Consider the following 57,671-nt stretch of genomic DNA (forward strand, 5'->3'; position numbering starts at 1 on the left):
TGTAGACGTCGCCGCCGGGGTTCTGCTTGCGGGCGATCTCGTCCCAGAGCGCCCAGCTCGCCAGCCGGGGGTCGGTGCCCGAGAGCAGGTCGTCGTCCACGCCCTCGATCTGGGTGTTGCCGTAGGTCTGCGAGGAGTACCCGGTGACGGCCGCGTACGCCGGGCCGTCGGTGTAGGTGCGCTTGTACGCGTACCGGCCGCCGGTCTCCGCCGAGCCGGTGACCGGGTCGGCGCCGACCAGGATGTTGCCGCGCGGCTGGGCGTAGCGCTGGATGGTCTCGCGCTGGTTGGCCGGGTTGTCGTCCAGTTCCTGGGCCTCGAAGACCTGGACGTAGCTGGCCTGGCCGATCAGCGCCAGGATCAGCAGCAGGCAGAAGGTGCCGGCCCGGCGGCCGGTGGTGGAGATGCCCGGCAGGCCCTGCGGGCCGCCGGTGGAGGTGGCGCCCTGACGGCGTCTCGGTCTCACTCCTGGGCCTCCGAGGCCTCCGGGGCGGGGCGGCGGGCCTGGTCGCTCATCCGGACCAGCAGCGCCACGATGATCCAGTTGGTCACCACCGAGGAGCCGCCCTGGGCGATGAAGGGCAGTGTCATGCCGGTCAGCGGGATCAGTCCGAGCACCCCGCCGGCCACCACGAACAGCTGCAGCCCGACGATCGCGGCCAGGCCGATCGCCAGCAGCCGGCCGAACGGGTCGCGCAGGGCGATGCCGGTGCGGAAGCCCCGCGAGATCAGCAGCGCGTACAGCAGGAAGACCGCGACCAGCCCGGCCAGGCCCAGTTCCTCGCCGATGGTGGCCAGGATGAAGTCGGACTTGGCGGCGAAGCCGATCAGGATCGAGTGGCCCTCGCCGAGGCCGGTGCCGAGCACCCCGCCCCAGGCGAAGGCGAACAGCGACTGGGCGATCTGGTTGGCCCCCTCCCCCGCAGCGATCGACCCCAGCGGGTCCAGCCAGGCCGTCACCCGGCTGTGCACGTGCGGGGAGAGCCAGCCCACCGCCACCGCGCCGACCGCCGCCAGGAACAGGCCGATGGCGATCCAGCCGCTGCGGGCGGTGGCCACGTACAGCATCACCACGAAGAGGCCGAAGAAGAGGAGGGAGGTGCCGAGGTCGGTCTCCAGCACCAGCACCCCGACGAAGGCGGCCCAGATCAGCAGCACCGGGCCGAGGTCCCGGCCGCGCGGGAACTGGAACCTCCACAGCTTCTTGCCGGTCAGCGCCAGCGCGTCCCGGTGCACCGCCAGGTAGGCGGCGAAGAAGATCGCCAGCAGGATCTTGGCGAACTCCCCGGGCTGGAAGGAGAGCGGGCCGATGGTGATCCAGATCCGCGAGCCGTACACCGGCGGGAAGAAGATCGGCAGGATCAGCAGCACCAGCGCCACCAGGGCGCCCACGTACGCGTAGCGCCGCAGCAGCCGGTGGTCGCGCAGCAGCACCACCACGGCGATGAACAGCGCCACCCCGAGGGTGGACCAGAGCAGCTGGGTCGGGGCCGCCTCGCTCTTCGGAGTCGCCCGGTCCAGGCGGTAGATGACGACCAGTCCGATCCCGTTCAACAGGATCGCGATCGGCAGCAGCAGCGGGTCCGCGTACGGGGCCTTCCACCGGATCACGCCGTGCGCCAGCAGCGCCAGCACGCCGAGCGCCGCCCCGTAGCCGGCCGCGCCGGAGGGCACCGAGCCGTCGATGTTGACGCCCACCTCGACGTAGCCGAAGACGGCGATCAGCACGGCGCCCAGGACCAGGGCGAGTTCGGTGTTGCGGCGGGTGGCCGGCCGCGGGAGCGGCGCGCCGGCGGCGGGCGGGGCCACGGACCTCCTGTCGAGTGGACGGGGCTTGCCGGGTGAGGGTGCGTCAGGCGGAGGCCGCCGGGGCGGCGGCGCGCGAGGCCTCGACGGTGGCGCGCAGCTCGGCCTCGGCCTCGGCGCTCAGCGAGGTCTGGATGATCTGCCCGCCGTACCGGGCCAGCGCCGGCACCACCTTGTCGGCGGTGGCCTTGCGGACCAGCAGGAAGACGGCGGCGCTGCCGGGCTGGAGGTGCTCGCCGACCTGCCGCATGAAGTTGTCGTCCACGCCCACGTCGGTGGAGGCCCCGACCGCCGCGCCGGTGGCGCCGCCGACGGCCGCCCCCAGGAACGGCATGAAGAAGAGCAGCCCGATCACCCCGCCCCAGAGCGCGCCCGAGGCGGCGCCCGCGCCGGTGGTGGAGACGGCCTGGTGCAGCTTGATCTTCCCGTCCTCGCGCCGCTCGACGACGACGGCGTCCTCCAGCTCGATCAGCTTCTGCTTCTGCAGGCCGACCGCCTCGGCTCGGACCTTCTCGGCGGTGGCGAGGTCGGGGTAGGCGATCGCGAACAGGTTGCTCACGGGGAGGTCCTTCCAACTCGACGGGCTTCTCCGGGCACCCTAACCGGGATTAGCCATATTTATTGCTCTTGGTGATGGTGTGTCCGGATTTCGCCGCGCCGGAGCAGCCGAAGCACGCACACCCGCCGGGCCGACACCTCCGGCGGGGTGCGGGCTGCGGGCTGCGGGCTGCGGCAGCACGGCCGGAACACCCCGCACCCGACCCCGACCCCCGGCGGGCCGACGCCTCCGGCGGGGTGTCGGCGGCGGGCTGCGGCAACACGGCCGGAACACCCCCACCCGACCCCGGCCCACCCGCCGGGCCGACGCCTCCGGCGGGGTGCGGGCGGCGGGTCAGTGGTGCGCGAGGGTGGCCGGGTAGTCGGGGAGGTCCATGGTGGCGACCTTCTGACCCTCCGCCAGCATCCAGGCCATGACCCGGGGGCGGTTGAGCAGGGCGTCGCGCAGGAGGCCGCCGAACCGGCCCGGGGCGAGGAACGCGCCGCAGCGGTCGCCGCCCTTCTGGCAGCGCTCGGCGTACGGGCGCAGCAGCCGCTCGTAGGCGGCGAAGGCCGCGCCGTGGTCACCGCCGTGGCGGGCCAGTTCGCCGGCCAGGACGTAGGCACCGACCACCGCGGTGCCGGTGCCCATGCCGCCGATGGTCGCGCCGCAGGCCGCGTCGCCGAGCAGGACCGTCCGCCCGGAGGCCCAGTGCGGGACGTCGGCCCGGCTGATCGAGTCGAGGTAGAGGTCGTCGGCGCCGCGCAGCGAGGCGAGCAGGGCGGGCGCCTCCCAGCCGAGCCCGGCCAGCCGCTCCGCGATCAGGGCCTTCTGCTGCCCGGGGTCGTGCCGGTCGTGCGCGAGCCGCGGGGCGGCGAAGACCACGAAGGCGTCGGCCTCCACCGGGTCGGAGTGGCCGCCGCCGAGCTGGGCGAGCAGGCCAGGGACGTTGAGGCCGACGGTCTCCCGGCCGAGGCCGAGGTGGTTGGGCAGCTTCCAGGTGGCGGCGTAGTACCCGAGGTGGGTGACGTACCGCTCCTCCGGCCCGAAGGCGAGCCGCCGGACGGTGGAGTGCAGCCCGTCGGCGCCCACCACCAGGTCGAAGGTGCGCGGCGCGGCGGTCCGGAAGGTCACCCGTACGCCCTCGCCCGTCTCGACCAGGCTCGTCACCGAGTCCCCGAAGAGGTACTCGGTGTGCGGGAGGCCGGCCTCGTACAGCACCCGGACCAGGTCTCCCCGGTGCACCTCCACCTCGCCGCCGGTGAACTCGGCGGGCAGCGCCAGCCGCTGACGGCCCCTCCGGTCGACGTAGCGGCCGGCCCGCCCGCCGGTGTCCAGCGCGCGCAGCCGTTCCAGCACGCCGGTGCGCTCCAGCACGGTCAGGTGCGCCTCGCCCCGGAAGTCGACCGCCTGGCCGCCCTCCCGCAGCGCCGGGGCGTTCTCGACCACCGTGACCCGGTACCCGTACCGGCCGAGCCAGTGCGCCAGCGCCGTACCCGCGATTCCGGCCCCCGAGACCAACACGCTCCCGCCCATGGCGGACCCCCTCTGTAAAACTGTGTCCGGCGGACACTGTCGATACCGTGTACGGTAGACGCAGTTTCGGTGCGAGGGCAAGGGGAGTCTGGGATGAGCGGGGAACTCGACCCGGCCGCACGGCTGTTGTGGGGCCCGCCGCCCACCCCGACCCGAGGTCCGAAGGCGGCGCTGACGCTGGAGCTGATCGCCCGCGCGGGCATCGTGATCGCCGACGCCGAGGGGCTGGGCGCCGTCTCCATGCAGCGCGTCGCCGGCGCGCTCGGCTACACCAAGATGGCGCTCTACCGGTACGTGCCGGGCAAGGCCGAGCTGGTCGCGCTGATGGCCGAGCAGGCGATCGGCGAGCCCCCCGAGGGCGCCTCCCCCGGCTGGCGGGCGGCGCTCACCGCCTGGACGCACGGACTGGCCGAGGTCTTCGCCGCACACCCCTGGCTGCTGGAGGCCACCCTCGGCCCCCGGGTGCTCGGACCGGCCGAACTCGGCTGGATGGAGCGGGCGGTGGCCGCGCTGGAGGGGACGGCCCTGACCGGGGCCGAGCGGATGGACACCGTGGCGGTGCTGTCCGGGCACGTCCGCTCGCTGGCGCAGCAGGCCCGGGCCGCCGACGGCGGGTCCCCCGAGGCCCGGCTGGCCGCCGCCGTCGGCTCGCTGGTCGAGGCGCACCGGGAGCGGTTCCCGGCCGCCGCCGCGGCGATGGCCTCGGTGCGGCCGGACCAGCGGGACGCGGCGCTGGACTTCGGGCTGGAGCGCTTCCTGGACGGGCTCGCGGTGCTGATCGACGGCCGCTGACACCCGCCGGCCACCCGCCGGACGGCCGCCGGCGCGGGGCCGTGCCGGGTGGCCTGAACCCCACGGGGCCCTTTGGAGCGGCGAACTGATGATCCATAGGATGCGGCGGTGACCACCAGACGACGACGATCGCCGGCCCGCCCGCTCGGGCTGCTGGCCGCCCTGGCGATATCCGCCGGGGCCCTGATGCACGGATTCCCGGCCCAGGCCGACGAGTTGGGGGTCGAGCCGCCCAGGGTCGACCTGGTGCTCGACGTGAGCGGCTCGATGCGCGCCACCGACATCCAGGGCAAGAGCCGGATGGAGGTGGCCCAGAAGTCGATCAACGAGGTGATCGACGCACTGCCCGAGGAGACCCACTTCGGCATCCGCACCCTCGGCGCCACCTACCCGGGCAACGACAAGAACGAGGGCTGCAAGGACACCAAGCAGCTCTTCCCGGTCGGCAAGACCGACAAGACCCAGGCCAAGACCGCCGTCGCCACCCTGCGGCCGACCGGCTGGACCCCGATCGGCCTGGCCCTGCGCGGCGCCGCCCAGGACGTCGGCACCGGCAGCACCACCCGCCGGATCGTGCTGATCACCGACGGCGAGGACTCCTGCGCCCCGCCGGACCCGTGCGAGGTGGCCCGCGAGCTGGCCGCCGCCGGCACCCACCTGGTGGTCGACACCCTGGGCCTGGCCCACGACGAGAAGACCCGCCAGCAGCTGCTCTGCATCGCCAACGCGACCGGCGGCACCTTCACCGACGTGCAGACCCAGCAGCAGCTGACCGACAAGGTCAAGCAGCTGGTCAAGCGCGCGGGCACCACCAACCGCACCGCCCCGGCCAAGGCCACCGGCACCGAGCAGTGCGACACCGCACCGGTGCTGGCCCCCGGCGTCTACAGCGACCGGGAGAAGTTCTCCGAGCACCGGGTCTACCGCGTCGCGGTCCGCCCGGGCCAGGAGCTCCGCGCCTCCGTCTCGCTCTCGCTCGACCGGGCACTGGCCCGGGACTACGGCGTGCTGCTCAAGGCCACCGACACCGGCGGCCAGGAGCTGGTCCGCGGCACCGACGCGGGCAGCGGCCGCACCGACGTGGCCTCCACCGGCGTGCGCTGGTCCTCCGGCAAGAAGGCCACCGCCACCGCCACCCCGACGGGCGGTCAGCAGGCCGACACCGTCTGCCTGGTGGTCAGCAACTCCTTCGCCCCGGCCCCCGGCGTCGCCGCCGAGCCCGGCCTGCCGCTGGAGCTGACCGTCGACCTGGCCGCCGCCTCCCCCGCCCCCGACGGCTGGTCCGCCGGCCTCGGGCGCGGCTGGGTGCTGCTGCTGGTGCTCACCCTGGCCGGCCTGCTGGCCGGTCTGGTCTTCGGCTGGCTGGCACGCTGGCGGATCGCGGTCTGGCGGGAGAACTGACGATGCGTACGACTCTCCTCAAGCGCTGCTCGGCCGTCCTGCTGGCGGCCCCGCTGCTGCTCGCCGCCTCCCCCTCCCCGTCGCCCTCCGGTTCCGTGAAGCCGGTGACCGACGCGGGCACCTCCTTCCTGACCGCCACCACGCTGGCGGCCGGCCAGGGCGCGGACGTCGCGGCCTCCACCGGCGACTACCTGTACTGGGCCTTCGCCGCCGCCGAGGGGCGCACGGTCACGGTGGACGTCACCGTCACCCTGCCGCCCACCGCCGAGCGGCACGGCCCGCAGGGCTGGTCGGTGGAGTTCTTCGACGGCCTGCGCCGCCGCCAGTCCTGCACCTCCGGGCCGCAGGACGCCACCGCCCAGCAGGCCGACCCGGCCGTGACGCTGCGCTGCACGCTGCGGCAGATCCGCTCCTGGGCCGAGCCGTGGTCCGGCGACCCGCTCCCCGGCACCTACTACGTCCGGCTGACGGCCGGTCAGGTGCCGCAGCAGGACCTCGGCCTGGCCGCCCAGGTGACGCTGAAGCTCACCGAGCGCGGCGGGGCGGGCGACGCCCAGCCCGAGGGCGGGGAGCTGAAGGCCCCGCTGGTCCCCCCGGTGAACTCCGGGACCACCGGCACGGCGCCCACCGCCGCCCCGTCCGCCTCCGCCTCGGAGCGCGCGGTCGCCCCCGGCGAGGACGACGAGGCCTGGTACTCCGCCGCCGTCACCGGCGCCAACACCCGCTGGTACTGGACGGTGGCCGGCGGCATCCTCGCCGCCCTGGCCGGCGTCGCCGGCTACCGCCTGACCCGCCACCCCCGCGGCCGACGCCCCGCCGGCCCGCCACCGCAGACCCCGAGCGGCTACTGACCCACGGGCCCGGTCGCTGCCCTCCGGACGAACGGCAGGGCAGCGACCCCAGGGGCGCGAGGAACTGCGCGCATCGGAAGAAGCGGACCCGTGTGCCGGGTACGGGCGCTCACTTGCAAGTGAAACTCCGTACCCGGCACACGGGTTTCGTCCTCCCGCAGCGCGCAGTTCCCCGCGCCCCTGGCCGCCTCCGGCGGCCCGAAGGCGCCAGAACGCGGCCGAAAGCGACAGGGGAAACGGCATGCGGCTACTGACCCACGGGCCCGGTCGCCGCCCTCCGGACGAACGGCAGGGCAGCGACCCCAGGGGCGCGAGGAACTGCGCGAACCGGAAGAAACGGACCCGTGTGCCGGGTACGGACAGCCACCTGCAAGTGAGCCTCCGTACCCGGCACACGGGTCTCGTCCTCCCGCAGCGCGCAGTTCCCCGCACCCCTGACCGCCCTCCGGGCGGCCACGCGGCGCGGCTGCTAAGCGTGCGTCAGGACCAGGCGGACGCCGAAGCGGTGGTAGCCGGCGCGGTCGAAGGCGGCGGCCATGGGGAGGTTGTCGGCGTCGGTGTCGGCGGCGATCCGCTCGGCGTCCCGGGCGGCGTGGAAGCGGGTGATCTCGCCGAGCAGCTCGTCCACGTAGCCGCGCCCGCGCGCGGCGGGAAGCACGCCGAGGAAGCCCACCACCGGGCCGCCCTGGTTGGCGGAGGGCAGCGCGAAGCCGACCGGCTCGCCCTCCGGCGTGTGCGCCGTCAGCCACCAGGAGCGTTCGCCCGGCATCTGCAGGTAGGCATCCAGGGTCTCCCTGGCCTGTCCCTCCGCGCCGAGCCGGGCGAGGCCGCGCCGGGTGTCGTCGTCGATCGAACCCTCGGCGGTGCGCCGGAACAGCTCGACGAAGACCTCGTCGTCGGGCTCGGCGGTGAAGACCAGCCGCCCGCTCGGGGCCGGCACCGGCGCCCCGGGCCTCCACTCGTACCGGTGGCGCTCCAGGCGCCCGCCCAGACCGCTGCGCCCGGCGGCCGCGAGCCGCCAGTCGAGGGCGGCCGAGACGGCGGGGTCGTTCCGCCAGTCCGGGGTGAGGAAGAGGTGCCACTCGGGCAGGTCCCATCCGGCGGCGCGGAAGGAGTCGTGGGCGGCGGTCAGCAGCCCGGCGGCCAGGGCGGTCCGGTCCGCGACGCCGGGGGCCGTCCAGACGCAGTCCAGGGCGAGCGGGCGGTCGCCCTCGGGGAAGGTCCACCAGACCGCTCGGGCCAGCAGGCGGCCCTCGCCGTCCTCGGCGATCCAGGTGTGCTCGGGGCGGTAGGCGCCGCTCTCCAGCATGGAGCGGTAGCGCTCGGGGTCGGCCCAGGAGACGGGCTCGTCCACGGTGCAGGACAGCACCCGGTCGAGGTCGGCCGGGGTGGTGCTGCGGAAGGTGGTGCGGGAAGGGCGGGACGTCGTACGGAAGGACACGCTGCCTCCGGGCAGTCGGTGGCGCTTCCGGAGCGGCTAGCGAGCCGTACGGGAAGGAAGCGCCGAGGGGATGTGGGTGTGCATCGCCACGCCTCCTTCCTCCGCCCGTGGCGGACCTGGCGCCGGGTGCGCCATCGCGGTGGACACTACCCGGCGCCGGTCCGACGGGCCATCGGTTATTCGGCGGCCTCGTCCCCGTGGCCCGCGTGCAGGCCGCCACCGCCGCCCTGACCGCCGGAGGTGTTCTCCGGCGCGACCGGGGCGGTCAGCGAGGAGAGGTCCCAGGCGTAGGTGCCGACGGCGTTGGCGATCACGTCGATGTTGTGGTCGAAGGCCTTGAGGTCCAGGTTGGACAGGTTGTCGCAGGCCTGGTGGTAGCACTTGTCGAAGGCGGTCCCGGCGGTGCCGCCGTACGTGGCCGCCTGCGCGGCGCTCTTGATCCCCTCGGCGCCGGTGAAGGTGCCGCCGGCGGGGATGCCCGCCTCGATGAACGGGCCGTAGTCGGAGCGGCCGGTGAAGTCGGTGCCCTCGTGCGGCAGCTGACGCCGGTCCAGGTAGCCGTTGATCAGCCGCTCGATCTGGGCCGAACCGGCCGGGCCGGGGCCCGAGCCGACGTGGTCGGAGTCGTCGCCGTCGTAGACGAACTGGGCCGCGTTGGGCGAGGCGATCATGTCGAAGTTCAGGTACAGCTTGATCTTCGCCTTCTCCGCGTCGGAGAGCGAGGCCACGTACGCCTCGGAGCCGATCAGCCCGAACTCCTCCGCCGACCACCAGGCGAACCGCACCTTGTTCTTCACCTGACGGTCCGACAGGCTGCGGGCCACCTCCAGGATGCCCGCCGAACCGGAGCCGTTGTCGTTGATGCCGGGGCCCTCCGTCACCGAGTCCAGGTGGGCGCCGACCATCACGGTGTCCGCCGGGTCGCCGCCCCTGGTCTCGGCGATCACGTTCCAGGTCTTCCGCTTCTCGATCAGGGTCTTGATGTCCAGGTTGACGGTCACCGGCCCGGCCGCCGCCTTGGCCGCCAGCGCCTCGCCCGCCGCCTGGGTGATGCCGCCGACCGGCACCTTGCCGGCCGCCGGGTCGCCCAGGGTGCCGCCGAGCTCGCCCGCGGTGTTGTTGTAGACCACCGCGCCGACCGCCCCGGCCGCCGCCGCGGTGGCCTGCTTGACCGCGAAGGTGCAGCCGCCGCGCTTGATCAGCGCGATCTTCCCGGTGAACTCGCCGGCCGGGTAGTCCGTGGCCTCGCAGCCGGTGGTGGCGTCCACCGCCACCACCGCCAGCGGGGCCGTCAGCCCGCCGTCCGGGCCGCTGACCGAGTAGGTCATCGCCCGCATCGGCACGTCCTCGGCCACCGGGCCGACCACCCGCAGCGTCTGGGTGAGGGCCTGGTTGAAGGTGTACTCGAACTCGTGCCGGGAGACCTTCAGCCCGGCCTCCGCCGCCTTCCGGGCCACGTACTCGGCCGAGGCCGCGTGCCCGGCCGAACCGGCCACCCGGGTCCCGCCGTTGCGGTCGGCGATCCGCTGGAACTGCTCCAGGGTGCGGAAGGCGTCCTTGCCGCTGCTCTGCTCGACCAGCTTGGCGGCCAGTTGGGCGGCCTTCTTCGCCGGATCCGGGCCGTGGCCGTGGGCGGCGGCTCCGGTGGCCCCGACCAGCAGGACGGGGGTGGTGAGGGCGGCCACCGCGAGGGCGGCAACGGCTGCGCGACGGGTCCGAACGTTCACGGGCGAATCCTCCGACGGGTCGTCAGTAGCACCTAGGAACAGCGGTGCTGGTGACCGTAGCGATCCGGCTCCCCGGTGAACACCGAACGCACAGAAGCGGTTGCCGACCCTCCGGTCTCCCCTCCCCGCCCCCGTACGTCTCCGCCCGCCTCAGGAGGCCACCGCCACCGTCCGTCCCACGCTCTCCCCGCTGCCCACCAGGTCGAGCATGCAGTGCGCCACGTCGGCGCGCGACACGGAGGTGCCGCCGCGCACGTTCCGGTCCAGGGCGGTCCGGTAACGACCCGTCAACGGACGGTCCGTCAGCCGGGGCGGGCGGACCACCGTCCAGTCCAGCCCGCTGGCCCGCACCACGTCCTCCATCCGGGCCAGGTCCGCGTACCGCTCCCGCAGCGCGGCCTTCACCAGCGGTGCCAGCAGGCGGCGGGTGAGCAGGTCGTCCCCCGGGTCGTGCCGCGGCGGGTGCGGCCGCTCCGGCGACGGCACCGTGCCGATCGGCCCCGCGCTCACCACCAGCAGCCGGCGCACCCCCTCGCCCCGCATCGCCCCGGCGATCGCCCGGGTGCCCCGCTCCGCCACCCCGATGTCCCCCTTGCCCCGGGCCCCGAGCGCCGACAGCACCGCGTCCGCCCCGGCCACCGCCTCCAGCAGCTCCGCCCCGGGCGCCGCCAGGTCCACCCCCACCACCCGGGCCCCGCTGCTGGCCAGCCCCTCCGGACGGCGCACCGCCGCCGTCACCTCGTGCCCCGCCGCGACGGCCTGCTCAAGCACCAGCCGTCCGATGCCGCCGGTGGCGGCGAAAACCGTGATCCTCATGCTGCCCGCTCCCTCGGTCGATGCCGTGTCCCTCACAGCACCGACGTACCGGGAGCGGGAAGTGTGACCGGCCCTCGCTAGCGCTTCGCGTAGTCGGAGTAGCCCTGCCAGTCCAGGAACACGCAGGGCTCGTCGCCCAGCACCCAGGCGTCGTGTCCCGGCTCGATCACCGCGACGTCCCCCGGGCCGAGGTCCTGCTCCGTGCCGTCGTCCATCCGGATGTGCATCCGGCCCGAGACGCAGTACCCCACGTGCGAGGCCATGCAGCTGTCCGTCCCGGCGATCGGCCTCACGTGCTCCGACCACCGCCACCCCGGCTCGAAGGTCCCCTGCCCCACCTGGGCCCCGTCCAGGTCCACCAGGTCCAGCCGCCCCTTGTCCGCCTCGAACGGACGGGTCTCGTCGGCCTCGTCGAATCTCTTCCTGATCAGAGCAGCCATCACGGCCTCCCTCGATCGGCCGCCCACCGGGCCTGACCGCCGCCGGGCGGACTCCTGCCTCCACCGTACGCCGGGACCACCGGGACGCACGCCTGACACCGGATCAGCCACCGTGCGCGGCCGGGCGCGTCGGTATAGTGACCGGCCGACGACGGACCAGGGGGAGGGCGGTCGCATGACCATCGGACGACGGATCTTTCTCGGCGGATTCACCGCCGGAGCGGTGACGGTGGCGGTGGGCGGGGCCGGCGAGGCCTCGGCGGACGCCGCCACCACCGCCTTCGAGGGCGAGGTCACGGCGCGGAGCTTCAGCACCGCGACGGACACCCGCTCGGCGTTCTTCAGGACCACCTCGACCGACCAGCACGCCGTGACGGTCTATCAGGCCGGCACCTCCGGCAGCGCCGTGGCGCTGAACGTGGTCTCCGACAACCCGGGCACCTCGGCGATGTACCTCAGCGGCACCGAGACCGGACGCGGCACCCTCAAGATCACCCACCGCGGCTACGCCGACGGATCGGACCTGAACGCCGCCGCGATCTCCATCGACCTGCAGACCGCCGGCACCGCGGCCCAGGGCATCTACCTCACCTCCACCACCGGCTCCACCACCGGCAACCTGATCGCGCTGCGCAACAGCACGCTCGCCGACGGCACCAAGCTGGAGGACCTGGTGGTCAAGGGCTCCGGCCTGACCGGCATCGGCACCGTGCGCGGGGACAGGCCGCGCGCCCAGCTGCACGTCGTCCAGCGGCCCGCCGCCCCGGCCGCCCTGCTGGTGGAGGGCGTGCTCCGGGTCGGCGACAGCGCGGCCGCCCCGACCTCCGTGGACGGCACCGCGCGCGGCGGAGCGCTGTACGCCCAGGGCGGCGCCCTGATGTGGCGCGGCTCCAACGGCACGGTCACCCAGATCGCCCCGGCCTGACCGGCCGGCCGGACACCAGGAGGACACGGTGCAGCTGACCCCCGAGGAACTCGTCGCGGAGTTCACCGACGCGGTGCTGGAGCTCTACTTCGCCCGCAAGCGGATCGGCGCGCTGGAGGCGGAGAACGCCGCCCTGCGCGCCGCCCTGGCCCAGGCCCCGGCACCGGTGGAGCCCGAACCGGGCCTCCCCGCCTGACGGGGCGCCAGTCCGGGCCGGTGGCCACTCCCCGGGGTGCCGCCGGCTCCGCCGCGTCCCGGGAAAGCAGAAGTCCCGCCCGGTCCGAGGACCGAGCGGGACTTCTTGTTGGTGGAGCTGAGGGGATTCGAACCCCTGACCCCCTCGATGCGAACGAGGTGCGCTACCGGACTGCGCCACAGCCCCAACGAGAAGAAACTCTAGCACCTTCCGGAGGGGGCTCGTGACCACCCCTCACCTGGCTACTCGTTCGCCGCCCGGGGGCGGGACGGGTAGTCCGCCTCGGCCGCCGCCTCGGCCCGTGCCTCGGCGCGCGCCCGGTCCGGGTCGGCGTACTGGTCGAAGAGCGGGGTGTTGGCGGCACGGCCCGAGTCCCAGGCGGTGGCGCGGGCGTCCAGGCCCGGAGTGGTGCGCGGGGCGACCGGGGCCGTGACGTAGGTGGGGAGCGGGACGGGCACGGGCTCCCAGGAGTCGGGGCCGGCCGGGGCGCGGTCGCGCATGCCGTCCACCCACTCCTCGTGGTCGGTGGCCTCGACCAGGGCGGAGTCGGTGGTGGCCAGCCGCAGGTGCGGACGGGCCGAGGGGGCGGCGGCCGCCCCCCGGGCCGGGGAAGGGGCCTGACGGGGCGTCGGGGCCGCCTCGGCGGGGGCCGGGCCCGGGGCGGGGACGGCCGGGGCGGCGGCCGCCCTGGTCCGCTCGCGCTCGCGCAGCCGCTCGGCGGCGCGGGCCGCCCGGGTGCGGTCCAGCTTCACCTCGTACCGCTGACGCTCCAGCCGGCGCAGGTGGCCGATGTAGAGGGTCAGCAGCAGGGCGGGCAGGGCGGGGATCCAGAGGAAGGCCACGCCGAGCACGGCGGCGGCGACCGCTCCGGCCGCGAAGGCCAGGAAGAGGGTGGTGACCATCCGGCGGCGGCGCGCCAGCAGTCGCGCACGGCCCTCGGTCGAGCCGTGCGCGGTCTCGCGCGCGGGGGTGGCCGTGGTGACGGGGGCGCTCGGCGCCGCTTCGGGCGCGGGGTCGCCGATCGGGGCCCGGTCGGCCTGCCGCTCGGGCGGCTCGCCGGCCGCGAACGCCTCGGCGGGCACGCCCGCGAGATCGCCGGCGGGGTCGCCGGGCTCGCCGGGGACGGGTCCGTCGCCGGTGCTGGTCTCCTCGCCGAGTGCCTTCGATGCCCGCCGCTCCATGGCCGACCGTCCGGCCAGCAGGCGGATCGCGGTACTGAAGCGTTCCGTCGGACGGGCCTCGTTGAGCTCGTCCTGCCTGCGGAGCCACATCGGCACCAGATAGGCGGCCCAGGCTCCTACGATGACCGCGTAGATAAGGCCGCTACTGCTCACGTTTCACACGGTACGGGCGCGGGGGAAGGCCCGGCAGCAATTTGGCGCGGCGTGTCGTGTGATCAAGCTGATTCTCCGACTATTTTGCCGGTATTTGTGACCACTCGCCCCGGCCGCGATGCCATATCGATATCTATTTCGAACACTTATTCAATTACCGGGCGTGCCTTGGCCCCTGACCCACCGCCAGCGGTTCAGCATGCCCTCCGGGACCTCTTCCGCGGTGAGTGCGTACACCAGGTGGTCGCGCCAGTCGCCGTCGATGTGGAGGTAGCGCGGACGCATTCCCTCCTCGCGGAAGCCGAGCTTCTCGGCCACCCGTCGGCTGGGCCGGTTCTCCGGCCGGATGCAGACCTCGATCCGGTGCAGTCCGAGCCCGGTGAAGCAGTGGTCGACGGCCAGCGCCACGGCGGTCGGCATGATGCCGCGCCCGGCCACCGACTCGTCCACCCAGTAGCCGACGTTGGCCGAGCACATCGAGCCCCAGGTGATCCCGCCCACCGTCAGCTGGCCGACCAGGCGGCCCCGGTGGAGCACCACGAAGGGCAGCATCCGCCCGGCGGCGGCCTCGTGCCGCAGGTAGCGGGCCATCTGACGGAAGGTCGGCCGGGCGGCGGCCGGGCGGGCGGCGCCGGCGGGCGGCACCGTCGCCTCCCAGCGGCGCAGCCAGTCCCGGTTGCGCTGGCTGAGCTCCTGCCAGGCCCGCTGGTCGCGGACCCGGATCGGACGCAACGCGACGTCGCCCTCCAGGAGTTCGACCTGCCAGGAGGCGTTCAGGAGGTGCTCCCCTCGTCGGCGGAGGCCGGGCCGGCGGAGGCGGAGGAGGGGTCCGCGACGGCCGGGCGGGGATGGTCCCCGCCGCCGAGCTGGTCCACCGCGTGCGGGAGCAGCGGCGTCAGCACGGCGATGCCGTCCTTGACGCCTCCGGTGGAGCCCGGCAGGTTGACGATCAGGGTACGTCCGGCCAGCCCGGCCAGCCCCCGGGACAGCGCCGAGGTGGGCACCTTCTCCCGCCCGTACGCCCGGACGGCCTCGGCGATGCCCGGGATCTGACGGTCGATCACCCGGGCGGTCATCTCCGGGGTCAGGTCCATCGGCGAGATGCCGGTGCCGCCGGTGGTCACCACCACGTCGTACCCGGCCGCCACGGCGGCCCGCAGCGCGGCCTCCACCGGCTCGCCGTCCGGGACCACCTGCGGGCCGTCCACGGCGAAGCCCATCGCGCGCAGGCCCTCGGCGACCAGCGGGCCGCCCTTGTCCTGGTAGACCCCGGCCGAGGCCCGGTTGGAGACCGTCAGGGCCAGCGCCTTCACCGCTGCACCGCCCAGTCGCCGCTCTTGCCGCCGGTCTTGGAGAGCACCCGGACGGCCTCGATCGTGGCGCCCTTGTCCACCGCCTTGACCATGTCGATCACGGTCAGCCCGGCCACCGCGACGGCGGTCAGCGCCTCCATCTCGACACCGGTCCGGTCGGCGGTGCGCACGGTGGCGGTGATCTCCACCGCGTCGTCGGCGACGGTGAGGTCGACCGTGACGCCGGAGATGGCGATCGGGTGGCAGAGCGGGATCAGGTCGGGGGTCTTCTTGGCCCCCATGATCCCGGCGATCCGGGCCACCGCGAGGGCGTCGCCCTTGGGCACGCCGGCGCCGCGCAGCAGCGCGACCACCTCGGGGGAGACCAGCACCCGCCCGGCCGCGACGGCGGTGCGGACGGTGGTGGCCTTCTCGGAGACGTCCACCATGCGGGCGGCGCCGGTCTCGTCGACGTGGGTGAGACGGGGTGTTTCGGACACGGGAACTCCACGGTGGCGCAGGCGAATACCCGCGCTACCGTACAGCCCCCCGTCGCTCAGTCCGTGAGAAGGACCACGTCGACGTCAGTTCCCGCCGCGAGCCGCGTCTCGTCCTCCGGGACGGTGATCAGGCAGTTCGCCCGGGCCAGCGCGCCGACCAGGTGCGAGCCCTCGCCGCCGACCGGGGCCACCGTCCCGTCCCCGGCGTACCAGCCGCGCAGGAACTGCCGCCGCCCGGCGGGCGAGCGCAGGTCCGCGGTGGTCCGGGCCCGGACCACCGGGCGGTGCACGTCGGTGGCGCCGAGCATGGTGCGGATCACCGGGCGGACGAAGAGCTCGAAGGAGATGTACGCGGAGACCGGGTTGCCCGGCAGCGCGAGCAGCGGGGTGCCCTGGAGGCGGCCGAAGCCCTGCGGCTTGCCGGGCTGCATCCGGAGCTTGCGGAAGTCCATGTCGCCGTACTCGGCGAAGACCTCCTTGACCACGTCGTACGCGCCGACGCTGACCCCGCCGGAGGTGACGATCAGGTCGGCCCGGCCGAGCTGGTCCTCCAGCACCGAGCGGAGCACCGCCGCGTCGTCCGGGACGCCGCCCACCCGGTAGGCGATGGCGCCGGCGGCCTGGGCCGCGGCGGTCAGGGTGAAGCTGTTGGAGTCGGAGATCTGCCCGGGGCCGACCGCCTCGCCGGGCTGCACCAGCTCGCTGCCGGTGGAGAGCACCACCACCCGGGGGCGCGGCACCGCCTTCACCGTGGCGCGGCCGATCGCGGCCAGCAGGCCGAGCTGGGTGGGGCCGAGCAGGGCGCCCGCGTCGAGCACCTTCTCCCCCGCCGGGAGGTCGCTGCCCCGGCGGCGGACGTGCTGCCCGGCCTCGACCGGGCGGAGCACCCGGACCTCCTCGGGGCCCTCGGGCGCCGCGGTCATCGCCTCGGCGGCGATCCCGGTGCCGGCGCCGCCGTCGGTCCACTCGACCGGGGCCACCGCCTCGGCGCCGGGCGGCATCGGGGCACCGGTCATGATCCGGGCCGCCTGGCCCGGGCCGACCTTGGGGAGCTCACCGGCCCCGGCGGCGATCTCGCCGACCACCGGGAGCACCGACGGGTACTGCTCGGTGGCGCCCTGGGTGTCGGCGGTACGGACGGCGTAGCCGTCCATCGAGCTGTTGTCGAAGGGCGGCAGGTCGACCCCGGACACCACGTCCTCGGCCAGCCGGCAGCCCTGGGCGTCGAGCAGCTGGAGCTCGATCGCCGGGAGCGGACCGACACCTGACAGCACGTCGGCCAGGTGCTCGGCCACGCTCCACATGCGCGGCGGTGCCGGGACCTCTTCGCAGCAGGAATCAGCAGTGGTCCCGGTCATCGCCTCACTCGCCTTCTGGTCAGTCCTGCATCTCGGCGCCGACGAAGTCCTTCAGCCAGCCGCGGAACTCCGGGCCCAGGTCCTCACGTTCGCACGCGAGACGGACGATAGCGCGAAGGTAGTCGGCGCGGTCACCGGTGTCGTAACGACGGCCCTTGAACAGCACGCCGTGGACCGGACCGCCCTCGGTCTCGTCCCGGGTGGCCAGGGTGCGCAGCGCGTCGGTCAGCTGGATCTCGCCGCCGCGGCCGGGCTCCGTCTCGCGCAGCACGTCGAAGACGGCCGGGTCGAGGATGTAGCGGCCGATCACCGCGTAGTTCGACGGGGCGTCAGCCGTCTCCGGCTTCTCCACCAGGTCGGTGATCCGGAAGACGTCCTCGCCGAAGCCGTTGGCCTTGACGGCGGCGCAGCCGTAGAGGTGGATCTGCTCCGGCTCGACCTCCATCAGGGCCACCACCGAGCCGCCCAGCTCCTGCTGGACCTCGATCATGCGGGCCAGCAGCGGGTCGCGCGGGTCGATCAGGTCGTCACCGAGCAGGACCGCGAACGGCTGGCCGGCCACGTGCTGCTCGGCCACCGAGACGGCGTGGCCGAGGCCCTTCGGGTCGCCCTGGCGGACGTAGTGCATGTTGGCCAGCTGGACCGACTCCTGCACGCGGCGCAGCTTGTCCTGGTCACCCTTGCGGGCGAGCAGCTCCTCCAGCTCGTACGCGCGGTCGAAGTGGTCCTCGAGCGCGCGCTTGTTGCGGCCGGTCACCATCAGTATGTCGGAGAGGCCGGCGGCCGCCGCCTCCTCGACCACGTACTGGATGGCGGGTTTGTCGACGACCGGCAGCATCTCCTTCGGGGTGGCCTTGGTCGCGGGGAGGAAGCGCGTCCCCAGTCCGGCGGCAGGGACCACGGCCTTGGTAACGGGGATGCGGGCGTTCGTCGTCATGTGTCAGACCTTATAGGGGCGGAATTCCGCCACACTGAGAGCTGGGTGAACCGATCGTGAACTGCCGAACCGTCAGGAACCCGGCTCGGCGGCGACGGCCGGAGTGTGGGCAGCACCGGCCGGGGTGAGGGTGGCCTTGCCGGTACAGGGCGACAGAGTACCGGGGATTTGTTGCGGTTCCGTGCGGGCTGCATCGGCGGGCACTCCCGGAACTGCACCCGTGAACACCCGCCGGCGATTCCCGCCGCACTCCTGTTGCCCCTCCGTACTGCCCACCACTGCCCGTTCCGACACACCCGGCGTCGAACTCGCCGCCGCACCCGCCGCCGCACCCGCCGTCGGACTCGCCGCCGCGCCCGGAACGGCCCGTTCCGCCCCGGTCCCCGCCGGGCCCGCGTCGGCCGTCCCCCGCCAGCAGTCGCCACCCGCCGCCCGGGCCGCCGCCAGCGCGCGGTCGGCCGCGCGCAGCAGCAGCGCCGCGTGCCCGCCGTCCTCCGGCAGCACCGCGATGCCGACCGCCGCCGTCAGCCCGTTCCCGCTGACCGGGCGGCGGGGGGCCGGACCGGCCGGGGACCAGTCGAGCAGCTGGTGGCGGCGGACCGTCCAGCAGAGCCGCTCGGCCACGTGCGCCGCGCCCTCCGGGCCGGTGTCCGGCAGCACCACCAGGAACTCCTCGCCGCCGTACCGGCCGAGGGTGTCGGAGCGCCGGATCTCGACGCTGAGCCGCTGGGCCAGGTCGCGCAGCACCGCGTTCCCCCGGCCCCGCCCGTGCTCGGCCACCACCGCGTCGAAGCCCGCGATCTCCAGCATCAGCAGCGCCAGCGGCCGGAGCGGCGCCCCCGGGTCGACCCGGCGGGCCCGCTCCACCTCGCGGTCCAGGGTGAGTTGGAGGTGGCGGTAGTTCCACACGCCGGTGAGCGGGTCGCACGAGGCGGTGCGCTGGAGCGCGTCCCGCTCGGCCGTCAGCTCGGCCAACTGCCGCCGCAGCTCCGCCTCCCTCGCCTCGGCGGCCGTCGCCGACCGGCGCAGCCGACCGCCCGTCAGCACGGCGGCGCCCAGCGCGGGCAGACCGAGCCCGGCCAGGGCCTGGAGGAGCAACGGGGTGGACATCCGGGGCCTTCCACGTGACAGGCTCTCGGCACCCGGCGGGGATCGCGCCGACCGGGCCGGAGCGGACCAGGGAGTATCCGGTGCACAACGACAAGGCCGAGCTGAGGACACGGCTCCTCGCCGAACGACGGGCGCTCACCCCGGAACAGCGGGCGCGCGCGGCCACCGCGCTCGCCGCGCACGCCGGGGCGCTCGCCCGGCCCGGCGAGACCGTCGCGGCCTACGTCTCGGTCGGCGGCGAACCCGGTACCCGCCCCCTGCTGGACGCCCTGCGCGCGGCCGGCGCCCGGGTCCTGCTGCCCGTCCTGCTGCCCGACAACGACCTCGACTGGGCCGAGTACACCGGCCCCGAGACCCTCGCCCCCGCCTCCCGCGGCCTGCTCGAACCCACCGGCCCCCGGCTCGGCCCCGACTCGGTGACCGGGGCCGCCCTGGTCCTCCTCCCCGGCCTCGCCGTGGACCGACGGGGCATCAGGCTCGGCCGCGGCGGCGGCTCCTACGACCGCGTCCTGGCCCGCCTGGCCCGCCACGGCGCCACCCCGGTCCTGGCCACCCTGCTGCACGACCCCGAGCTGCTCCCCGAGGTCCCCGCCGAACCCCACGACCTCCCGGTCCACGCCGCCGTCACCCCCTCCGGGGTGCACTGGTTCGGCGCGGCCGGAGCCTGACGGGCCGTCACTCCCCCGGGGCCGGGAGCTCCAGACCGAACAGCTCCGCGTAGTGCCCGAGCCGTTCCCGCACCCACTCGGCGCTCTCCCCGACCGCGTCCGCCGCCCGCGCCGGCCACTCCGGGTCCACCCGGCCCGCCAGCGCGGGCAGGCGGCCGTCCAGCCCCTCGGAGAGCACCGCGAGGTCCTGCCAGAGCGGCAGCACGTCCGGCACGCTCCGGAACGGCTCCCCCGCCGACTCCAGCGCCAGGTACGGCAGCAGGCGCCACCAGGTGGTGGTCACCGGCTCGCCGAGCCGGCCCGCGATGCTCACCAGGTCCAGCGGGGTCAGCGGTTCGCCGCGCTCGGAGACCCGGCACTCGGCGGACAGCGCGACCACGTCGGCGGCCGTCGGGACGGTGTCCGGCAGACCGGCGACCTGATCGTCGGTCAGCGGCGGGACGAGGGCACCGATGGCGCGCAGCTCGGCGAAGGAGCGGTAGGCGGTCCGGGCGCCCAGGCGTTTCCTCGCGGCGTACCGGAGCAGCGCCTCGGCGGTCAGCGGGATCCACCGGGGGCTCTCGGACCACTCGCTCTCGCCCGACTCGTCGGGCCCGCTCTCCACCAGCGCCCAGGCCATCTCCCGGGTCGGCTGACGGTCCGCCAGCCCCTCCGGGAAGGGCAGCGGCGCGAGCTCCGGCGGCAGCCCGAGGCGGGCGCACTCCTCGCGGGCGTTCCGCCAGACCTCGGTGAGGGACTGGCCGAGACTGAGTCCGGCCATGAACAGCACGGGTGGGGACGGCAGCACCGGGTAGTTGGCGCCGTCGAAGCCCGACTCCTGTCCGGAGAAGACGTAGCGGCCGAGGACGGGGAGGTCCTCCCAAGCCGTCAACAGCTCGGTGGCGGGCGGCACGTCGACACCTGCCTCGCGCAGCTCGTCGAGGACCAGGGCCGAATCCTTCGCCGAGGGGCTCACGAAACCCAGGTCGCGCAGAGAGACCCCCTGCTCCAGGGGGAGCTCCGCCTCCTGGAGCCAGTGGACGGCGTTCCCGCACTTCTCCGACGGCACCACCCCACGGCCCGCGCCACCGACCGCGTACCGCCGCCGGTACTCCATCCCCAGCGACTTGGCGGCCTTCGCCAAGTACTTCTCCGCCTTCCGGAGCGAGATGCCCGTGTCCGCGGCGAGCTCAACGGTCGCTCCCCATCCGAGGAACAACGTGCCTCGGCCGTCACGGCCGACGTAGTGGCGCAGGTAGTCGAAGAGGTCTTCGGGGACCTCGGCCCACCGGAGGACCTCCTCCGGGCTCGGAACCCGTACTCCCAGCCACGAGAAACGGTTCATCCCAGCCAGAGCCGCGAAGGGACTGACGCCCAGCCGGGCGGCGTTCGCCACCAGGTCCCACGGTTCGCTGACGGTCGACCAGGTCTCCCCGTCCGTCTGGTACAGCAGGTCCAGGTCATCGCTGTCGCAGACGTGCTTCCGGTGCCACTCGGGCACCTCGGCCAGCGGCTCGACGCCGAACGGGGCGTACCTGACGCAGTGTCCGGCCAGCTCGCCCAGAGCGGTCGCGGAGAGCTCCGAGGCCCGCACGATCCCGGTCAGGTCGCCGGGGGCGTGACGGTAGTCGTTCGCCTCCGGCCTCTGCCACCGTCGCCGGTCGGCCCCCAGGAGACCCTCGACGATCTTCTCGTCGCGCCACCCGGGCACCCAGTCCAGGGCTCCGGCCCGGACCGCGGGCCCCGACAGCCTCGGGTGGACGATCCTCAGCGCACGCGCCCGACGGATCACCTCGGCCACGGTGATCCCGTGGTCCCTGGCCGCGCGTACGGCCGTGCGCCAATCGGAGTTCACCGAGGTGGCGATGGAGGCCCAGCCCGGCTCGGGCACCGGATGTCCCGTCAGTACCGCCGGAAGCGCCGTCTCCTGGTCATCCGGGCGCTGGCCGAGCGCAACGGTGCGCCACGGCTCCAACCTCTCGAACACCACGCGCTCCCCGCTCGACGGGTCGAGGTGCCCGTAGAGGTGCCGGTCCAGGCGGAACCACCCGGTCTCGTCCAGGTTCACCGATCGGCCGTACTGGTCCCTGACCTGAAGACCCCGTCCCTTCCAGCGGCTCCAGAGCAGAGTGGCCGCCCCCAGGTGGTGGCGTTCCAGTTCGTGCAGCCAACCGAGCGTCAGCAACGGCCACGCGGCGAGCGCTTCCGCACCGAGCCCCCACTGCTCCGTCTCCCATTCCGTGTCGTACTGCTCCAGCTTCTTCCGGTTGACGCTCAACCTCCCGGCATGCGGGCCCGTGAGATTGAGGACGTATCCGAACGGACGCTTGTCGGTGGCGATCCCGTCGCACAGCACCGCTCCGGTCCCCTCGACCCACCAGAGCGTGCCCGGTACCGCCTCGACGGCCCTCCCGGCCTCCACCGTTCGCGGGCTCTCATCGCTCCGCAGCAACGCGCGCGGGAACAGCGCGGCCTGGAGCACCCCGGGCGCCCAGGACCGGGTCCGCTTCGCACCGTTCCAGACCTCCAGCCGGAACTCGCTGACCAGCACCAGTGAACGGAGCAGCTCCTCGCACGCGGCCCCCGAGAGCCGCCAGCCGTCCCTGAGGTACAGCCGGACCCGCGTACCGCCTTCCGGCAGGTCCGCGCCCGCCAGCTCCTGCACCCGGAACAGGCTCGCGCTCCCCGGGATGAAGACCCGCAGCGCCCTGGCCGCCGGGTACCCGTCCGGGCCCACCGGGCGGGTGACGATCTCCATCTCGTCGGCCAGCATGAAGTAGCTGAACACCCCGATGCCGAAACGGCTGTTCGGGTACAGCCGGAGTGCGCCGTCCTGCCGGAGCCAGGCGGCCTGCTCCCGCCGGAACTCCCGGGACTGGCCGAACCGGCGCCCCGCCCGGGTGAAGGTCTCCTTGAGCTGATCGACCGTCATGCCGACGCCGTTGTCGAGGCACTCCACGTAGCGGCCCCGCTCGTCCTCCCCCACCGTGATCCGGATGCCGCCCTCCCAGGGCGCGGGACAGCCGCCCGCACCCCGCAGGTAGCGCAGCCGCATCGCCCGGTACCGGCAGGCGTCCATCGCGTTCTGGTAGAGCTCCCGGACGGCCAGGTGGCGCTGGCCGTCGTACAGCTGCTCCCCCATCAGCAGCCGGCGCACCTCCGTCTGCGCCAGCGTGAAGCGCAGCAGCGGCACGTCGTAGGCCCGGCGGCCCTGCCGCTCGTCCGCGCGCAGCCTGCGGTCGGTCACGCCGGACGGCAGGCCGGCCAGCAGTGCCGTCTCGGCCGCCGGCCATCGCCGGGCCGCTTCACGGACCCGGCGGACCAGGCCGTCGGCCTCCTCCACGATCGCGGCGAGGGTCTCGTGGATCGCCGGGTGCGGGCAGACCGCGTCGAGGTGGACCTCGCCGGCCTCCGCGTGCCAGTCGGCGGCCCGCACGGCGGTGAGCAGTTCTCCGGGAAGCACCGGGTCGGAGACCACGAGGTGCTCGACGACGGTCTCCGGAAGCATCCGGGCGTCCACCGCGAACAGGACCGCCAACCGCAGGAGGGCCGCGAGGGCGCGGACCCGCAGGGTGCCGGACCCACCCGCCAGCGGGTAGCGCTCCGGCAGCCCCAGGGCCTCCGCCTCCGGCGGTTCCCCCAGCACCGGAGCCGCGGTGATCATCCGCAGGGCGGCCGACAACTCGGCCACCCGACCGGACGGCTGGGCGGCGCCACCGTTCGCCGGCATCATCCGGAGGGCGAGGCGGTCGGCGCGGTGCGGGGGCACCGGCAGCTCGTCCGTCTCGAAGCGCTCCGCGATCCAGCGGTGCACCAGCCAGAGCACGGCGGCGTCGAACTGGTGGTCCGTCACCTCGCCCAGCTCCCGCAGGAGCATGTCCCCGAGCCGTCCCGACACCTCGGGGTGGCGGGCCATCACCTGCTCGTACTGGCGCCGCTGTTCACCCGCGTCGTCCTCGTCGAGCGTCCAGCGCGGTTCGAACCGCGCGGCCTGGCTCAGCCGCTCCGCCCAGGCCGCCTCCCGCAGGAACACCCCGGCCACCAGCGCGGCGGCCTCCAGGGCGGACAGCTCGACGCCCTCGGGGAGCAGCCGGGGCAGCCGGTCACCGAGCACCCGCACCGGGAAGTCGTCGTCCGCCCAGGGATCCGGCAGGTCCTTCTGCGCGAGGTGCACCTGCCGGGCGACCTCGGTGGCGAGCTCGGTCAGGCACTCCTGGAGGTGCGTCACCAGCGCCGCCTCGGCCGCCGGCACCCGCGCCCAGAGCCCCGGCGCGTACACCGCCTCCTGCCAGCTCTCCAGCAGTCGACGGCCCTGTGCCACGGGGGTCGTCCGGGTCTCGTGCTCCAGGGCCGTCCCGTAGTGGATCCGGACGTCCTGCTCCCCGGCCCGCTCGCGCCGGGCGTACTGCCGGGTGAGCCGGGCGGCGGTCCCGTACAGCTCCTCCACCGTGCTGGCCTCGGTGAGCGGGTCGAAGGCGTCGGCCAGTGCCCTGGTGAAGAAGCTCCCGGCAGCCGAGTACCCGGCCCGCTGCCCGGGAGCGCAGGCCGTCATCACCGCGAAGCCGCCCTCCGGCGGCCCCTTGGTGATCCGGCTGCCGAACTCCGTGGTGCCGTCCTCCTCCTCGGCGGACCGGCAGGCGTCGATCAGCCAGAGCACGGTGCCGGCCCGGCAGGCCGTCAGGTAACGGCTCAGGTCGGCGTCCAGCAGGGACTCCAGGACGTGCGGCTGGTCCCAGCCGGACGTCCCGCCGTCCTCGGGTGCCCGGGCGTCCGCCGGCACCAGGTGGTCGGTGTCGCCCACCCGGATGCCGTGTCCGGTGTAGTGCAGCAGCACGGTGGAGCCGGGCGGGGCGTCCCGTGCGAGGCCGGCCAGGGCGGCGGTGATCTCGTTCCGGGTCGGGTCGCGCAGGACCTCGACCCGGTAGCCCGACCCGCCCAGGGCGGCGGCCAGCAGCCGCTGGTCGACGGCGACCGCCTCCGCCAGCGGCGGGAACCAGTCCCCCGCCGCCGGGGTCTCCCCCACGCCGATCAGCAGTGCGAGCCGCTCCGGCGCACCCTCCCCGCCCACCGTCCAGCTCCTTCCGGGTCTAACCGTTCGTCAGGACCAGGCGGTGCGTGGTGGCCTGGTCGACCTGGTCCGGGGAGTACGGCCAGGGCAGCAGGTTGCCGCGCTGCCAGTCGACGGTCTGGTCGTCGTAGTTGTCGTGGTAAGCGTGGCCGGAGGCGCCGCCGACGTTGATCCAGCGGGAGGCGTTGAAGTCGCTCAGGTCGACGACCATCCGCATCGAGGGGATCCAGTCCACCTGGTAGCCGGCCGCCGCGTTCCAGCCCGCAGCGTTGACCGCGGCGGTGCCGCCGGAGAGCCGGTACGGGCCGCGGTTGAGCAGGCGGTGCACCAGGCCGGAGGCGATCGAGGAGTCGTCCGAGCCGAGCGTCTGCTCCTTGAGCTCCAGGGTGTGCAGGCGGCCCCAGCTCCAGGTGGAGACGTCCTTGCCGAGGCGGGAGGTCAGGTCCTGGCGGGCGTTCTTGAGCGCCTGGGCGAGCAGGTTGCCCAGGCCCTTCTGGGTCTGCCGGTCGGAGTCCTTGTACTCCCACCAACTGGAGTCGGGCTGGGTGAGCAGCCGGCGGACCACCTCGGTCCAGCGGTCGCCGCCGTCCGGCTGCGCCTGGCCCGGGTCGCGGGTGCCGCAGACGGTGACCACGGGGTTCTTGTTGAGGTCGTCCTGCGGCAGGGTGTCGGCGGACTTCTGACGGACCAGCAGGCAGTCGCCCTCGGCGCGCAGTCCGGCCGGGAACTTCTGGCCGAAGGCCAGGGTGAGCAGCTGGCGCCAGACGCCGTTGTAGTAGGCGGCGGCGGCCGAGTCGGCGTCCTGGTTGTAGTTCCAGTCCTTGAGCAGGTCCTGGGCCTCGCGGACGTAGGGGTCGTCGATCCGGATCTTGAGCAGCAGCGGCACCAGGGTCCGGGCCATCACGCTGGTGTTGTCGAGCTGGATCGCCTTCATGTCCTCCGGCGAGATCTTGCCGCCGTTCTTGAGGCGGTCGGTGATCTGGTCGGTGATCTCCTTGGCGCGGGTGCCGTACTCCCAGTCGGTGGTGAGGACGGGCTTGTAGCTCTGGTCCACCACGGCCTGGTTGGCGGTGACGATGTAGCCCTCGGAGGGGTTGAGCACGTACGGCAGGGACTTGAAGGGGACGAAGTCGTACGCCCCGTTGGTGCCCTTCCAGCCGTAGGTGGAGTCCCAGCCCGGGGCGGGGTAGCGGCCGTCGCCCTTGGTGCGCTGGGGGATCATGCCGGGGGCCTGGTAGCCGATGTTGCCCTTGGTGTCGGCGTAGAGGAGGTTCTGCGCGGGGACGGCGAAGTCGGCGGCGGCGGCCCGGAACTGGTCCCAGTTGGCGGCCTGGTTGAGCTTGAAGACGGCGTCCATGGTCTTCCCCGGCACCAGCGCGGTCCACTGCAGGGCGACGCCGTAGCCGCCGGCCCGGTCGGGCGCGGAGTCGGCGGGGGCGTACTTGCCGACGTTCTGCTGCTCGGTGGACTTGTCGGAGATCAGCGGGCCGCGGTCGGTGGTGCGCACCACGATGGTGCGGTCCTCCCCGCCGGCCACCTTGATGGTCTCCTTGCGGGTCTCGAACTTCCGCTCCTGACCGTCCACCAGGTAGGTGTCCGGGCCGGTGACCTTCTCCAGGTAGAGGTCGGTCACGTCGGCGCCGAGGTTGGTGAAGCCCCAGGCCACGTCCTTGTTGTGGCCGATGACCACGCCGGGCATGCCCGCGAAGGTGAAGCCGGCGGTGTCGAAGCCGCAGGCCGGTCCGGTGGTGCGGCAGTGCAGGCCCATCTGGTACCAGATGGACGGGTTGGCCGGGCCGAGGTGCGGGTCGTTGGCCAGCAGCGGCTTGCCGGTGGTGGTGTGCTTGCCGTCCACCACCCAGGAGTTGGAGCCGATGCCCTGGCCCTGCCGGCCGAGCAGCTGCGGCATCGCGGCCATCTTCCCGGCCACGTCGCCGAGCAGCGAGGCGGTGACGGCGCGGGACTGGCCGGTCGGCTGGGCAGCGTTGGCCTGGCCGTCGGCCGGGCGGTAGGTGCCGTCGGCGCCGACCTTGCCGGTCTTCACGATGGTGCCGTTGCGGTCGTACGGGTACGGCGGGTAGAGCTGCTCGATCTTCTCGGCGCTGAAGTCCTGGGCCAGCAGCGAGCGGTCGATCTCCTCCTGCATGTTGCCCGAGAGGTTCCAGGCCATCGCCTTGAGCCAGGCCACCGAGTCGACCGGGCTCCACGGCTCGGGCGAGTAGTCGCCGTTCACGGTGCCGAGCAGGGCGTACTCCAGCGAGGCGGAGCTGCCGCCGGGGTGCTCCTTCAGCCAGGCGTTCACGCCGTCGCTGTAGGCCTGGAGGTACTTCTTGGTGTCGGCCGAGAGCTGGGTGTCGAACTCCTGCTGGGCCACCCGGCGCCAACCCATGGTGCGCAGGAAGGAGTCGGTCTCGACCTGGCCGTCGCCGAACATCTCGGACAGCCGCCCGGCGGTGACGTGCCGTCGGACGTCCATCTCCCAGAAGCGGTCCTGCGCCTGGACGTAGCCCTGGGCGCGGAAGAGGTCCTCGGCGGTGTCCGCGTACAGCTGCGGCACGCCCTTGGCGTCGCGCTTCACGTCCACCGGCGCGGTCATCCCGGCCACCTTGACGTTCCCGTCCAGCTGCGGGAAGGAGGCCTGCACCGTGTGCACGGCGAACCAGCCGCCGCCCACCGTGCCGGCGACCAACAGCACCACCAGCACGATCACGAGCAGACGAGCGCGCCGGAACCTCTTCGAGCGGGGCATCTGGTTGAGTCCTTGGCTGGGAGACGGGCGGCCGTGACAGACCACCACATTAGGGCGCACGCGCTTGCGGAGCTGCACTCGGGGCGCCCGTGGTCGGATCAGGTGGACCCTACCGGCCCTTCCCGAGACCGGAATCCGCCCCACCCCGCCCCGCACGGCGCCACCGAACCGGAACCCGTCCGACCCCGCCCCACCCGCCCGCACCGCCCCACCCCGCACGGCGCCTCCGAAGCGGAACCCGTTCGACCACATGTAAAAGAGCAGGTAAAATGTTAGACTGGGTAACGATCCCTGGATGACGGACCGTCAGGTCCCCTTCCGGGGCCTGCCTTCAGACGCTCCATCAGCCCGCCCCCTCACTGCGCCGAGGTGCCCCTGCGTGACTGTCGACGACCTGAACCGCTTCCTGCTCGAAGTCGCCGTGGTGCTCCTCTTCGCGGTCGTCGCCGTGCGCTTCTCCACCCGCACCGGCCTCCCCAGCCTGCTGATCTACCTCGGCATCGGCGTCGCGCTCGGCCAGAACGGACTCGGCATCGAGTTCGACAACGCCGAGCTCACCCAGGTACTGGGCTACGCGGCCCTGGTGGTGATCCTCACCGAGGGCGGACTGAAGACCAGTTGGCGCTCCATCAGACCCGTGATGCCCGCCGCCACCGTGCTGGCCACCTTCGGGGTCGCGGTCAGCGTCGCGGTCACCGCCCTCGGCGCGCACCTGCTGGCCGGCTTCGACTGGCGCACCTCGCTGCTGCTCGGCGCGATCGTCTCCTCCACCGACGCCGCGGCGGTCTTCTCGGTGCTGCGCACCGTCCCGCTGCCGTCCCGGCTGAACGGCCTCCTGGAGGCCGAGTCCGGCTTCAACGACGCCCCCGTGGTGATCCTGGTGGTCGCCTTCGCCACCACCGGCCCGCTGGACTCCTGGTACGCGCTGCTCGGCACGATCATCGCCGAGCTGGCCATCGGCGCGGCCGTCGGCCTCGCGGTCGGCAAGCTCGGCGCCTGGGCGGTGCGGCACATGGCACTGCCCTCCTCCGGCCTGTACCCGATCGCCGTGATGTCGCTCGCGGTCGGCGCCTACGCGGGCGGTGCGCTGCTGCACGGCTCCGGCTTCCTGGCCGTCTACATCGCCGCGGTGGTGCTCGGGAACTCCAAGCTCCCGCACGGCCCGGCGGTGCGCGGCTTCGCCGACGGACTGGCCTGGATCGGGCAGATCGGCATGTTCGTCCTGCTCGGCCTGCTCTGCACCCCCGGCACCATGGGCTCGGCCATCGTGCCCGCGCTGGTGATCGGCGCGGTGCTGGTCTTCGTCGCCCGGCCCGCCTCGGTCTTCGCCACCATGACCCCGTTCAAGCTGCCCTGGCGGGAGCAGGCCCTGCTCAGCTGGGCCGGGCTGCGCGGCGCGGTGCCGATCGTGCTGGCCACCATCCCGCTGGTGCTCCAGCAGGACTCGGCCCTGGCCAACGAGGTCTTCAACATCGTCTTCATCCTGGTCGTGGTCTTCACCCTGCTCCAGGGCCCGACCCTGCCGCTGGTGGCCAGGTGGCTCCGGATCGGCGAGGGCTCGATGGGCCGGGACCTGGGCATCGAGTCCGCCCCGCTGGAGCGGCTGCACGGGCAGCTGCTCTCGGTCGCCCTCTCCGCCGAATCCCGGATGTCCGGCGTCGAGGTCGGCGAACTCCGACTGCCGCCCGGGGCGGCCGTCACCCTGGTGGTCCGCGACGGCTCCAGCTTCGTGCCCGACCGCGCCACCGTGCTGCGGGCCGGCGACGAACTGCTGGTGGTCACCACCGAAGAGGTCAGCGAGGCCGCCGAGAAGCGGCTGCGCGCGGTGGACGAGGGCGGCAAGTTGGCCGGCTGGCTGCGCGGACGCTCCCGGCCCTAGGGGCTGGCTCCTTGAAGGCCTGACCTGGGTTTCGTTCCCCCGCGCCGGTGTTCACCGTGAATTCACCGGCGCGGAGGGGTGGCAGAGTCACGCTACCCGCGTAGAATGGCTCCGTAGATCTTCTGAGAACCGAACTGAAAACACCCGCTACATCTGCCTGAAGCAGAGTTGGCGCGACCGCTCGGCGGCCGCGTCCGGACGCCCCACCCTCGGCCGTCCGGGCCCGGTATCAACCCCGGTCGACGCGCGAGAGGACAGCTCTCGGCGCCGTCGGGGTCACCCACACCCCCACTGCGCTACCAGGCAGCAGGAAGGACCGACCGTGACGGCCCGCCGAACGGTCGACGACCCCACCCGCGTCGGATACGGTGCCCTGCTCCGCACGCCCGGCGCCTGGACGTTCCTGGCCCCCGCCTTCGTGGCGCGCCTGCCGTACGCGATGCTCAGCCTGGGCATCGTCCTGCTGGTCCTGGAGACCCACGGCTCGTACGGCACCGCCGGCAGCGTCGCCGCCGTCTCCGCCGTCGCACAGGCCTTGATCGGCCCGCAGACCGGACGCCTCGCCGACCGCCACGGGCAGGCCGCGGTCCTGCTGCCCAGCATCGCGGTGCACGCGGTCTCGGTGGCCGCCCTGATCGGCCTGGCCCTCGGCCACGCCCCCGCCTGGGCGCTCTTCCTCGCCGCCGCCCCCGCCGGCGCCAGCGTGCCGCAGATCGGCGCGATGGTCCGCTCCCGCTGGGTCGCCCGGCTCTCCGACTCCCCGGCCACCCTGAACACCGCCTTCGCCTTCGAGTCCGTCACCGACGAGTTCACCTTCGTCGTCGGGCCGGTGCTGGCCACCGCCATCGCCGCAGGGGTCTCCCCCACCGCGACCCTGATCGCGGAGGCCGCGCTCACCGTGGCCGGCGGCCTGGCCTTCGCCGCCCAGCGCTCCACCGCCCCGGCCCGCCACCCGCACGTCGAGGGCACCGAGCGCGTCTCCGCCCTCGCCTCCCCGGGCGTCCGACTGCTGGCGGCCTCCTTCCTGGGCGTCGGCACCGTCTTCGGCGCGCTCCAGGTCTCCATCACCGCCTTCGCCGAGAGCGTCGGCAAGGCCGACATGAACGGCGTCGTCTACGGGATCTTCGCCGGCGGCTCGATGGTGGCCGGCGTGGTCTACGGGCTGGTCAACTGGCGGCGCTCGGCCCGGCAGCGGATGCTCGCCTGCTACGCCCTGCTGCTGGCCGGCTGCTCCACCCTCTGGGCCATGCCCAACCTGGCCACCCTGACCGTCGCCGCACTCCTCTGCGGCCTGGCCATCGCCCCGACCCTGATCACCGGCTACACCCTGATCGAGACCCTGGTCGCGGACAACGCCAAGACCGAGGCCTTCACCTGGCTCACCGGCGCGATCGGCCTGGGCCTGGCCCTGGGCTCCACCGTGGCCGGACAGCTGATCGACTGGCGCGGCGCCTCGGCCGGCTTCACCGTCCCGCTGGCCGGGGTCGGCCTGGGCCTGGTGGCCCTGCTGGCCCTGCGCCACCTGCTGGTCGCGCCCGGCCCGGCGAGCCGTACGGTGGCCCGGTCCGAGAGCCGCTCCGAAGGCCGCGGCGGACAGCGCGTGGGTGGCCAGGCGGCGGTTCTCACACCGGCGGCGCTGGACTGATCCTGCGGAATGCCGCATCATTGACCATCGTTAGCACTCATCAGGTGAGAGTGCCAGGGGGAAGGCCAGGAGGAAGAACACGTGCCCACGTACCAGTACCAGTGCACCCAGTGCGGCCACGGCCTGGAGGCGGTCCAGAAGTTCACCGACGAGGCACTGACCACGTGCCCGGACTGCCAGGGCAAGCTCCGCAAGGTGTTCTCCGCCGTGGGCGTGGTGTTCAAGGGCTCCGGCTTCTACCGCACCGACAGCCGCTCCTCGTCGAGCAGCTCGGTGAGCTCCTCGTCCTCGTCGTCGTCCTCCTCCTCGGGATCGTCGACGTCGACCCCGGCGGCCGCTCCGGCGTCCTCGGGCGGCTCCAGCAGCGGTGGTTCGTCGAGCTCCGGCTCCGCGAGCTGAATCGATCCTTCCGTACGGCCCGGCACCCCGAGGTGCCGGGCCGTCGGCGTTCTCCCGAGCCCGTCCTCCGTACGGGTGAAGTCCGTTGTCCACAGGCCGGGGTTGTCCACAGGCAGTGGACGGTCTCCGCCGCGCCGCCTCGCGCCGCAGCACTCTGATCCCGCGACGCCCCCGCACCGTGCGGGGGCCCGGACCAGAGGCGGCGCCCGATGTCCACCACCCCGCTCACCCGCACCGGTTCCCGTCCCGGCGACGCCCGCACGGCCGTCCCGGCCGCCGCCCCCGCCGTGCCGCCGCGCCGGGTGGTGCCGCCCTTCCCGCCCATCCGCCGGGGCTCCGGCGGGCGGCACCGACTCCAGCAGGCCGTCCGGCACCGGCCCGGGCTGCTCGCCACCGGCCTGCTGGCCGCCGCCACCGCCCTGGCGGCCGGCCCGCTGCGCCCACCGGCCGGGCCGGTCCCGGCCGCCGAGGCCGTCGCGCTGCCCCGCTGCACCGGCTCCGCCCCACCCTCCTGACCAGCCCCCACGCGTCGCCGACCAGTGACGATCCGTCAATTCCGGGCCGTGGAATTCACCCGTGACCATCCGTGCTGACTGTCGTTCAGCGCGGCATGAAGGGCTTCAAGGAATTCCTGCTTCGCGGCAATGTCATCGACCTCGCCGTAGCCGTCGTGATCGGCGCGGCCTTCACCAAAGTCATCAACGCCTTCGTCGACGGCGTCATCAATCCGCTCGTCGGGGCGTTCGGCGCCAAGGACCTGTCCGCCTACTCGTCCTGCCTGAAGGGCCCCTGCTCGGTGGACGCCGACGGAAAGGTCACGTCCGGCATCCTCATCCTCTGGGGATCGGTGATCAGCGCGCTGATCACCTTCCTGATCACCGCAGCGGTGGTCTACTTCGTGCTCATCGTCCCGATGAAGCGCGTGATGGCCCGGTACAAGAGCCCGGCCGAGGAGGCCGCCGAGGCCGAGGCCAAGGAGGTCGCGCTGCTCACCGAGATCCGGGACGCGCTGGTCCGCCAGCGCTGACCGTCCCGCCCCCGGCACCACTCCCCCGCGGCTGCCGCGCCGTCACCCCCCGTGGTGCGGCGGCCGCTGACTCAGGTACCAGTCCAGCCCCCGGCCCCCGCCGCCCCCGCCCTCGGAGCCGCCCCAGCCCTGATCGGTGTCGTCACTGGTCTGCCGGTCGAAGGGGTCGTCGAAGACCAGCTTGGACTTGGGCTTCGGCTGCACCCCCGCCTCCTGCCCCTGCTGCTCTTCCCGCTGCTCCTGCTGCTCAGCCACCGCTGTCACTCCTTCGTCCGTCTCCGCTCCAGCCTAGGGTCTGTCCCCCCGATGGGGCCGTCCCCGGGGCCACGAACGGCGACGGACCCCGCCGGGGCCGAAGCCCCGTCAGGGTCCGTCTGCTCGTCGTACGGGGCGCTCCCGCCACCGGTCAGGCCGCCTCGAAGCCCGCGTGGTCCGCGATCTTCTTCAACTCGGCCAGCGCGTGCTTCTCGATCTGCCGGATCCGCTCCCGGGTCAGCCCGTGCTGCTTGCCGACCTCGGTCAGCGTCCGCTCCCGGCCGTCCTCCATCCCGTAACGGGACCGGATGATCGAGGCGGTGCGGTCGTCCAGCCGGCCGATCAGACCGTCCAGCTCCTCGCGACGGAGCATCACCATCACGGCGTCCTCCGGCGAGACCGCGCCGGTGTCCTCCACCAGGTCTCCGAACTGGGTCTCGCCCTCGTCGTCGACCGACATGTTCAGACTGACCGGGTCACGCGCCCAGTCCAGCACGTCCTTCACGCGCTGCTCGGTGGTGTCCAGCTCGGCCGCCACCTCGGCCGGCTCGGCCTCGCGGCCCAGCTCCTTCGACTTCTCCCGCTGCACCCGGCGGATCCGGCCGAGCTCCTCGACGAGGTGCACGGGCAGCCGGATGGTGCGGGACTGGTCGGCGATCGACCTGGTGATCGCCTGCCGGATCCACCACGTCGCGTAGGTGGAGAACTTGAAGCCCTTCGAGTAGTCGAACTTCTCGACCGCCCGCACCAGGCCCGCGTTCCCCTCCTGGATCAGGTCGAGCAGCGGGAGACCGCTGCGCGGGTACCGCCGGGCCACCGCCACCACGAGTCGGAGGTTCGACCTGATGAAGACGTCCTTGGCGCGCTCCGCGTCCTCGGCTATCGCCTCCAACTCCTCACGCTTGGCGCCCTTCGGCAGCGTCTTCTCGTCCAGCAGGTGCTGGGCGTAGACGCCGGCCTCTATTCGCAGCGACAGCTCCACCTCCTCGGCGGCGTCGAGCAGGGGCGTACGGGCGATCTCGTCGAGATACATGCCCACGAGGTCTCGGTCGGCCTCAAGGTTGTTCGGCCGGGCCGTGCGAGTCCGGTCGGCCTTGTCGCGAACGACGGCACGAGTGGCCATGCTTGCTCCCTTGCTGCTGGTGCCGATCTGCCTTGGATCCCGCCCCGCCGGGGGTGAGCCGGGGCAAAGGTGTGCGGGCCCCAGGAGGCTCACACGTAACGATCCAACGCACAGAAATAGGACAACATTCCCAACTCACCCAGTTTCTTCCCGGCATGCAGTATCCTGCGACTTTTCCCGCGCGACGGTCGACAGCGCGTGACACCGGGACGACACGGCGTGAATGCGGAGCTCTCCGATCCGCCCTCCCCTCCGCACAACGGACGGACGCCGGTCATCCGCAGCTTCTCCCCACAAAAGATGCCGAATCGCTATCCGTACTGCCTCCGAACCACCCCGGCCACTGGGAAGGTGTCAGTCATGTACCCGTCCATTTCCGGCGCCCGCGCCGGGGCCGTCCCTCCGGCCGCCGGCCGGCCCGGCGACGGGGCCGGGCTCCGCCGTCGGCGGCAGCTGCTCGTCTGCACCGCCGTGAGCCTGGGGTCCGCCGCACTGCTCGCCACCCTGGCCCTGCTGGTCCTCGGCGACTGGCGGCCACTGCGACGGCTGGACGAGGGCTGGATCGCCTCGCTGCACGGGTACGCCCTCGACCACACCGTGTGGACGGCGTCCATGCAGACCCTGGCCGACATCGGCAGCACCGTCACCATGCGGGTGCTGCTCGCCCTCACCGCCCTCTGGCTCTGGGCGATCGGGGCCCGCACCCTGGCTGGCTGGGCGACCACCCTGATCCTGACCGGCTGGCTGGTGGAGAGCGGCGGCAAGGAGCTCGCGGGACGCGACCGCCCGCTCTTCCACGACCCGGTCGCCGCCGCCTCCGGCCTCTCCTTCCCCTCCGGGCACGCACTGACCTCCACCGTCACCTGCGGCGCCCTGGTGATCCTGGTCTGGCCCCGGGCCAACCGCTCCGGCCGGATCGCCGCCTGCGGCATCGCGGGCACGGCCGTGCTGGCCATCGGCTGGACCAGGATCGCGCTCGGCCTGCACTGGCCCAGTGACGTCCTCGGCGGCTGGCTGGCCGGGGCCCTGGTGATCAGCGCCGTCACCCTGGCCCTCGAACTCTGGCGCCCCGGCGCCCTCTCCCGCGACGTCCACCGGGTCGGTCGGCGGACCCGACCCCGTGTCCAGCGGGTGCTCGCGACCCCGGAGCCGAGCGTCGCCTCCGAGCCCGCGGACGACCTCGCCCACGACCCAGCCCCCGACCTCGACCCCGGCGACCCCGCTCCCCGGCACCGTTCCTGACGGTCCGTGAGAAGGATCACACGAGCGCCCCGGAACCACACGGGGAGGGATCGGTCAGGGCAGGATCAACCGATTCACTCCCTATCGGCAGCGGAAAAACCGTCCTGAACAGGTACTTTCACGACACCTCACGCCTCAGCGGCATGCCGACGGCCCGAGCTGGAGAGATTTCCAGCACACGGCACGGGGCTCCCCAGCGGGTGCCGCAGTGCGGCAGACTTCTCCGGCCGGGTGTGCCTACCCCCGGCCGGGCCGGGCAGTCGCCGCACTTCCGCTGCCCAGGCACCGAGTGACGGGGGTCGGATGACCATGCACAGGACGGACGAACCGGCCAACCCGTACGGAGAACCGCCCGCGACACCGTTCCACCACGTCCCGGACGCCCCGGCCGCCGCCGCTCCCGCTCCTGTGCCCGACAGCCGCTTCCCCGAGGGCTTCTTCCGCGACGAGCCCGCCGCCGCTCCGGCTCCTTCCGCACCCCCGGCCGCACCCGCCGCGCCGCACCACGCGCCCGACGCCTACGGCGCCCCCGGCCAGCCTGCCGTCCACCCGACCATGCAGCTGAGCCAGCCCGCGCCGAGCCACCCGACCATGCAGCTGAGCCAGCCGGCCCCCAGCCAGCCGACCATGCAGCTCGGCCCGCAGGTGCCCTCGCCTCGGCCACCGCACCCGGGCCGGCAGGCAGCTCCTCCGATGCCGCCCGTCCCGCCCGTGCCGCCGACCGTCCCCGTGGCCCCGCTCGCCGGGGGCGGCCTGCCCGACGCCACCATGCAGCTCACCGTCGTCCCGGCCTCCGAGCCCGCCCTCGCGCCGCCCGCGCCGCAGCAGCACCCGGCGGCCACCGGGCCCGGGTCGGAGCCCGAGTCGGAGTCCGCCAAGGCCGGCCGGACCGCCCGCAACGGCATGATCATGGCGCTCGGCTCGCTCAGCTCCCGCGCGCTCGGCTTCGTCCGCGCGGCCGTGATCGCCGCGGCGATCGGCGTGGCCGGCGTCGGTGACGGCTACGCGGTGGCCACCATGCTGCCGAACACCATCTTCATCATGCTGATCGGCGGCGTGCTCAACTCGGTCTTCGTGCCCGAGCTGGTCCGGGCCGCCCAGCAGCACGCCGACCGCGGCGTGGCGTACACCAACCGGCTGCTGACGGTCTGTGGGGTGGTGCTGATCGGCATCACCGCCGTGGCCTTCTTCTGCTCCCCGATGATCGTGGACGCCTACACCAACTACGGTCCGAACGACACCGCCCAGCGCGAGCTCACCCTGGCCCTGGCCCGGTACTGCCTCCCGGCGGTGCTGTTCTACGGCCTGTTCGGCCTGCTCGGGCAGGTGCTCAACTCCCGTGACCGGTTCGGCGCGATGATGTGGGCCCCGGTGCTCAACAACGTCGTCGTGATCGCCGTCTTCAGCCTCTACATGGTGCTGTTCGACTTCGCCAAGACCGCCGACGACGTCTCCAGCGGGGCGGCCATGCTGCTCGGTCTGGGCAGCGCCTTCGGCATCCTGGTCCAGGCGCTGGCCCTGCTGCCCTCGCTCCGGGCCTCCGGCTTCCGCTACCGCCCGCGCTTCGACTGGCGCGGCTCCGGGCTCACCACTCCGCTCCGGGCGGCCGGTTGGGCCCTGATGCTGGTCGTGGTCACCCAGCTCTGCTTCCTGGGCATCACCAACCTGGCCACCGGCGCCCTCGCCAAGGCCGCCGACGACGGCCTCACCGGCATCGGCCTCGGCTACACCGCCTACAACAACGCCTACCTGCTCTTCATCGTCCCGCAGGGCATCATCACGGTCTCCCTGGTCACCGCGATCCTGCCGGGCATGTCCCGCTCGGTGACGGCGGGCCGCTTCACGGAGGTCGGCCGCGAGCTGGCCCAGACGCTGCGCAGCTCCGCCGGGATGATCGTGCCCGCCTCGGCGGTCTTCCTCGCCCTGGCCACCCCGATCGCCCGCCTCGCCTACGGCCACGGCAACGTGGCGGCCGCCGACGTCGAGGTGATCGCCCAGGTCCTGATGGCCTTCGCGATCGGCCTCCCGGCCTTCTGCGCGCAGTACGCGCTGGCCCGTGGCTTCTACGCGATGAGCGACGCCCGCACCCCGTTCTGGCTCACCACGGTGATCTCCGGCAGCAACGTCGCCCTCTCCTACGTCGCCTTCCTGGTGCTGCCCAGCCGCTGGATCATCGTCGGCATGGCCGGCGCCCACACCCTGGCCGTCCTGCTCGGCGTGGCCCTCACCGGCCGCGCGCTCGGCCGCCGCCTCCGCCGCGAGGGCACCACCGCCGCGTCCCCGGCTCCGGCCCACCCGGCCGACCTCCCGCCGGACGCCACCCTGGTCCTCAACACCGGCCTCAACACCGGCGCCGCCGCCGGCCGCCGCGCCCCGGTCCGCAGCGGCCTCGACGGCGCCCGGGTGGTCGTCCTCCACCTCGCCCTGGCCCTCGCCTGCGCCCCCGGAGCCCTCGCCGCCCACTGGCTGACCGGCCTGGTCTCCGACCTGGTGCCCAACGAGGTCATCGCCGCCCTGCTCTCCCTCGGCACCGGCTCCCTCCTCATCCTCGCCTCCGTCCTCCTCCTCGCCCGCCCCCTCGGCGCCGGCCAGGCGGTCGGCCCGCTGGCCCGCAAGCTCCGCATCCCCTACCCCACCCCGGCCCCGGCCGCCGCCACCCCGGGCAACGGCAAGCACCGCCGCTGAGGCCGGCAGCCGGCGACCGCCGGCTCAGGAGAGCTCGGGGTCGATGTGGGCCGGGGTGCGGTCGGCGGACTTGAGGCAGGCGATGACGCGCTCGTGGGTGTCACCGACCCGGTCGACCACCTGGACCCGGATGTAGACCTCCTCGACCACCTGCATGGCCCGTTCGGTGAACCAGCCGAGGAAGCACACCCCCTGGGCGGGGAGCGGGATGCCCGCGGTGACGACCGTGATCATGAAGTCCTGGCGCAGCTGCAGCCCCGCGCCCGCGATCCGTTCGATCGCCTGCAGGGCGGTGCCCCAGCCGCCCGGCTCCCGGGGCGGCTCGTCGGGCGGCGGCGGCAGGAAGGTGACCAGGTAGGAGATCTCGGTGACGACCGCGACGTCCTGGGCGGCATTGGTCAGGACGCAGGCCCAGGCCCGCTGGCCGTGCGGGGCCACCCCGTCGACCGCCCGGCCCGAGTGCCCCAGGGCCGGACGGACCGTCCGGGCGTACTGGGCCCGGGCCAGCGAGGCGCCGACGGCGGCGAGCGCCGCGGCGGTGGCGCTCTGGATGTCCAGGAGCCTCAACCGCCAGGGCCAGCTGCCCTGCAGCTCGGCCGACAGGTTGTCCCGGAGCACGCTGTAGGCCAGCAGGGCCAGGGCCACGGCCGTCGCCGCGTTCAGCAGCCTGGACAGCAGCGCGTTCCGGCGCACGACTCTCTGCTTGCTCTCCAACCGGCCCCCCTGGTCGCGGCCGACGCCCCGAGTCCAGGGCGATCGGACCGTCGATTCTAGACGCCTGCCGGCAGGACGGACAGGGCGCCAACTGGGGTTCCGTTCAGCGCACTTGGAGCACTCAGCTGCCGGGCACCCGGCGCAGCTCGCGGATCGGACGGGTCGTCAGCAGCGCTCCGGCCACCATCAGCCCGGCCGTCCCGACCGCGGCCAGCACCGCCCCCGGCCCGAACGCGGCCGCCGCCGGCCCGGCCAGCGCGCTGCCGACCGGGAGCATGCAGACCGAGCCCGCGACGTCGTACGCGTGGACGCGGTTCAGCACCTCGCCGGGCACCTGGGTCTGCACGCTGGTCGCCCACATGACGCCCCAGAAGGTGACGCCCGTACCGACCAGCACCTGGGCGACGACGAGCGCGGGCACGCCCCAGCCGAGGACGATCCCGAACGGGTAGAGCGGGTAGACCAGCAGCGCCAGCGCCCCGGCCGCGAGCGGCCGCACCGGCTTCAGCCGCACCGCCAGCAGGCCGCCGCACACCGTCCCGAGCGCGAGCGCGCAGGTGACCAGCCCGAACGAGGCCGAGCCGTACGCGGGCACCAGCACCCCGGCGGCGACCGGCAGCAGCGGCCCGGTCGCGAACAGGGTGTAGAACATCCAGACCACGATGGTGCCCCAGAGCCAGCTGCGGGAGCGGAACTCGTGCCAGCCCGCGACCAGGTTCCCCCAGAGGCTGTCGCCGGCCGGCGTGGCGGGGGCCGGCCCGAGCCGCAGCGCGAACAGCCCGCAGGCGCTGATGCCGTACGTCGCGGCGGCGATCACCATCACCCAGCCGGTCGCGGCGGCACCGACCAGCAGACCGGCCAGAGCCGGGCCGAGCAGCGCGGTGACCGCCTCGGCGGCCCGCAGCACGCCGTTGGCACCCTGCACGTCCCGGGCCACCAGCGGGACGGTGGAGGCTGCGCCGGGCTGGAACATCGCCGCAGCGGCCCCGGCCACCGCCATCAGGGCGCACAACTGCCAGAGCCGGTCGACCCCTTGGAAGAACAGGACGGCCATCAGGACCCGGGTCACCAGATTGGCGAGGTCGGCGCCGATCATCATCCGGCGCGCGGTGAACCGGTCGGAGAGCACGCCCCCGAAGAGCACCAGTCCGGCGAACGGCGCGGTCATCGACCCGAGCGCGAGACCGACGCTGCCGAGCCCGTGCCCCGAGCCGATCAGCCCTGCGGAGACCGCGACCGGCAGCATGGTGTGGCCGAGCAGTCCGGCACTGCGCGCGCCGAAGTACAGCCGGAAGTTGCGGGACCAGATCGCCGGTCCGAAGGGCACGTCGGCCGGGCCGAAGAGCGGGGGCTGCTGCAGCCCGGATTGCGTCACGGGAAGCAGTCTTGGCCCCGCCCGCCCGGAATTCCAGTAGCAACCGGCCCCGAGCCGCAGGTCGACGGAAACCGACCGGAGCCGACCGAAGCCGACCGACCGATGGGCGGATCGACGGATCCGTCGGCCGATCGCCCGGTCTCCCCCGTCGGCGCCCGCCGACCGCTCCCACCCCGCCGACACGACACGACGAAGGCCGACCCCTCCGGGGTCGGCCTTCGTCGTTCTGTTCGCTGTGCCCCATGCAGGATTCGAACCTGCGACACCGGCTTTAGGAGAGCCGTGCTCTATCCCCTGAGCTAATGAGGCGGGACGTGTCGAAATCCTTGTAGAAAACTCCTACCGGAGTCTTCGGCCAAGGCCCCAACAAGTCGATCGGCCCCTCGCAGGCTCCGGAGCTAGCGAAACCCATGCAGGTGGCGCAGCTGGCGGAGTCCCGTGGTGGACCTGGGGACAGCCTAGCGGACCAGCGCCGTGATGTTGGTGCGGGTTTGCGGAGTCGAGCTACGAGCCGCCTGCCGGTAGGCGCCTACCCGGCGGATGATCCACTCCGTCGACGGTGGAGGGCATGACTGGCAGCGTTCTCCGCCATCACGAATCCAAGCATGACGAGAGTCTGCCGGGGAGCGCCGTAGGCGATCATGCGACCGTTCCAGAGCCGCCTGTCCAGAGAAGCGTTCGTGGACTCCGCGTCTGCCCGGTAGCCGGCGAGCTTCTGGAAGGCTCTGGTGCCCGGTGGGATCTGGCGGAGCCACTCGGGACGGTTGATCTGCCCCAGATCCTCGTCGCTCGCATTGGTGGCCACCCGGATGCGTGCAGTGTGCCCGCCATGTCGGCACGGGATCCGCAGCACGTGGTACCACCTGCACTCATTGGCGGAGGAGCGCTGCTCAAGCTTGACGACCGGCAACGGAATGTTCTCGCCTGTGCCGTCCTCGGTGATGCGACGCTCGGCTACCCGCCCGTCGACGGCCCACAGGTCGTGACGGCACTTGGAGCCGAGATAGGGCGCGAGGCGCCTTGGGCCGCACGTGCCGTGCTGTTTGTTGACCACCAGCCTGCCCTGGCGGGCGATCTCGTCACGATGGATCCCACGGAAAGCACCGTCCCAGACCGTACCGAGCGCGCCACGGGCCTCCCGGAACAACTCCTTGAGGCCGTCAAGGGCCACCCGAGCCTCTCCACCCTCTTGGCCGGCCGGCTGATGGCGCGCTTCGAGGATGACGCGGTCGCGGTAGTCGTCGCCGCGTGCAGAGAACAGGACGAACTTGGGACCCCACACCATCGTCTTGTCCCCGCTCTCCGCATGCAGGCCTGAGCCAGGATCGAAGCGGTGGCGTTTGATTTCGCCGGTGGTGGTGTCGACCGTCTCGGCGGCAGTGGCCGCCGTGGGTGCCTTGACCACCGTGCCGTCACCGATGATGAGCTGCTTCCTCATCGGACTGGACCAGTTCTTGGGGGCGCCGGGGTCAAGGAGGCCTTGGGCCTCTGCCTGCCGCACTGCCAAGGCCCGATGCGCCTCCAGGAGGTCGGCAAGGTGGGGCAGCAGCAGCCGCGTACGGTTGTAGAGCCAGTGGTGCCTGGTGGGACCGCAAGCCGGTAACGCGTCGGCCTCCTGTCTTCCGAGGTTGGCGGCGACACCCTCACGGACGCGACCCCAGGTCTCGCCGCATTGCAGGTGTGCCGCGGTGCTCCGCGCCGAGCCGAACACCATGGTCAGGGCGTTGAAGATCACGTAGACATAGGACGGGTAGTGGCCGGGGCATCCAACACTTCCGGTGGCATGCGTGGGGATGAGGCGGGCAAGTTCGTAAACAGTGGGGTGAGCGGCGATGGCTGCAATCCAGTCATCGCGAGTGACCGTGTCCTTGTCCCTTGAGCTCTTGCGCGGCAAGCGCTCCCCCTTGGGAATGGCCTCGCCGAAGATGTCCATGGGCACGCCTCAGCCACCCCCGTCACGCCAGCGGTGGCCGATGACCGCTGCAGTACGGTCGAGGGACCTGAGCCCGAGCAGGCGGGCCGCGTCCTCGATGCGGCCGCTGGCCGTGAATGCAGTCAGGCCGGCATGCGCCGTGACCGATGCGGGCTTGAGGTCGCTCTCGCGCCCCAATCCTGCCCGCACAAGGACATCCCGCAGGGCCACACAGGCCCGCGCTTGGCGTTGAGCGTCACTGCCGTGACGGCTGGTTGCGAGTGGCTGCGCGCTCCAGGACGCCGGGTACCGTTCAGCCAATTGGTGAATGCGCAGAACGAGGATGCTCTTGCTCCAGGCATCGAGAGCGCACCAACGTTCGTCGGTCTTGCTGGACCCATGAACCCGTACTCGATTGGCCTCCAGATCAAGGTCCGTTCCGCAGATATGGCCGATCTCACCGGTGTTGGCTCCCGCCAGCGCCAGTGCAGCCACGGCGGCATGCCTGGTGCGGTCAGCCGTCGACTCTGCGAAGAGGCGGCAGCAGGCGGCCTCCTCTGCGGTGAGCGGTCTCGCTGACTGCCCGGTGCGGGGAGGCAGCTCGATACTCCAGGTCGGATCGTTGTCGGCCAGCCCGAGCTGACGGGCGGCTCGGAAGAACATCCGAAGGACGGAACGGCGAAGGTGCCTGGTGGACAGGGAAACGTCATCGATCCGTCCATGGCGAGTCCTGCCCCGAGCATGGATGAAGTCGCCTGCGAGGGCTTCGGAAACCTGCCCGACGAGCTCTACACCGTTCGCTGCTGCAAATCGCCTGAACCGGCCGATCAGCAACCCGAACTTGTCCAGGGACTGAACCGACAGCGCACCGCGCTCCATGTCGAGATGCCAAGCAGCGAGGACGTCACCCACAGCGTCCGACAGGGCCACGCTCTCAGCCATGCCAACTGCCCACCGGCGTGGCGGCGATGACACGCGGCGACATCTGCCCGAAAGCGAAGGACATGGCTGCTCTTCCACATAGAGTGCGGTGCATACTTGCACCATCGTGGAAGTCGTAACGCGACTCGGCAACCGGAAGGGATTGGAGCCGTGGGTACATGGGATGATCTCGGCATGCCCCGAAGCAGCAACGACCAAGTCCCGAAGGAGTACGTCAGCTCCGGGACATGGCCACGCGCAGAGCTTCGGGAAGACGCGCCGGCCAGCGCCCATTACTCTCAGGCTCTTGCTCGGAACCTTGAGGCGGCACTCCACGCTTCCGGGCACAGCCTGCGAACTCTGGCCGACGAGGCAGGCCTCACGCACACCACGATCGGACGCGTACTGCGCGGCGAGGTGCTTCCGGACCTGGGGACGCTGGCCCGACTCGAGGTCGTCTTCGACATCGAGCTGTGGCCCGGACTGGCCAGCCTGCCACAACGAATCACCCAATCGGGTGAATCCGCTATTGGCTAGCCATGGAAAACAGCAGGAAACCGCCACCGAGGCGGCGAGGCGTCCGTTAGAGAACTGGCATCATGTTCGTCACGTGGATGGCGAGGGACTTGAACCCTCCGATGCAAAGGTTTCCAGAGGCCTGATCGGGACCAGCCGCCACCCGTTGGAGCGTCCGAAGAGTTACGAAATCCTCACAGATTCGACCCCTTCGGGCGCTCCAGCTTTAGGCCACAGCTTCAGCCGCCTGCACTCGCATGACCTTGCACATCGCAATCATGATGTCGGAGAATTCCTTCGGGTCGAACAGTGCGATATCTGCAGGCGTCAAACGAATATCCACACTGACGGCGTACGAGACTTCGTCAGCAGTCGATGCTGAGGCACGGCGCTGCTGCCGATCCTCGGACTTCGCCTGCGGAGGCACCTTTCCTTCAGTTCCGGCGGTGTTCATCGGCTCCTCGTTCGGGGATTCTCGAGCCGGCAACGGCAAGACGATCTGACCCTTCTCGTCCCGTTGCACGAGGTTCGCGATAATCATCCATTCGACCAGGTAGGCCAGGGCCACCGCACTGTTCTTGTTCGTGTCCACCCCGGCCGCCAGGCGGAGCCGTTCGGTGAGGTCCTCGACGGGTCGCGGCCCCGACGCGAGGAGCGATCGCGCCTCCGTGGCGAACCACATACGCCCGAGGATCTCGCCGAGCGCTTCGCGGGCCAGCTGGCGGTCTCCACCCTGCCTCCACAGGCGGCAGAACCGAAGCAGTCCAGTGGTCGGGGCGTACTTTCCGCCGTCTGCGGCCATCATCAGATCACAAGAGATCATGAAACGAGGCACCATGGCTGCATGCTGCCGGCTCATACCGACCCGGTCGGCGGCATTCTCGATCTTGACGGGCTCGATATTCTCGCCACTGAGGTCCACAACGGCGTTCGCCAGCTTGATCGCGTTCGGCGGGTGCACACGTGCGGTTGGAAGCACCTGCTTCGTCGCACGCATACCTTCAGATGCGCCAGCCATACGAATCTCCCCAAAAGGTCTGAGCGGGCGTCGCAGCGATCACGCTAGAGGCAGCAAAGTCGCGGTCGCAAGCCTCACCAAAGCCGCCCCCAAGCACCGGGCATCCGCTCGCGCGCTCACGTCGCACGTGGCCGCATGCATCCTTGTGCCGCATATCGGCGGGATGACCCCATGCGACACAAGGAAGCATGCGGGAAATCAGCGCACAGTCAGCAACCGGGCGGCGGCTCGCGGCACCTCGGAGGCAATGATGGACGCCATCCTGTCTCGCGAAAAACGGTGCTGAAAGTTCCCTCTCAAGGGTGATTCCGACATCTCGATCAGGTTCGAACTTTGCCGTATCGAGCATCAGGTCATCCAGTCCAGTACCGCAGAGGCAGGGGCCTGGCCCACGCGCCCAGGCGACGTGGGGCACCGAACGCCTCTATCTGGAGCACAGCGGCAAGCACATCAAGGGCGATCAGGCCGCGAGGCCCGATGGTTTTGCCGCGTCTACGAAGGGACACGCGGCAGATCGGCCACGCTTGCTGCAGCCCCGCCGACCACAACTGCATCCTGCGAGCAACGGCAGATGGCACCCGCACGTCGGTCCCATGACGCTCGAGGGATCGGGGCGACGCGCTCGTCCTCATCGAGCCTGCCCAATACTGCGAAGAGCCGCGTGAGCAGAAAGCCACGGGCTGCGGTCCGACTTCGTCAGGTCAGCGGCACAGCCGTAATGCGGTCGCCGGTACCGGTCAGCCGCGTGTCCTTGAACATCTGAGCAATGTCCTCCTCCAGCGCGGAACGGATGTCGGCTCCCAGGCGCCCCCAGCCGAAGAAGTCGCAAGCTGCCCGGACAAGCTCCTCCCGGCTCATGCCCGGGCACTCCGAAGCGAGCTCGTACAGAGCGAGTCGGCGCTCGGCCGACGGCACGTGCAGTACCTTGCGGGGCCCGTACGCGTCAGGCGTGCGGGCCAGCAGAGGGGCGTCTCCCGTAGGGCCGTAGACCCCCGACTCGATCTTCCTGGCGCTACCGGCACGCACCAGGCCGGCCAGCACGGCCTGGATGTTGTCGCGGATCCGGCTGCCGGAGCGGGCCACACCCCAGGCTTCACGTGCGCGGAGAATCAGGAGGTCCTCGTGGATGGGGCCCTCGGTCTTCAGGACGGCGGACAGGAGTCGACGCAGTTCGGGCCGCGCTTCCACGGTGTGCATGTCGTACCTGGGGAAGGCCTGGACCTGCGCCGTACGGTACGGCGCCGCCCACGTTCGTGCGTGGTCGGCGTCGACGGCCACCCGCTCCGGCTCACCGTGCGGGCCGTCCACGTTCTGGTCCGGCTGGCGCCCTGCGCCAGGTGCCACGGTCGGGGCGGGTGCTGTGGTGGGGGCCATCGCACCGGGCGCCTTGGCCACAGCTGCCTCGACGGCGGCCCGCAGGCGGCTCTGCGCTCCGACGCGGTCGCGGTACCAGTCCGTCCCCCAGATCCGGTACAGCTTCCATCCGAGGCCCGCCAGAACCTCCTCACGGAGCCGGTCACGATCGCGCGCGACCTTCGAGGAGTGGTACATGGCCCCGTCGCACTCGATGCCGAGAGCGTAGGAGCCGAGTGCGTCCGGGTGTCTCAGGCCGAGGTCGATGCGGTATCCGGCCACGCCCACCTGCGGCTGGACCTGGTATCCCCAGTCCTGGAGCACTTCCAGCACCGACTCCTCGAACGGGCTCTCCGGCACCGCCTCGTCCTGAACGACCTGCTGGGCGAGGACGGCCGGGCCGTGCTGGGCGTACTGGAGGTAGCGCTTGAGGTGCTGGACACTCTCGTTGTCGCTGTCGCCGAGCTCGTCTCCTGCGAAGGAGGCAACGAGTTCCATGCGGTAGCGGGCGCGGGTGACAGCGACGTTGAGGCGGCGCCAACCGCCCGGCCGGTTGATGGGGCCGAAGTTCAGTGACCTTCTGCCGTACTGGTCCGGCCCGTAGCCAACCGACATGATCATGACGTCGCGCTCGTCGCCCTGAACCGACTCCAGGTTCTTGACGAAGAATCCGTCGAGTCGGTCCTCGGTGAAGTAGCGGTCCAGGTCTGGGCGTGCCTGGCGGGCCTGCTCGACTGCGAGCTCGATGGCGGACGCCTGCGCCTGTGAGAGGGCGACGACGCCTAGGCTCTGGCCGGGGCGGGTGTCGAAGTGGTGCAGGACGCGTTGTGCGACCAGTTCTGCCTCGACCACGTTGTCTGCGCGCCCACCGCGGTCATAGACACCATTGGCCCGGAAGAACTCGACGCCGACGTGATTGCCGGACTCATGGGCTCCGGGGAAGGTGACCATCGAGTTGCCGTAGAACGACCGGTTGCTGAAGGTGATCAGGTCCTCGTGACGGCTGCGGTAGTGCCAGCGAAGATCCAGCGTGCGCATTGCTCCGGCACGGCAAGCATGAAGCAGCGACTCGAAGCTGTCAGGGAGGTCCTCGTCCCACTCGTCGGAGTCGTCTCCGACTGCGGAGTCAAAGAACGACGTCGGTGGGAGCTGCTTCTCGTCTCCCGCGACGATCAGGGCCGTACCCCGGTAGATGCAGTTGGCCGCATCGCTGGGCCGGACCTGCGATGCCTCATCGAAGATGACGACGTCGAACTGATAGTCCGCCGGGACGAACTGGCTGACCGTTAGCGGGCTCATCATGAAACAGGGCTTGACCAGCCGGACCACCTCACCGGTCCGGGACAGCAGATCTCGGACCGGCATGTGTCGGGTCTTCTTCTCGGCCTCCCGTGCGATCACGGCCGCAGAACCACCGGCAAAGCTACGGGGCCGACGGCTGTTGACCGCCCCGATCACCGCACCTCTGGCTGCAGAAACCAGTCGGCGGTCCGCCTCCCGGAAGTCCTCGGTCCTCGCGTCCAGGTCGGTCGAACGGCTGACCCGCAGCCGAGGATCCGCGTCGAGCACGGCGTTGGCCCAGGCTCGCAGCAGCGCGCCTTCGACGACTGCGGGGAAGTCCGCCGCCGCAACACCCCGCTCCACACTGCGCGGCACCAGCTCATCGATGCGCAGCGGGCGCAGCTGCTCCAAGCCGGCGCTGAACGCGCGCCATTCCTCCGCGCCCTGCGGGTCCTGGAGCAGCCGATCGACCAGGGTGCGTGCCTGTGCGAAGGTGCCTGACAGCTGGAGTGACAACTGGACGGCACGGGAGTCGGCGAAGAGCCCGATCAGCGCGCCGACCTGTTCGGTCCATCGGCGGAGTCGCCGGTCTGCGATGTCGCACCAGCCCGCGAGAGCGCCACGCACCGCACGAGCCAGCAGTGGGATCTGGGGATCGGCGTCAGCGCCGTCAGCGACCCGGGCCACCACTTGATCCGGTCGTTCGGCCGCTGCGGAGAGAGCAACGACGCGCCGAGTGGTTGCCAGGGCCTGCTGAAGCCGGTCGAAGCCGAGTGCGTCGCGTGGGGTGTAGTGGCCGAGCAGGGAGCCGTGGTCGCTGAGCAGTGCGGCGGCCTTGGCTGTGGCCTGCTGCCAGGCAAGCGCGTCACCGAGTCGGCGGGGCAGGTCCTTGTGCCAGGCGCCGGTCTTGGTCAGGGCGGCCACAGCAGCCCGGTCGGCCTTGTACTGGCCGGAGAAGCGGACCAGCAGACCGTGGTGCTGCTCGGCGAACCGCTGTACCAGAGCATCCAGGCCGTCGGCCTTGAGCACCTGGTCACCGAATACGTCGGCTGCCCGCTCCGCCGCCAGCCGCTCCGTGGTGACGGCTTCGGCCAGTTCGGCCGTCGCCGCCTCCGCACGCGCCAACGTTCCCGCCTCCAGCCAGGCGGCGAGTGGCCGGTGATCGGCCCCGGCCAGGTCGGCGAGTTCCAGCATGCTGAAGGCCGCTGCTGCGGTCGTGGGCTTGGGCATACCGAAGGCATCGGCCAGTTCGGCGAGCATGGTCGACGGGTCGTCCGGCAGCGAGGTATGGGCCGGGGCGGCAGCTGTGGGCAGCCCTACGCGAAGCGTCTGGATCAGTGCCGTGAGCTCCCGGGCGGTGCTCGGTTCGCTCGCGGACTCGGCGAGGGGACGCCGTCGGCATGCCGCCTCGACCTGTTCCAACGCGTCGTCCGCCTGTGCCAGCACGTCAAGCGGCGACGCTCCGATCAAGTGCCGCCACAGGAAGTCCTCGCCCTCGACGGCCGGGCGCCAGGCGCGGCTGATCGACTCTGCCGCGCCAAGCATCTGCTGCAGCATGGAGGCGGAGAGCTCCCGGCTGATCCGAGCTCCGTCGAGACGCATTCCCGGCTGCCCGGCGTCCCCGCGCTCGAGCGTGACCAGGCGGCCGAGGACGTCGTGCAACGTGCGTCCCAGGGGTTCGCGGCGTTCGTTCATCGCGGCCGCGTAGGCGGACAGGGCCTCACGGAGTTCGCGGGCCTTGTCGAGTTCGTGTGCGGCGGCGCCGTTGGCGCGTACCTCGGTCCTCAGCACCCGGCCCAGCTCGGTCGCCACGGCCTTCTTGGACGTGTCGCCGCTGTGCAGGGCGAGGACGAAGTCTGCGAGGCCGACGTCCCGCAGACGGTTGCGCACCACGTCGAGGGCGGCTGCCTTCTCGCTGACGAACAGCACGGTACGACCGGCGTGGATCAGGGCGGCGATCAGGTTGGTGATCGTCTGGCTCTTACCCGTTCCCGGAGGTCCGCTGACGACGAAAGAGCGGCCGTCGAGGGCAGCCGCGATGCACTGCCGCTGGGAGGCGTCCGCGTCCAGCACGAGGGGAGTGCGCTCGGGCGGCTGAACATCGTCGATCCGGTCCAGACCGGGCGGGTCGAAGCCGACAAGATCACCGGGAAGCCCGGCGTCCGGTCCCAGGGCGACCGCCCGGACCAGCGGGTGGGCAAGGATCCGCTCCTCGTTCTGCTGCAGGTCGTGGTACATCGCCTCCTTGTGGGAGGCGAACAGGCTGAGGACGACCCGCTCGTTCACCGTCCAGCCCTGTCGGCCGGCAGCGATACGCCGCGCCGCCGCGAGCACCGCGCCGAGATCGGAGACGTCGGCCTTTCCGACGGAAGTCCAGTCCACTCCCATCCGAGCGAGCTTGACGGCGAGGGCGGGGTTGTGAACGGCGTCCTGATCCTCGGCCGCATGAAGACGTGAGCGACCGCTCTGGTCTCGGCGAAGCTCGACAGGTACCAAAAGGAGTGGCGCCGAGGACGGCTTCTCCTGGTCATCCGATTCGCGCCAGTCGAGAATGCCCACGCCGAGCCAGAGCACCCACAGGCCGAAGTCGTTGTACATCTGGCCGGACTGGTTGCGCAGCCGGTTGACTGCACTGACCAGGCTGGCTTCGGTGGTCTTCTGCGTCACCAGACCGGCGGGCCGCCCCAAGTCCTTGGACAGCACGACACGGTCTCCGTCGGAGCTCTCCGCAGGAGACACGAAGTCCCAGCCGCGTGCCAACCCTGCTAGCAACGTGGAGGCGTCCGGGGACTGTATTTCGAGAGTGGCGGTGCGGGTGTGCCGGAAGTTGAGCAGCTTGTTCCGGCCACTCAGGTCCAGCAGGGACTCGCGCCAGTCGCCTAGCACTCGCAGCAGCCTGTCTCGCCCCGGATCCCCTGAACCGGCCGCGGCGGGGGTGCTGGTCATCGGCATGTTCATCCATCCAGGAATTCGGTCGCACAGGTGCGCAGGCCTGAGAGTCACCGTGCACGAAGTTCGATGATGATACGAGTGGTGGAGGGCGGTTTGAAGGTGCCATCCACCACTGGGGGCGCTGCAATCAGTCCGAGGCTCGGCCGTTCAGGTCCAGGCGGATGCGGGCGAGCATTTCCGCGACCTCCAGGGCCAGCTCGTCGTCGGGGCCGTAGACCATCACCAGGTCCTCGTGGAGGGGCTCCAGGAGTCGCAGGGCTTCGATGACCCGGCCCTGGGCGAGGAGGAGGACGGCGATGCCGTGGCGGAGCTCGATGGCCTCCTCGCTGACGTCGCCGTCGAGCCTGCTGACGACGTCGAGGACACCCTGGAGTTCGTGGAGGGCCTCGGTGACCTGGCCGAGTTCGGCGCGGCAGCGGGCCGCCTGGGCGCGGCATTCGCGCGCGGACGTGCCGGTGGGACCGGCGGTGCGGGCGTAGGCGCCGGCGAGGGCCTCGAACTCGGGCAGGGCGGCTCGGTAGTCGCCGCCGAGGAAGCGAACCGCGGCGCGGCGCCTGCACAGGCCGAGGACGTCCCTGCTGTCGCTGCCGAGTGCGCGGGCGGCCGGTTCGATGACGGCGCCGAGCACCTCGACGGCCTGGGCGAAGCGCCCGTCGTCCAGGAGGGCGTCGGAGTGCGCGTACGCCTCCTTGATCGCCGCGCGCAACTCGTCCGGGACGGGCAGCGGCTGGAACTCGACCGTGGTGGGCGTGCGGACGACCGCGGGCGGTTTCTGCGCCCGGGAGCGGGGCGCGTAGGGGTGGCGGAAGAGATGCGTCGGATCCGGGGTGCCGAGGGGGCCGGCCTCGGCCTGTGTGGGGACGGAACCGGCCTCCGGCAGGAAGGGCAGGAGGCGCTCGTAGACCTCCTGGGTGTCCGTCGGGCGGCTCTCCGACGCCTTGCGCAGGAGGTGGAGGACGAGCTTCTCCACCGGCTCGGGCACATCGGCACGGAGCTGCCGCAGCGGGACCGGTGCGGCGGTCAGGTGCTGGTGCATCAGCGCGTACTCGTTGCCCTCGAAGACCGGCCGGCCGGCGAGGAGTTCGTGCAGTACGCAGCCGAGGGCGTACAGGTCCGTCTGCGGGGTGATCCGCCCGCCGCGGACCTGCTCCGGAGACATGTACTGGTGGGTGCCGATGGGGCTGCCCGTTGCGGTGAGCTTGGTGACGTCGGTTCGCAGGATCGCCGCGATGCCGAAGTCGAGGACCTTCACCGTGCCGTCGCGGGCGACGAGGATGTTGCTCGGCTTGAGGTCGCGATGGATCACCGGCACGTCGTGGGCGTGGGACAGCACGGTGGCGACCTGGGCGGCGACGGCTGCGGCCCAGCTGACGGGCAGCGGGTGGTCGGGCTGGAGGTAGGCGGAGAGCGGCACGCCGTCGACGAGTTCCATCACCAGGAACAGCCGCTCGTAGCTGTCGTCCAGCACCGCGTCGTAGACCTGGGGCACGCCGGGGTGCTGGATGCGTGCGGTGATGCGCGCCTCCCGCCGGAACCGCTTGGCCAGTTCCTCGGCCAGCTGCGGCGAGGTGACTGCCGCCTGCCGGATCAGCTTCACGGCGACGGGTCGATCGAGCACGACGTCGTAGCCGCGCCAGACGTCGCCCATGCCGCCGTGGTTGAGCTCGTCCAGGAGTTCGTAGCGATCGGAGATCACGGTCGCCGGCACGCGGCTCCCCCGTTTCTGCGTGCGTGGTCGATGGCTGCGGGGTTGTGCGGGATGTGCGGTCCGGGTCGGTACGGCTACCGGACCGGCTGCGGACCCGGGTGTGCGAACGTGCTGGGGCGCGCACCCAGTGTGACGGGTGTGGCGATCACCGGTCCAGGCTCTTGAGCGCACGCCCGGCACGGTAAGCAGATCGTTATGGGCCGCCTACCGTGCCGGGCCTTGGCGCCGCCGGTGTCAGGCCGCGTCGTCCACGCCCTCCTCGCGCCTGATCATGCGCCAGGCGGCGCGGCGGGCGCTGCGGTTGAGACTGGACTGGAAGCCCTTGTCCGGGGCGAAGTACCGCTTGCCGAGGTCGGTGACGATGCCCACGTAGTCCTCTACCTTGTCGGCGAAGACCCGGTCGAAGACCTTGCCGAAGTTGTCCTCGTCGTTGACCACGGCGGCCTGGCGGACCTCGGTCTCGGCGAGGGTCGCGTTGAAGGCGGGCAGCAGGTCCTGCTCGGTGAAGTCCGTCCCGAACTTGTCGTTGAACTTCGCGATGAGCTCGGACAGCAGGGACTTCTCCTGCTCCTTCGTGCCGCCCACGCCCTCCCCGACGTTCCGGATCAGGGCCGGCTCCTCGGCGGTCAGGCCCACGTCGTACTCGCCGGTCTTCTCCACCCGCAGGTGGCTGAGGTCGACCTCCCCGATGTCGACACCACCGTCGGCCCGGCGCGGCAGCCGATTGAGCAGGTACCGCCCGTACAGGTGGAGCCGCTCCAGGTCGGGGTCGGTGTACGGGACGATCTGCGCCAGGAAGCCGTACTTGCGCACGTAGTCGTGCAGGTTCGCACGGAAGTCCTCAGCGGTCTTCTGGTCGTCCTCGTCCTCGCTGTTCAGCAGCGCCTCGAAGCGGACCACCGCCGGGGCGAGCAGCCGGTACAGCTCCGCGTGCAGCTTCTCCCACTTCGCCGCCGACCCGCCGGCCTTCTCTTGGGCGGCGAAGTAGGCCTCGGCGAACTCGTCCATCTCCCGCGCCGTGAGGATCGGCGCGGCCATGACCCGGCTCTGCGCCTCGTAGAGCAGGTTCGGGTCGGACGGGAACGTCCGGGCCTCCAGGAAGTACGGGCGGAAGGCGGCCTGGATGTCCTCGGCCTCGTTGACGAAGTCGATGACGGCGAGGTCCCCCTGCGCCTTGCGCTCAGCGGTGCGGTTCAGCCGCGACAGCGTCTGCACGGCGGAGATGCCGGTGAGCGTCTTGTTGACGTACATGGTCGTCAGCAGCGGCTGGTCGAAGCCCGTCTGGTACTTCTCCGCCACGACCAGGATCCGGTACTCCTGCTTGCCCGGGCCGCCGGCGCGGACGGCCTTGTCATCGGCACGGGTGTAGGCGAACGCCTTCGGCAGCGCGCCCTCGGACAGCCCACCGTTCTCCTTGGGCTCGGTCGTCTCCTCGCCCTCGAAGGTGAGCGAACCGGAGAACGCCACCAGCACACCGAGGTCCGGATACTTGGCGTCGTAGCCGCGATCCTTGATGTAGCTCTTGATCGCACGGGCCGTCTGCACGGCGGACTGGCGGGACGCCGTCACCACCATCGACTTCGCCCGGCCCCCGAGCTGGCCCCGGGTGTGCGTGAGGAAGTGCTCCACGATCACCTGCGCGTGCTGCGCCACGGTGTAATCGTGAGTGAGTGCGTACCGGGCAAGCAGGGGGTTCGCCTTCTTCGGGTCGACCTCGCGCTCGTCCGGGTTCTTGTTGACCAGCTTCCAGTACGTGTCGTACGTGACGTAGTTGCGCAGCGGGTCGAGGATGAAGCCCTCCTCGATCGCCTGCCGCATCGAGTAGGTGTGGAAGGGCCGGTACTTGGCCTCGCCGTCGACGTCCTGGAGCGTGCCGAACAGCTCCAGGGTCTTCGCCTTGGGCGTCGCCGTGAACGCGAAGTAGGAGAGGTTCGCGGCGCGGGAGCGCTGCAAGGCCTTGTGCTTGAGGCGCTCCTGCAAGGTGGCGGGGGTGTCGTCGGTGGCGGCCTCGGTGGCACCCGCATCGTCGGAGTCCGCGTCGAGACCGAGGTCGCGGAGGGCAGCCCGGACGGCGGTGGCAGCGTCGCCCGACTGAGAGGAGTGGGCCTCGTCCACGACGATCGCAAAGTTGTGGCCCTGGATCTCGGTCGGGTTCTGCTGGACGTAGTTGAGCAAGGCCGGGAACGAGTGGAGGGTGACCGTGACGATCTTCCCGGTCTCCCGGGAGAGCGCCCGCGCCAGCTGCGCCCCCTTCGCACCCTGGTTCTCGTCGATCTTCACCACCAGGCCAGCGGTCTGCTCGAAACTACCGACGGTCTCCCGGAGCTGGGCATCCAGGTTGCGGCGGTCGGTGATGACGATGACCTTGTCGAACACCGGCGCACCCGGCTTGAGGCCGGCGGCGAGGGCATCCGGGTCGAGACCGGCCGGGTCGGTGGGCGTGTGCAGGTCGCTCAGCCGGTGGGCGAGCCAGCCGATGGTGTTCGACTTGCCCGACCCGGCGGAGGCCATGATCAGGTAGTTGTGCCCGGCTCCGTGGACGGCCGCGTGGGCCGTAAGCTTCCGGACCACGTCCCACTGGTGGAAGCGCGGGAAGATCAGCTTCTGCGTGCTGCCGCCGCCAGGTGTCTTCTCCTTGTGGAGATGGACGAACCGCTCGAGGAGATCGAGCCAGCTGTCCCGCTGCCAGACCTGCTCCCACAGGTAAGAGGTGGCGTAGGTGCCGGGAGCGGTGGGGACGGGGTTGCCCTTGCCGCCGGGCTCGCCCGGGCCCTCGGAGCCGGTGTTGAACGGGAGGAAGTGCGTCTTCGGTCCGCGCAGGCTGGTCGCGACGAAGACCAGGTCGGGGTCGACGGCGAAGTTCGCGACGACGCGGCTGGTGAAGATCAGCTCGCTGGGGTCGCGCTTGGTGCGGTACTGGTCTTTTGCCTGCTCGACGCCCTGACTGGTCAGCGGGTTCTTCAACTCGGCGGTGGCGACCGGGATGCCGTTGAGGAAGAGCGCCAGGTCGAGCCGGTTGCCGCGATCCGCCTGCTTGGTCGCGTACTCCAACTCACGGACGACGGTGAGGCGGTTGGCCCGGTAGCCGTCGAGGACGGAGTCGTCCTCGACCAGGTTGGGACGGAAGTACGCGACGCGGAGGAGGACACTGCGGTCCTTCACGCCCTCGCGCAGCACCTTGAGCAGTCCGTCGGAGGCGATCGCCTGCCCGAGGCGCTTCGCGAACCCGCGCTGCGCCTCGGACTGGTCGCCGGCGTACTGGGTGGTGACCAGTTCTTCCCACTCGTCGCCCTGGGTCTTGCCGATAAAGCCGAACAACTCGTTGGTGTCCAGCCCAAGCTCGGTCCGGTAATCCTCCGGCTGAGCCTCACGCCACCCGCGCTCGGTCATTGCGGCGACGATGGCCGCGCCGAAAGCGGCCTCGGTGTGGATCGGCGGCATGGCGGTTACTCCGTAACTCCTCGACCGGATGCGGTGGACACGTCGAACTGGCCGGTGACGGCGGCGGTGATGAGGGCTTGGCGGTGCTCGGCAACGAGGGACTCGGATCTCTCGAGCACCGCGCGCAGTGGCCGCAACTGGGTGATCATTGAACCGATCTCGCACTGCTCCGCGATGGGCACGACAGGAATCGGAATTCTCCCAAAAAGATCCCAGTTTCGGAAATCAACGGCCCGTTCGCGAATACTCGTCGCAAAGCCTCCAAGGTACCCCTGGACAGCGAGCGTGCGGAGCAATCTTCCATAGAATTTTGCATCACCACCACCCGCCGGAATGCAGACATGATAAACGGGACTGCAATTACCCTCCGCCTCAGCAGTTCCAATGGCACCAGAAAATCCGTCAAGCCCATGCACAACAACGTCACCAGATTTTACGAACTGGCCCTGCGGATCCGCAGATGCCGACAGCGTGTAGCCTTCGGCGCGCCGCTCTCCTCGCTCCGTGACTTGACCATCTCGATATGCCGTGACAATTCCCGCACCGGCCATCGGACTCCGAACCACTTTCTCCAACAAGCGCCGAATTGGCAACACCGGAGACCCCGTTCCGGGCCGAACGATTTCACTTGCCCCAATTTGCAGAAGCACGCTAGCGTCAATTCGCTCATTCATTAGGGAAAACAGTGCGCGCTTCTTGACAACCAGGTCGTCGATCTTCGCGATCTCGGCATCAAGGAATCCAGCAATACGACGCTGATCCGCAATCGGAGGAATTGGAATCGGGACATTCCCCAACTCCTCTCTTGTGACATGGACCATCCCGAGCGTTCCGCTCGTGAGCTCTCGCTCGATCCAGTGCGTAGCTGCCCGAAGGGACCAATAGAGCCAGTCCTTGTCGCATCCATTAACAGATACGTTGAAAATATGCTGGTTGAGGAAATATGAACCCGCCCTGATCCATCTAAAGGGACCGAAAGACGTGCCAGGATTTCCGGACCACGCAAAAAGCAAGTCGCCTACACCGACCCGATATTTTTCCGGCAGTGCGAGATTCGAATAGTTGAAGCTTTCTGAGCCGTTCAGGTTCTCGATTCGAACGATGGGCGTCCCACTACTCTCCCATGAATCAGACCTGAAAACATATCCATTTACAAAATTTGCCAAATGCTTGAGCGGAACAACCCTCCAAGACCTAGGTACGGATTCGGCATAAGGAAGGCTGCGATACTCGGTCACGACGTCACCTCGCCAAGAAGGCCCTGGATCTCGGCCTCCACGAGCCTAAGTTCCGCGTCGATCTCCGCAAGCGGCCTAGGCGGCTTATAGCTGTAAAAGTTCCTCGTAAGCGGAATTTCGTAGCCAATCTTTGTCTTGCCGTGGTCTACCCAAGCCTCTGGAACGTGAGGCAAAACCTCGCGCTTGAGGTACTCTGCGATATCCTCCCCAAGCGGGACATTCTCGTAGTCACGCAGGTCGGTGTCCGGCTCCGGCACGCCCTTGATCAGCTGGGTCTCACCCTCCCCATCCCTTACGCCGATTGTGTCCCGGATGGCCTTCGTGAATGGCGCGCCAGCTTGCCAAGTCAGGCCCGCCGCGACGACCGCATCCTTGAGCGCGACGAACGCCTCGGACTTGGTCAGCCAGCTCTGGCCGTCCAGCATTCGCACCGCCGCGACGAACTCTTCCGCGTGCTCCAGCTTCTGCACCGGCTTGGCTTCGGCCAGCGCTGCCAGCGTCTCCTCCGTCACCTCGAACCGGAGCTTCAACGGCCGCTCGACCGTGATGCGCTGGTAGCCGAAGTCCTCGTTCTTGAAGACCTTGACCTTGCCGTGCAGCGGGTGCTCCGGGTTGCCGGCGACCTGCAGGGCCTCCCCGTACAACCGGGTGATCTCGCGGATCTGCTGCTCGCTCAGCTCCTTGCGCTTGTCGCCCAGCGACTTCCGCATCTTCACCCAGTAGTCGCGGGCGTCCAGCAGTACGACCTTGCCCTTGTGGTCGGCAGCCTTGCGGTTCGTGAGGATCCAGAAGTACGTGGAGATGCCGGTGTTGTAGAAGAGCTGGTCGGGGAGGGCGACGATCGCCTCCAGCCAGTCGTTTTCCAGGATCCACCGGCGGATGTTGGACTCGCCGGACTCCGCTGCGCCCGTGAAGAGCGGGGAGCCGTTGAAGACGATGGCGACCCGGGAGCCGCCGCCCCCGTTGACGTCGACCGGCTTCATCTTCGAGAGCATGTGCTGCAGGAAGAGCAGCGAGCCGTCGTTGATCCGCGGCAGACCGGCGCCGAACCGGCCGGAGTGGCCGAGGGTCTCGTACTCGTGTTCGACGTCGTCCTTGACCTTCTTCCACTCCACACCGAACGGCGGGTTGGCGAGCAGGTAGTCGAATTTCTCGCGCTTGTGACCGTCGTCGCTGAAGGAGTTACCGAAGGCGATGTTGTCCGGGTCCTGTCCCTTGATCATCAGGTCGGACCGGCAGATCGCCCAGGACTCGGGGTTGAGCTCCTGCCCGTAGACCTCCACCTTGGCGCCCGGGTTGAGCGCGGCAATGTGGTCGTCCGCGGCGCTCAGCATGCCACCGGTACCGCAGGCCGGGTCGAGTACCGTACGCACCACGCCGGGCAGACTCAGCGCGTCCGCGTCGGGCCCCACCAGCAGGTTCACCATCAGGTTGATGACCTCGCGCGGGGTAAAGTGCTCACCCGCGGTCTCGTTCGACTGCTCGGCGAAGCGCCGGATGAGCTCCTCGAAGATGTAGCCCAT

43 protein-coding genes and 2 tRNA genes (2 of these 45 cut by a window edge) are annotated in these 57,671 nt (G+C 71.5%); 14 read left to right on the forward strand and 31 right to left on the reverse strand.

The features are described 5' to 3' along the window. The 4 genes from ACWEPF_RS10815 to ACWEPF_RS10830 all read right to left on the reverse strand — a co-directional run. Positions 1 to 406 carry the start of a penicillin-binding transpeptidase domain-containing protein gene (locus tag ACWEPF_RS10815; protein WP_452172373.1) on the reverse strand. It extends 1,058 nt beyond the left edge of the window, so 406 of the gene's 1,464 nt are visible here — the first part of the coding sequence; it begins with the start codon at positions 404 to 406; its stop codon lies beyond the left edge, outside the window. Positions 407 to 462: 56 nt separating this feature from the next. Beyond that, positions 463 to 1,809, reverse strand: coding sequence for an FtsW/RodA/SpoVE family cell cycle protein (locus tag ACWEPF_RS10820; protein ID WP_452172321.1), 1,347 nt, complete (start codon positions 1,807 to 1,809; stop codon positions 463 to 465). Between the two features lie 43 nt (positions 1,810 to 1,852). Next, complete coding sequence (locus tag ACWEPF_RS10825; protein WP_345288286.1) at positions 1,853 to 2,365, reverse strand: DUF1269 domain-containing protein; 513 nt, start codon at positions 2,363 to 2,365, stop codon at positions 1,853 to 1,855. A 333-nt stretch (positions 2,366 to 2,698) separates the two neighbouring features. Next, positions 2,699 to 3,880 (reverse strand): FAD-dependent monooxygenase, encoded by a 1,182-nt coding sequence (locus ACWEPF_RS10830; protein WP_452172322.1) that lies wholly within the window; start codon positions 3,878 to 3,880, stop codon positions 2,699 to 2,701. 93 nt (positions 3,881 to 3,973) lie between these two features. Here ACWEPF_RS10830 and ACWEPF_RS10835 point away from each other — a divergent pair, with 93 nt between their 5' ends. The 3 genes from ACWEPF_RS10835 (at position 3,974) to ACWEPF_RS10845 (ending at position 6,924) form a co-directional block, all read left to right on the forward strand. Continuing rightward, on the forward strand, positions 3,974 to 4,672 hold the full coding sequence (locus ACWEPF_RS10835; RefSeq protein WP_452172323.1) for a TetR/AcrR family transcriptional regulator: 699 nt from the start codon (positions 3,974 to 3,976) through the stop codon (positions 4,670 to 4,672). 108 nt (positions 4,673 to 4,780) lie between these two features. After that, positions 4,781 to 6,073 (forward strand): VWA domain-containing protein, encoded by a 1,293-nt coding sequence (locus tag ACWEPF_RS10840; protein WP_380149431.1) that lies wholly within the window; start codon positions 4,781 to 4,783, stop codon positions 6,071 to 6,073. A gap of 2 nt (positions 6,074 to 6,075) precedes the next feature. Beyond that, complete coding sequence (locus tag ACWEPF_RS10845; protein WP_452172324.1) at positions 6,076 to 6,924, forward strand: peptidase; 849 nt, start codon at positions 6,076 to 6,078, stop codon at positions 6,922 to 6,924. Between the two features lie 469 nt (positions 6,925 to 7,393). Here the strand turns inward: ACWEPF_RS10845 and ACWEPF_RS10850 are convergent, their stop codons facing one another. From ACWEPF_RS10850 to ACWEPF_RS10865, 4 genes are all read right to left on the reverse strand, one after another. Further along, the gene (locus ACWEPF_RS10850) at positions 7,394 to 8,365 is read right to left on the reverse strand and encodes a GNAT family N-acetyltransferase (protein WP_452172325.1); all 972 of its coding nucleotides are present in this window, start codon (positions 8,363 to 8,365) and stop codon (positions 7,394 to 7,396) included. Between the two features lie 176 nt (positions 8,366 to 8,541). Next, on the reverse strand, positions 8,542 to 10,092 hold the full coding sequence (locus ACWEPF_RS10855; protein WP_452172326.1) for a M28 family metallopeptidase: 1,551 nt from the start codon (positions 10,090 to 10,092) through the stop codon (positions 8,542 to 8,544). Positions 10,093 to 10,242: 150 nt separating this feature from the next. Next, positions 10,243 to 10,908 (reverse strand): NAD(P)-dependent oxidoreductase, encoded by a 666-nt coding sequence (locus ACWEPF_RS10860; protein ID WP_452172327.1) that lies wholly within the window; start codon positions 10,906 to 10,908, stop codon positions 10,243 to 10,245. A gap of 77 nt (positions 10,909 to 10,985) precedes the next feature. Further along, complete coding sequence (locus ACWEPF_RS10865; protein ID WP_345282570.1) at positions 10,986 to 11,348, reverse strand: cupin domain-containing protein; 363 nt, start codon at positions 11,346 to 11,348, stop codon at positions 10,986 to 10,988. A gap of 175 nt (positions 11,349 to 11,523) precedes the next feature. Here ACWEPF_RS10865 and ACWEPF_RS10870 point away from each other — a divergent pair, with 175 nt between their 5' ends. After that, complete coding sequence (locus ACWEPF_RS10870; protein WP_452172328.1) at positions 11,524 to 12,273, forward strand: hyaluronoglucosaminidase; 750 nt, start codon at positions 11,524 to 11,526, stop codon at positions 12,271 to 12,273. 28 nt (positions 12,274 to 12,301) lie between these two features. Further along, positions 12,302 to 12,469 (forward strand): hypothetical protein, encoded by a 168-nt coding sequence (locus tag ACWEPF_RS10875; RefSeq protein WP_452172329.1) that lies wholly within the window; start codon positions 12,302 to 12,304, stop codon positions 12,467 to 12,469. A gap of 109 nt (positions 12,470 to 12,578) precedes the next feature. Here the strand turns inward: ACWEPF_RS10875 and ACWEPF_RS10880 are convergent. From ACWEPF_RS10880 to ACWEPF_RS10915, 8 genes are all read right to left on the reverse strand, one after another. After that, positions 12,579 to 12,655 (reverse strand) — tRNA-Ala (locus ACWEPF_RS10880). A gap of 56 nt (positions 12,656 to 12,711) precedes the next feature. Then, positions 12,712 to 13,803 (reverse strand): divisome protein SepX/GlpR, encoded by a 1,092-nt coding sequence (gene sepX / locus ACWEPF_RS10885; RefSeq protein WP_452172330.1) that lies wholly within the window; start codon positions 13,801 to 13,803, stop codon positions 12,712 to 12,714. Between the two features lie 150 nt (positions 13,804 to 13,953). Then, positions 13,954 to 14,553, reverse strand: coding sequence for a GNAT family N-acetyltransferase (locus ACWEPF_RS10890; protein WP_345282576.1), 600 nt, complete (start codon positions 14,551 to 14,553; stop codon positions 13,954 to 13,956). Between the two features lie 23 nt (positions 14,554 to 14,576). Next, on the reverse strand, positions 14,577 to 15,116 hold the full coding sequence (locus ACWEPF_RS10895) for a MogA/MoaB family molybdenum cofactor biosynthesis protein (RefSeq protein WP_452172331.1): 540 nt from the start codon (positions 15,114 to 15,116) through the stop codon (positions 14,577 to 14,579). Further along, a complete protein-coding gene (moaC, locus tag ACWEPF_RS10900) occupies positions 15,113 to 15,595 on the reverse strand; it encodes a cyclic pyranopterin monophosphate synthase MoaC (protein WP_345282560.1) in 483 nt (160 codons plus the stop codon). The genes ACWEPF_RS10895 and moaC overlap by 4 nt, the downstream gene beginning before the upstream one ends. Before the next feature lie 56 nt (positions 15,596 to 15,651). Further along, complete coding sequence (gene glp / locus ACWEPF_RS10905; RefSeq protein ID WP_452172332.1) at positions 15,652 to 16,953, reverse strand: molybdotransferase-like divisome protein Glp; 1,302 nt, start codon at positions 16,951 to 16,953, stop codon at positions 15,652 to 15,654. Between the two features lie 19 nt (positions 16,954 to 16,972). Next, a complete protein-coding gene (gene galU / locus ACWEPF_RS10910) occupies positions 16,973 to 17,890 on the reverse strand; it encodes a UTP--glucose-1-phosphate uridylyltransferase GalU (protein WP_345282556.1) in 918 nt (305 codons plus the stop codon). A 72-nt stretch (positions 17,891 to 17,962) separates the two neighbouring features. Then, positions 17,963 to 19,000: a GGDEF domain-containing protein gene (locus ACWEPF_RS10915; RefSeq protein ID WP_452172333.1), complete on the reverse strand. Its 1,038-nt coding sequence runs from the start codon at positions 18,998 to 19,000 to the stop codon at positions 17,963 to 17,965. 80 nt (positions 19,001 to 19,080) lie between these two features. Here ACWEPF_RS10915 and ACWEPF_RS10920 point away from each other — a divergent pair, with 80 nt between their 5' ends. Continuing rightward, on the forward strand, positions 19,081 to 19,668 hold the full coding sequence (locus tag ACWEPF_RS10920; RefSeq protein ID WP_452172334.1) for a 5-formyltetrahydrofolate cyclo-ligase: 588 nt from the start codon (positions 19,081 to 19,083) through the stop codon (positions 19,666 to 19,668). A 7-nt stretch (positions 19,669 to 19,675) separates the two neighbouring features. Here ACWEPF_RS10920 and ACWEPF_RS10925 read toward each other — a convergent pair whose 3' ends face one another. Further along, positions 19,676 to 24,715, reverse strand: coding sequence for an HD domain-containing protein (locus ACWEPF_RS10925; RefSeq protein WP_452172335.1), 5,040 nt, complete (start codon positions 24,713 to 24,715; stop codon positions 19,676 to 19,678). Between the two features lie 19 nt (positions 24,716 to 24,734). After that, a complete protein-coding gene (locus ACWEPF_RS10930) occupies positions 24,735 to 27,464 on the reverse strand; it encodes a penicillin acylase family protein (RefSeq protein WP_449796219.1) in 2,730 nt (909 codons plus the stop codon). 379 nt (positions 27,465 to 27,843) lie between these two features. Between ACWEPF_RS10930 and ACWEPF_RS10935 the strand changes: the two genes are divergently transcribed. From ACWEPF_RS10935 to mscL, 5 genes are all read left to right on the forward strand, one after another. Continuing rightward, a complete protein-coding gene (locus tag ACWEPF_RS10935) occupies positions 27,844 to 29,343 on the forward strand; it encodes a potassium/proton antiporter (protein ID WP_452172336.1) in 1,500 nt (499 codons plus the stop codon). Positions 29,344 to 29,665: 322 nt separating this feature from the next. Beyond that, positions 29,666 to 30,988, forward strand: a complete 1,323-nt coding sequence (locus ACWEPF_RS10940) for an MFS transporter (RefSeq protein ID WP_452172337.1) — start codon at positions 29,666 to 29,668, stop codon at positions 30,986 to 30,988. An 81-nt stretch (positions 30,989 to 31,069) separates the two neighbouring features. After that, positions 31,070 to 31,387, forward strand: a complete 318-nt coding sequence (locus tag ACWEPF_RS10945) for an FmdB family zinc ribbon protein (RefSeq protein WP_452172338.1) — start codon at positions 31,070 to 31,072, stop codon at positions 31,385 to 31,387. Positions 31,388 to 31,596: 209 nt separating this feature from the next. Then, positions 31,597 to 31,902: a hypothetical protein gene (locus ACWEPF_RS10950; RefSeq protein ID WP_452172339.1), complete on the forward strand. Its 306-nt coding sequence runs from the start codon at positions 31,597 to 31,599 to the stop codon at positions 31,900 to 31,902. A gap of 71 nt (positions 31,903 to 31,973) precedes the next feature. Then, entirely contained in the window at positions 31,974 to 32,414 is a 441-nt protein-coding gene (gene mscL, locus ACWEPF_RS10955; protein ID WP_345282542.1) for a large conductance mechanosensitive channel protein MscL, read from the forward strand. 42 nt (positions 32,415 to 32,456) lie between these two features. Here the strand turns inward: mscL and ACWEPF_RS10960 are convergent, their stop codons facing one another. Further along, a complete protein-coding gene (locus ACWEPF_RS10960) occupies positions 32,457 to 32,669 on the reverse strand; it encodes a hypothetical protein (protein ID WP_452172340.1) in 213 nt (70 codons plus the stop codon). A gap of 151 nt (positions 32,670 to 32,820) precedes the next feature. Continuing rightward, on the reverse strand, positions 32,821 to 33,792 hold the full coding sequence (locus tag ACWEPF_RS10965; protein WP_345282538.1) for a sigma-70 family RNA polymerase sigma factor: 972 nt from the start codon (positions 33,790 to 33,792) through the stop codon (positions 32,821 to 32,823). Between the two features lie 360 nt (positions 33,793 to 34,152). Here ACWEPF_RS10965 and ACWEPF_RS10970 point away from each other — a divergent pair, with 360 nt between their 5' ends. Then, entirely contained in the window at positions 34,153 to 35,034 is an 882-nt protein-coding gene (locus tag ACWEPF_RS10970; RefSeq protein ID WP_452172341.1) for a phosphatase PAP2 family protein, read from the forward strand. A 303-nt stretch (positions 35,035 to 35,337) separates the two neighbouring features. Beyond that, complete coding sequence (gene murJ / locus ACWEPF_RS10975; RefSeq protein WP_452172342.1) at positions 35,338 to 37,719, forward strand: murein biosynthesis integral membrane protein MurJ; 2,382 nt, start codon at positions 35,338 to 35,340, stop codon at positions 37,717 to 37,719. A gap of 24 nt (positions 37,720 to 37,743) precedes the next feature. On the opposite strand, the gene ACWEPF_RS10980 is transcribed toward murJ, so the two are convergent. From ACWEPF_RS10980 to ACWEPF_RS11000, 5 genes are all read right to left on the reverse strand, one after another. Beyond that, positions 37,744 to 38,412: a hypothetical protein gene (locus ACWEPF_RS10980; protein ID WP_452172343.1), complete on the reverse strand. Its 669-nt coding sequence runs from the start codon at positions 38,410 to 38,412 to the stop codon at positions 37,744 to 37,746. A 142-nt stretch (positions 38,413 to 38,554) separates the two neighbouring features. Beyond that, positions 38,555 to 39,808 carry an MFS transporter gene (locus ACWEPF_RS10985; RefSeq protein WP_452172344.1) on the reverse strand — a complete coding sequence of 418 codons (1,254 nt, stop codon included), beginning with the start codon at positions 39,806 to 39,808 and terminating at the stop codon, positions 38,555 to 38,557. Between the two features lie 236 nt (positions 39,809 to 40,044). Further along, a tRNA-Arg gene (locus ACWEPF_RS10990) sits at positions 40,045 to 40,117 on the reverse strand. Positions 40,118 to 40,337: 220 nt separating this feature from the next. Next, a complete protein-coding gene (locus tag ACWEPF_RS10995; protein WP_452172345.1) occupies positions 40,338 to 41,741 on the reverse strand; it encodes a hypothetical protein in 1,404 nt (467 codons plus the stop codon). A 9-nt stretch (positions 41,742 to 41,750) separates the two neighbouring features. Further along, positions 41,751 to 42,662: a hypothetical protein gene (locus tag ACWEPF_RS11000; protein WP_452172346.1), complete on the reverse strand. Its 912-nt coding sequence runs from the start codon at positions 42,660 to 42,662 to the stop codon at positions 41,751 to 41,753. Positions 42,663 to 42,836: 174 nt separating this feature from the next. Between ACWEPF_RS11000 and ACWEPF_RS11005 the strand changes: the two genes are divergently transcribed. After that, a complete protein-coding gene (locus ACWEPF_RS11005) occupies positions 42,837 to 43,178 on the forward strand; it encodes a helix-turn-helix domain-containing protein (protein WP_452172347.1) in 342 nt (113 codons plus the stop codon). 205 nt (positions 43,179 to 43,383) lie between these two features. Here ACWEPF_RS11005 and ACWEPF_RS11010 read toward each other — a convergent pair whose 3' ends face one another. From ACWEPF_RS11010 to ACWEPF_RS11035, 6 genes are all read right to left on the reverse strand, one after another. Further along, entirely contained in the window at positions 43,384 to 44,175 is a 792-nt protein-coding gene (locus tag ACWEPF_RS11010; RefSeq protein WP_452172348.1) for a hypothetical protein, read from the reverse strand. Between the two features lie 696 nt (positions 44,176 to 44,871). Continuing rightward, entirely contained in the window at positions 44,872 to 49,755 is a 4,884-nt protein-coding gene (locus ACWEPF_RS11015; protein WP_452172349.1) for a DUF3320 domain-containing protein, read from the reverse strand. Between the two features lie 133 nt (positions 49,756 to 49,888). Then, positions 49,889 to 51,469 carry a protein kinase domain-containing protein gene (locus tag ACWEPF_RS11020; protein WP_452172350.1) on the reverse strand — a complete coding sequence of 527 codons (1,581 nt, stop codon included), beginning with the start codon at positions 51,467 to 51,469 and terminating at the stop codon, positions 49,889 to 49,891. A gap of 234 nt (positions 51,470 to 51,703) precedes the next feature. Next, positions 51,704 to 54,910, reverse strand: a complete 3,207-nt coding sequence (locus tag ACWEPF_RS11025; RefSeq protein WP_452172351.1) for a type I restriction endonuclease subunit R — start codon at positions 54,908 to 54,910, stop codon at positions 51,704 to 51,706. Between the two features lie 5 nt (positions 54,911 to 54,915). Then, the gene (locus ACWEPF_RS11030; protein WP_452172352.1) at positions 54,916 to 56,148 is read right to left on the reverse strand and encodes a restriction endonuclease subunit S; all 1,233 of its coding nucleotides are present in this window, start codon (positions 56,146 to 56,148) and stop codon (positions 54,916 to 54,918) included. Further along, on the reverse strand, positions 56,145 to 57,671 hold the 3' portion of the coding sequence (locus ACWEPF_RS11035) for a type I restriction-modification system subunit M (protein ID WP_452172353.1). 465 nt of this gene lie beyond the right edge of the window; the window shows 1,527 of its 1,992 coding nt (coding positions 466–1,992); the start codon falls outside the window, past its right edge — the gene reads right to left on this strand; the stop codon is at positions 56,145 to 56,147. Before ACWEPF_RS11035 ends, ACWEPF_RS11030 begins: the two co-directional genes overlap by 4 nt.

The sequence above is a fragment of the Kitasatospora sp. NPDC004289 genome, from assembly GCF_053602875.1.

Bases quoted from the DNA above. Each gene is read 5' to 3' on its own strand.
- ACWEPF_RS10830 (WP_452172322.1), bottom strand. From the start codon at position 3,880: ATGGGCGGGAGCGTGTTGGTCTCGGGGGCCGGAATCGCGGGTACGGCG.
- ACWEPF_RS10835 (WP_452172323.1), top strand. From the start codon at position 3,974: ATGAGCGGGGAACTCGACCCGGCCGCACGGCTGTTGTGGGGCCCGCCG.
- ACWEPF_RS10845 (WP_452172324.1), top strand. From the start codon at position 6,076: ATGCGTACGACTCTCCTCAAGCGCTGCTCGGCCGTCCTGCTGGCGGCC.
- ACWEPF_RS10860 (WP_452172327.1), bottom strand. From the start codon at position 10,908: ATGAGGATCACGGTTTTCGCCGCCACCGGCGGCATCGGACGGCTGGTG.
- ACWEPF_RS10865 (WP_345282570.1), bottom strand. From the start codon at position 11,348: ATGGCTGCTCTGATCAGGAAGAGATTCGACGAGGCCGACGAGACCCGT.
- ACWEPF_RS10870 (WP_452172328.1), top strand. From the start codon at position 11,524: ATGACCATCGGACGACGGATCTTTCTCGGCGGATTCACCGCCGGAGCG.
- glp (WP_452172332.1), bottom strand. From the start codon at position 16,953: ATGACCGGGACCACTGCTGATTCCTGCTGCGAAGAGGTCCCGGCACCG.
- galU (WP_345282556.1), bottom strand. From the start codon at position 17,890: ATGACGACGAACGCCCGCATCCCCGTTACCAAGGCCGTGGTCCCTGCC.
- ACWEPF_RS10915 (WP_452172333.1), bottom strand. From the start codon at position 19,000: ATGTCCACCCCGTTGCTCCTCCAGGCCCTGGCCGGGCTCGGTCTGCCC.
- ACWEPF_RS10930 (WP_449796219.1), bottom strand. From the start codon at position 27,464: ATGCCCCGCTCGAAGAGGTTCCGGCGCGCTCGTCTGCTCGTGATCGTG.
- ACWEPF_RS10950 (WP_452172339.1), top strand. From the start codon at position 31,597: ATGTCCACCACCCCGCTCACCCGCACCGGTTCCCGTCCCGGCGACGCC.
- ACWEPF_RS10965 (WP_345282538.1), bottom strand. From the start codon at position 33,792: ATGGCCACTCGTGCCGTCGTTCGCGACAAGGCCGACCGGACTCGCACG.
- ACWEPF_RS10970 (WP_452172341.1), top strand. From the start codon at position 34,153: ATGTACCCGTCCATTTCCGGCGCCCGCGCCGGGGCCGTCCCTCCGGCC.
- murJ (WP_452172342.1), top strand. From the start codon at position 35,338: ATGACCATGCACAGGACGGACGAACCGGCCAACCCGTACGGAGAACCG.
- ACWEPF_RS10995 (WP_452172345.1), bottom strand. From the start codon at position 41,741: ATGGACATCTTCGGCGAGGCCATTCCCAAGGGGGAGCGCTTGCCGCGC.
- ACWEPF_RS11000 (WP_452172346.1), bottom strand. From the start codon at position 42,662: ATGGCTGAGAGCGTGGCCCTGTCGGACGCTGTGGGTGACGTCCTCGCT.
- ACWEPF_RS11005 (WP_452172347.1), top strand. From the start codon at position 42,837: ATGCCCCGAAGCAGCAACGACCAAGTCCCGAAGGAGTACGTCAGCTCC.
- ACWEPF_RS11010 (WP_452172348.1), bottom strand. From the start codon at position 44,175: ATGGCTGGCGCATCTGAAGGTATGCGTGCGACGAAGCAGGTGCTTCCA.
- ACWEPF_RS11015 (WP_452172349.1), bottom strand. From the start codon at position 49,755: ATGACCAGCACCCCCGCCGCGGCCGGTTCAGGGGATCCGGGGCGAGAC.
- ACWEPF_RS11025 (WP_452172351.1), bottom strand. From the start codon at position 54,910: ATGCCGCCGATCCACACCGAGGCCGCTTTCGGCGCGGCCATCGTCGCC.